General features: G+C 43.8%; 43 protein-coding genes, 1 tRNA gene and 1 riboswitch (1 of these 45 running past the window's edge). Of the genes, 36 read left to right on the forward strand and 8 right to left on the reverse strand.

Annotation, left to right across the window (positions count from 1 at the left end; translation table 11 throughout):
- From EUBDOL_RS11065 to EUBDOL_RS11650, 10 genes are all read left to right on the forward strand, one after another.
- Window positions 1-299, forward strand: a 299-nt coding sequence (locus EUBDOL_RS11065) for a TnpV protein (protein WP_106381497.1), incomplete at its 5' end; no start/stop codon positions are given.
- Entirely contained in the window at window positions 227-8,065 is a 7,839-nt protein-coding gene (locus EUBDOL_RS11645; RefSeq protein ID WP_235713661.1) for an SNF2-related protein, read from the forward strand. The genes EUBDOL_RS11065 and EUBDOL_RS11645, both read left to right, overlap by 73 nt.
- A gap of 1 nt (window position 8,066) precedes the next feature.
- Window positions 8,067-8,873: a DUF3848 domain-containing protein gene (locus EUBDOL_RS00010; protein WP_004797296.1), complete on the forward strand. Its 807-nt coding sequence runs from the start codon at window positions 8,067-8,069 to the stop codon at window positions 8,871-8,873.
- 2 nt (window positions 8,874-8,875) lie between these two features.
- On the forward strand, window positions 8,876-9,214 hold the full coding sequence (locus EUBDOL_RS00015) for a plasmid mobilization protein (RefSeq protein ID WP_004797297.1): 339 nt from the start codon (window positions 8,876-8,878) through the stop codon (window positions 9,212-9,214).
- Between the two features lie 155 nt (window positions 9,215-9,369).
- Window positions 9,370-9,681: a CD1845 family protein gene (locus EUBDOL_RS00020; protein WP_002576210.1), complete on the forward strand. Its 312-nt coding sequence runs from the start codon at window positions 9,370-9,372 to the stop codon at window positions 9,679-9,681.
- Window positions 9,682-9,776: 95 nt separating this feature from the next.
- A complete protein-coding gene (locus tag EUBDOL_RS00025) occupies window positions 9,777-10,385 on the forward strand; it encodes a type IV toxin-antitoxin system AbiEi family antitoxin domain-containing protein (protein ID WP_002576209.1) in 609 nt (202 codons plus the stop codon).
- Window positions 10,382-11,236, forward strand: a complete 855-nt coding sequence (locus EUBDOL_RS00030; protein WP_004797299.1) for a nucleotidyl transferase AbiEii/AbiGii toxin family protein — start codon at window positions 10,382-10,384, stop codon at window positions 11,234-11,236. Before EUBDOL_RS00025 ends, EUBDOL_RS00030 begins: the two co-directional genes overlap by 4 nt.
- Window positions 11,233-11,541, forward strand: coding sequence for a hypothetical protein (locus EUBDOL_RS00035; RefSeq protein ID WP_004797300.1), 309 nt, complete (start codon window positions 11,233-11,235; stop codon window positions 11,539-11,541). The genes EUBDOL_RS00030 and EUBDOL_RS00035 overlap by 4 nt, the downstream gene beginning before the upstream one ends.
- A gap of 54 nt (window positions 11,542-11,595) precedes the next feature.
- The gene (locus EUBDOL_RS00040; protein ID WP_040462688.1) at window positions 11,596-13,008 is read left to right on the forward strand and encodes a relaxase/mobilization nuclease domain-containing protein; all 1,413 of its coding nucleotides are present in this window, start codon (window positions 11,596-11,598) and stop codon (window positions 13,006-13,008) included.
- 223 nt (window positions 13,009-13,231) lie between these two features.
- Window positions 13,232-13,354 (forward strand): TnpV protein, encoded by a 123-nt coding sequence (locus tag EUBDOL_RS11650; protein WP_004797304.1) that lies wholly within the window; start codon window positions 13,232-13,234, stop codon window positions 13,352-13,354.
- Between the two features lie 59 nt (window positions 13,355-13,413).
- Here EUBDOL_RS11650 and EUBDOL_RS00050 read toward each other — a convergent pair whose 3' ends face one another.
- Entirely contained in the window at window positions 13,414-14,406 is a 993-nt protein-coding gene (locus tag EUBDOL_RS00050; RefSeq protein WP_004797305.1) for an AraC family transcriptional regulator, read from the reverse strand.
- 205 nt (window positions 14,407-14,611) lie between these two features.
- Between EUBDOL_RS00050 and EUBDOL_RS00055 the strand changes: the two genes are divergently transcribed.
- The 7 genes from EUBDOL_RS00055 to EUBDOL_RS00085 all read left to right on the forward strand — a co-directional run bounded on the left by EUBDOL_RS00055 (window position 14,612) and on the right by EUBDOL_RS00085 (window position 22,190).
- Entirely contained in the window at window positions 14,612-15,196 is a 585-nt protein-coding gene (locus tag EUBDOL_RS00055) for an MptD family putative ECF transporter S component (RefSeq protein ID WP_040462692.1), read from the forward strand.
- A complete protein-coding gene (locus EUBDOL_RS00060; protein ID WP_004797307.1) occupies window positions 15,193-15,936 on the forward strand; it encodes an energy-coupling factor transporter transmembrane component T in 744 nt (247 codons plus the stop codon). The genes EUBDOL_RS00055 and EUBDOL_RS00060 overlap by 4 nt, the downstream gene beginning before the upstream one ends.
- A gap of 12 nt (window positions 15,937-15,948) precedes the next feature.
- A complete protein-coding gene (locus tag EUBDOL_RS00065) occupies window positions 15,949-17,421 on the forward strand; it encodes an ABC transporter ATP-binding protein (RefSeq protein WP_004797308.1) in 1,473 nt (490 codons plus the stop codon).
- A complete protein-coding gene (locus EUBDOL_RS00070; protein WP_004797309.1) occupies window positions 17,418-19,163 on the forward strand; it encodes an ABC transporter ATP-binding protein in 1,746 nt (581 codons plus the stop codon). The genes EUBDOL_RS00065 and EUBDOL_RS00070 overlap by 4 nt, the downstream gene beginning before the upstream one ends.
- A 14-nt stretch (window positions 19,164-19,177) precedes the next feature.
- Window positions 19,178-20,914, forward strand: coding sequence for an ABC transporter ATP-binding protein (locus EUBDOL_RS00075; protein ID WP_004797310.1), 1,737 nt, complete (start codon window positions 19,178-19,180; stop codon window positions 20,912-20,914).
- A gap of 11 nt (window positions 20,915-20,925) precedes the next feature.
- Window positions 20,926-21,297, forward strand: a complete 372-nt coding sequence (locus tag EUBDOL_RS00080; RefSeq protein WP_004797311.1) for a metal-dependent transcriptional regulator — start codon at window positions 20,926-20,928, stop codon at window positions 21,295-21,297.
- A gap of 467 nt (window positions 21,298-21,764) precedes the next feature.
- Window positions 21,765-22,190 (forward strand): RNA polymerase sigma factor, encoded by a 426-nt coding sequence (locus EUBDOL_RS00085; RefSeq protein WP_004797312.1) that lies wholly within the window; start codon window positions 21,765-21,767, stop codon window positions 22,188-22,190.
- A gap of 59 nt (window positions 22,191-22,249) precedes the next feature.
- On the opposite strand, the gene EUBDOL_RS00090 is transcribed toward EUBDOL_RS00085, so the two are convergent.
- A complete protein-coding gene (locus EUBDOL_RS00090) occupies window positions 22,250-22,624 on the reverse strand; it encodes a helix-turn-helix domain-containing protein (RefSeq protein ID WP_004797313.1) in 375 nt (124 codons plus the stop codon).
- 655 nt (window positions 22,625-23,279) lie between these two features.
- Between EUBDOL_RS00090 and EUBDOL_RS00100 the strand changes: the two genes are divergently transcribed.
- From EUBDOL_RS00100 to EUBDOL_RS00110, 4 genes are all read left to right on the forward strand, one after another.
- Window positions 23,280-23,630, forward strand: coding sequence for a type II toxin-antitoxin system PemK/MazF family toxin (locus tag EUBDOL_RS00100; protein ID WP_002576184.1), 351 nt, complete (start codon window positions 23,280-23,282; stop codon window positions 23,628-23,630).
- A 79-nt stretch (window positions 23,631-23,709) separates the two neighbouring features.
- Complete coding sequence (locus EUBDOL_RS11515; RefSeq protein ID WP_004797315.1) at window positions 23,710-23,871, forward strand: hypothetical protein; 162 nt, start codon at window positions 23,710-23,712, stop codon at window positions 23,869-23,871.
- A gap of 55 nt (window positions 23,872-23,926) precedes the next feature.
- Window positions 23,927-25,597, forward strand: a complete 1,671-nt coding sequence (locus EUBDOL_RS00105; RefSeq protein WP_040462696.1) for a recombinase family protein — start codon at window positions 23,927-23,929, stop codon at window positions 25,595-25,597.
- Window positions 25,598-26,158: 561 nt separating this feature from the next.
- On the forward strand, window positions 26,159-26,941 hold the full coding sequence (locus EUBDOL_RS00110) for a C39 family peptidase (RefSeq protein WP_040462698.1): 783 nt from the start codon (window positions 26,159-26,161) through the stop codon (window positions 26,939-26,941).
- 248 nt (window positions 26,942-27,189) lie between these two features.
- Here EUBDOL_RS00110 and EUBDOL_RS00115 read toward each other — a convergent pair whose 3' ends face one another.
- Window positions 27,190-28,545: an MATE family efflux transporter gene (locus tag EUBDOL_RS00115; protein WP_004797318.1), complete on the reverse strand. Its 1,356-nt coding sequence runs from the start codon at window positions 28,543-28,545 to the stop codon at window positions 27,190-27,192.
- A gap of 434 nt (window positions 28,546-28,979) precedes the next feature.
- On the reverse strand, window positions 28,980-29,306 hold the full coding sequence (locus EUBDOL_RS11780; protein ID WP_004797319.1) for a hypothetical protein: 327 nt from the start codon (window positions 29,304-29,306) through the stop codon (window positions 28,980-28,982).
- 120 nt (window positions 29,307-29,426) lie between these two features.
- A riboswitch (Lysine riboswitch) is annotated at window positions 29,427-29,596 on the forward strand.
- A gap of 69 nt (window positions 29,597-29,665) precedes the next feature.
- Here EUBDOL_RS11780 and EUBDOL_RS00125 point away from each other — a divergent pair.
- Window positions 29,666-31,429, forward strand: coding sequence for a Na+/H+ antiporter NhaC family protein (locus EUBDOL_RS00125; protein ID WP_022420664.1), 1,764 nt, complete (start codon window positions 29,666-29,668; stop codon window positions 31,427-31,429).
- Window positions 31,430-31,775: 346 nt separating this feature from the next.
- Here EUBDOL_RS00125 and EUBDOL_RS00130 read toward each other — a convergent pair whose 3' ends face one another.
- From EUBDOL_RS00130 to EUBDOL_RS00135, 3 genes are all read right to left on the reverse strand, one after another.
- The gene (locus EUBDOL_RS00130; protein ID WP_022420663.1) at window positions 31,776-31,955 is read right to left on the reverse strand and encodes a rubredoxin; all 180 of its coding nucleotides are present in this window, start codon (window positions 31,953-31,955) and stop codon (window positions 31,776-31,778) included.
- Between the two features lie 76 nt (window positions 31,956-32,031).
- Window positions 32,032-32,175, reverse strand: a complete 144-nt coding sequence (locus EUBDOL_RS11520; RefSeq protein WP_004797325.1) for a hypothetical protein — start codon at window positions 32,173-32,175, stop codon at window positions 32,032-32,034.
- Complete coding sequence (locus EUBDOL_RS00135) at window positions 32,172-32,867, reverse strand: YjjG family noncanonical pyrimidine nucleotidase (protein ID WP_022420662.1); 696 nt, start codon at window positions 32,865-32,867, stop codon at window positions 32,172-32,174. The genes EUBDOL_RS11520 and EUBDOL_RS00135 overlap by 4 nt, the downstream gene beginning before the upstream one ends.
- A 194-nt stretch (window positions 32,868-33,061) precedes the next feature.
- On the opposite strand from EUBDOL_RS00135, the gene EUBDOL_RS10885 reads away from it, so the two are divergent.
- The 13 genes from EUBDOL_RS10885 to EUBDOL_RS00200 all read left to right on the forward strand — a co-directional run bounded on the left by EUBDOL_RS10885 (window position 33,062) and on the right by EUBDOL_RS00200 (window position 54,739).
- Window positions 33,062-34,198: an MFS transporter gene (locus tag EUBDOL_RS10885; RefSeq protein WP_004797330.1), complete on the forward strand. Its 1,137-nt coding sequence runs from the start codon at window positions 33,062-33,064 to the stop codon at window positions 34,196-34,198.
- Window positions 34,199-34,323: 125 nt separating this feature from the next.
- Window positions 34,324-34,397, forward strand: a tRNA-Trp gene (locus tag EUBDOL_RS00145).
- A 363-nt stretch (window positions 34,398-34,760) separates the two neighbouring features.
- Window positions 34,761-35,645 (forward strand): substrate-binding domain-containing protein, encoded by an 885-nt coding sequence (locus EUBDOL_RS00150; protein WP_235713663.1) that lies wholly within the window; start codon window positions 34,761-34,763, stop codon window positions 35,643-35,645.
- Window positions 35,635-37,050: a sensor histidine kinase gene (locus tag EUBDOL_RS00155; protein WP_004797336.1), complete on the forward strand. Its 1,416-nt coding sequence runs from the start codon at window positions 35,635-35,637 to the stop codon at window positions 37,048-37,050. Before EUBDOL_RS00150 ends, EUBDOL_RS00155 begins: the two co-directional genes overlap by 11 nt.
- Before the next feature lie 10 nt (window positions 37,051-37,060).
- On the forward strand, window positions 37,061-38,536 hold the full coding sequence (locus tag EUBDOL_RS10890) for a response regulator transcription factor (RefSeq protein WP_050750061.1): 1,476 nt from the start codon (window positions 37,061-37,063) through the stop codon (window positions 38,534-38,536).
- A 375-nt stretch (window positions 38,537-38,911) separates the two neighbouring features.
- A complete protein-coding gene (locus EUBDOL_RS00165; RefSeq protein ID WP_004797341.1) occupies window positions 38,912-45,364 on the forward strand; it encodes an alpha-N-acetylglucosaminidase TIM-barrel domain-containing protein in 6,453 nt (2,150 codons plus the stop codon).
- 328 nt (window positions 45,365-45,692) lie between these two features.
- The gene (locus tag EUBDOL_RS00170) at window positions 45,693-46,085 is read left to right on the forward strand and encodes a hypothetical protein (protein WP_004797342.1); all 393 of its coding nucleotides are present in this window, start codon (window positions 45,693-45,695) and stop codon (window positions 46,083-46,085) included.
- A 315-nt stretch (window positions 46,086-46,400) separates the two neighbouring features.
- Window positions 46,401-48,962, forward strand: coding sequence for a glycoside hydrolase domain-containing protein (locus EUBDOL_RS00175; RefSeq protein WP_004797343.1), 2,562 nt, complete (start codon window positions 46,401-46,403; stop codon window positions 48,960-48,962).
- 221 nt (window positions 48,963-49,183) lie between these two features.
- A complete protein-coding gene (locus EUBDOL_RS00180) occupies window positions 49,184-49,945 on the forward strand; it encodes a threonine/serine exporter family protein (protein ID WP_004797346.1) in 762 nt (253 codons plus the stop codon).
- A gap of 1 nt (window position 49,946) precedes the next feature.
- Window positions 49,947-50,387, forward strand: coding sequence for a threonine/serine exporter family protein (locus EUBDOL_RS00185; RefSeq protein ID WP_004797348.1), 441 nt, complete (start codon window positions 49,947-49,949; stop codon window positions 50,385-50,387).
- Window positions 50,384-52,654, forward strand: a complete 2,271-nt coding sequence (locus EUBDOL_RS00190; protein ID WP_004797351.1) for a U32 family peptidase — start codon at window positions 50,384-50,386, stop codon at window positions 52,652-52,654. Before EUBDOL_RS00185 ends, EUBDOL_RS00190 begins: the two co-directional genes overlap by 4 nt.
- On the forward strand, window positions 52,651-53,967 hold the full coding sequence (locus tag EUBDOL_RS00195; protein WP_004797352.1) for an MATE family efflux transporter: 1,317 nt from the start codon (window positions 52,651-52,653) through the stop codon (window positions 53,965-53,967). Before EUBDOL_RS00190 ends, EUBDOL_RS00195 begins: the two co-directional genes overlap by 4 nt.
- A complete protein-coding gene (locus EUBDOL_RS00200; protein ID WP_004797354.1) occupies window positions 53,960-54,739 on the forward strand; it encodes an HD domain-containing protein in 780 nt (259 codons plus the stop codon). Before EUBDOL_RS00195 ends, EUBDOL_RS00200 begins: the two co-directional genes overlap by 8 nt.
- On the opposite strand, the gene EUBDOL_RS00205 is transcribed toward EUBDOL_RS00200, so the two are convergent.
- Window positions 54,706-56,220, reverse strand: coding sequence for an FAD-dependent oxidoreductase (locus EUBDOL_RS00205; RefSeq protein WP_004797355.1), 1,515 nt, complete (start codon window positions 56,218-56,220; stop codon window positions 54,706-54,708). The two genes, EUBDOL_RS00200 and EUBDOL_RS00205, sit on opposite strands and share 34 nt — an antisense overlap.
- Window positions 56,221-56,552: 332 nt before the next feature.
- On the opposite strand from EUBDOL_RS00205, the gene EUBDOL_RS00210 reads away from it, so the two are divergent.
- On the forward strand, window positions 56,553-57,671 hold the 5' portion of the coding sequence (locus EUBDOL_RS00210; RefSeq protein ID WP_004797358.1) for an ATP-binding cassette domain-containing protein. It continues 432 nt past the right edge of the window; the window shows 1,119 of its 1,551 coding nt (coding positions 1-1,119); its start codon is at window positions 56,553-56,555; its stop codon lies off the right edge, out of view.

Here is a 57,671-nt window from a genome sequence, read left to right on the forward strand (position 1 = left end):
CTCGCCACTGTGGTGGATTCCCCCTGGGCAAGTACGGCAGGATGAGGAAAACCTACCTGAAGGAACATCGTCCCATCCTCTACAACCAGATGCTGCTGAGCGAGAAGTTGTACCAGCACCTTCTGGAGATCGACGAGACCGCCCAGAGCAGACTGGAGCAGATGATGCCCCAGCTGGCGAAAGAAGCGGGAGCCACCGAGGAACTGAAAGCCAGCGATCCCATGAAGTGGGTGGGGCTGATGAACACCTGCAAAGCCCAGGCAGAGGAGATCCTGATGGCGGAGCTTATCAACAGCTGACCCTAAACCTGTTCCTCTCCGAAGCGGAGCAGATCCAATCCATAGATGAAGCAGAGAATGTAGCGCATACATCCTCTGCTTTTTCTTTTGCCCAAAATGATATTGACCATGTGCTGCGTTTGGGAGGCAATACAGATCGTCAGAGAGAGCGTGTGGTTGCAGCCTTTGAAAAGCAGAAAACCACCGCTGAGATTGCCGAGATACTGAAAACGCTGTATCACGGCGGTAACGGCCTTGGCAGTGTGAGTGCATGGTATGCCGAGGATGGTATCCATCTTTCCCACGGGAAGTCTGTCCGTTATGACAGGTCTGCCCAGGTCATTTCCTGGGAGAGTGCCGCAGAGCGTATCGGGGAGCTTTTGAAAAGTGGTCAGTTTGCCTCCAATGTGGAGCTTGCAGAAGCGGCAGGCTATGAACGCTCCCTACTTGCAGAAAAGCTCTGGTATCTGTATCACGATCTCAGTGAGGACGCCAGAGAAGCCGGATATTTGTCCTGCCTGTCAGAGATCAAAGGCAATGGGTTCCCGGAGGAGACCCATCGCCTGACGGAGCAGCTGAGTGACCCGGCTTTCCGCCAGACCCTCAAGGAAGAATACGCTGCCTTCTGGACTGCCTATCAGCAGGACATTGACCTGTTGCGTTTTCACTATCACAGACCAAGGAAGATCTGGGAGAACCTGAAGGACCTTGACCTGCCGCGCAGGACCTTTTCTTCAGACCTTTCCCAAGTGCCAACCGTTCAGCACTTCATTACCGAGGATGAGATCGACGCCGCTATGACCGGCGGCAGCAGTTTCGCCGGAGGAAAAGGCCGTATCTATGCGTTCTTCATGGCAAACCATACGGATAAGGAGAAAGTGAGATTCCTCAAAGACGAGTATGGCATTGGCGGACGCTCTCATGCCCTGTCCGGCGCAACACACAGCGGCGAAGATCACGATGGGAAAGGTCTGCACTATAAAAAGCAGGACTGCCCGGATGTTCACTTGAACTGGGAAAAGGTTGCCAAGCGCATTACCTCACTTGTCCAGAAAGACCGCTATCTTACCGAACAGGAACAGGCGCAGTATGACAAGATCCAGTCTGAAAAGGAATTGGCAGAAGAAGATGCCATTCAAGCCCAGCAGCCGGAGATGGAGGAAGAAACGCCAAAGCCTACCTTTGGGGAGCAGTTTGAGCAGTATAAGCCTGTGGTGACTGCCACCATTTCCGAGGATACCGCATATCGCAATGCCTGCGGTCATTCTGACCGTGAAAATGCTGTCATCGAGGGCAATGCCGCTGTGCGCCGTGCGGTTCTTGGTTCTAAGGATATGGAGCTGATCCGACTCTATTCGGATGTGCCGGAGTTCCGTCAGCGTTTACACCGGGAAGTGATCGACGAGACCTATCCAAAGCTCCATGAGCTTCTGCGCCCTCTTTCTCAGGAAGATATTGATACTGCCCTTTGTGCATGGAACGGCAATATCGAGAGTAAACACGCTGTTGTCCGCTATATGAAAGACCATGCAAGAGAAAAAGATACCGCCGCATGGCTGGCTCAGGAATACGGCGGCAGTAACAGCAACAGCCTGTTCGTTGTCCGTGCCGGCAGCCCGGAGGAAACGCAGCTGCCCTGGCCGAAGGTACAGCGCCGGATTGCCCAGCTCATTCAGGAGGACCGGTTCTATACCGAAGAAGAACAGAACCGTTTTGACGACATCGACCCAATCGCCATCCGGGAAGCTCTGAAAGAAAGAGGGATCGTCAACGGCCAAGTGGCAGACCCGGAAGAACTGGACAATGATCCGTTTATCCAACAGGTGATGTCAGATGTAGAGCAGATCGCAGATGCCGAGACAGAGCAGACTTCCGAAGTTTCCATTTCCGATAAGGAATATGACGCAGTTCGCCGCCCAATTCCGCAAAGAACCTCCTATGACCCAGCCGCCCCGGTCTATGCCGTGGGCGATACCGTGTATATCGAGGATGACGCCTATCAGATCACAGAGTTGCGGGAGGACACCGTACAGCTTTTGCCCACCGGGATGGTATATCCCATCTACCGGGCAGAGCGCAAAGAACAGTTCGAGCAGCTGCTTCGGGCAGACAGCCGCAATGCTTACTATACCGAGTTTCTTCCTATTGACCCGGACAAGGCAGATCAGGACTTGCGGGATGTATTGGCTCATGGACTGATGGATGAAGCGGATAAAAAGCAGATTTCCACGCTGCTGCAATCCGGCAGGAGCAACAGCGAGATCGCCTACTGGCTGAGCAGAGCCTATTCCGGTGAGATCGAGACGCTGAATTTGGAGACCGGCGATATTGTCGATTACCGTACCACGGCACAGGGCATAGAACTGGAAGTCATGGATGCAGAGGAAAAGCGTCTGGCTATGCTGTATTTCCGCTGGGATGAGGTTGCGCCTTTGCTGCGCGGGATGTATGCCCGTCAGCTGGATGGCTTTGGACAGGAGCAGTCAGAACCAACTGCCGAATCCCCGACCTTCCATTCCGAGACCGTGGCCGTCTATCCGGGCGACAAGAACAATCTGCCTTATGATGTGGTGGTGGAACGGCTGCATATCGAGGAGCCGGAGCCACCAGCCCCTGTGACAGAGCCGGAAAAAACCTTTGAGGAAGTGCTGGATGAACAACCGTTTTCCATTCAGGTCAACGGCCAGTGGCAGACCTTCCCCAATGCCAAAGCTGCCGAAGAAGCCTCCTATGAGGAATACAAGGCCAACCTGCGCCGCAATGCACAAAACTTCCGTATTACCGATGAGCATTTGGGTGAAGGCGGTCCGAAAGCCAAGTTCCAGGCAAATATCAATGCCATTCGTTTGCTGAAAGAGCTGGAAGTTGCCGGACAGCAGGCAAGCCCTGAACAGCAGGAGGTTCTTTCCCGCTATGTGGGCTGGGGCGGTCTTGCCGACGCCTTTGACCCGGAGAAACCGGCATGGGCTTCCGAGTATGCCCAGCTGAAAGAGCTGCTGCCCCCGGAGGAATATGCCGCCGCCAGAAGCTCCACCCTCAACGCTCATTACACCAGTCCTACGGTCATTCAGGCCATCTATGAAGCGGTGAGCCGTATGGGATTTGAGACCGGAAATATTCTGGAGCCATCTATGGGTGTAGGCAATTTCTTCGGTATGCTGCCGGAGGAAATGCGAAACAGCCGTCTGTACGGCGTGGAGCTGGACCCGGTTTCCGGGCGCATCGCAAAGCAGCTCTATCCCAAGGCGGACATCACAGTAGGCGGCTTTGAGACCACCGACAGGCGTGACTTCTTTGACCTTGCCATCGGCAATGTGCCTTTCGGTCAGTATCAGGTCAATGACAAAGCCTACAACAAGCTGAATTTCAACATTCATAATTACTTTTTCGCCAAAGCATTGGATCAGGTGCGTCCCGGCGGTGTGGTAGCTTTTGTGACCTCCCGCTATACCATGGATGCCAAGGATTCCACCGTGCGCCGCTATCTTGCCCAGCGTGCCGAGCTGCTGGGAGCGATCCGTCTGCCTAATGACGCGTTCAAAAAGAATGCCGGTGCCGAGGTTGTATCGGACATCATCTTTCTCCAAAAGCGGGACCGTCCGCTGGACATTGCACCAGAGTGGACGCAGACCGGCATTATCAGGGTTCCCGCAAAGTCGCAAGACTTTGTGGGAGAAGGAGGAGCGACGGAGCAAGCGAGCTTTTCGCCGCAAGGCGGAAACGAGCAGGCGCAGTCCGCGACGACGCAGGATGGGTTTGCCATCAACCGGTATTTTATCGACCACCCGGAAATGGTGCTGGGCAGACAGGAGCCGGTAAGCACTGCTCATGGTATGGATTACACCGTGAACCCTATCGAGGGACTGGAGCTTTCCGACCAGCTGCATGATGCTGTGAAGTACATTCATGGCACTTATCAGGAGGCAGAGGTGCCGGAGCTGGGCGAAGGCGAAGCCATTGACACCTCCATTCCTGCCGACCCAAATGTGAAGAACTATTCCTATGCCATTGTAGACGGGCAGGTGTACTATCGGGAAAACAGCCGCATGGTGCGCCCTGACCTCAACGCCACCGCCGAAGCCCGTGTGAAAGGTCTTGTGGGACTGCGTGATTGTGTGCAGGAACTGATCGACCTTCAGATGGATGCAGCGGTTCCAGACAGCACCATTACCCAAAAGCAGGCGGAACTGAACAGCCTCTATGACAGCTTTTCTGCAAAATATGGCCTTATCAATGACCGTGCAAACCGCCTGGCCTATGCAGATGATTCTTCCTATTACCTGCTCTGTGCGCTGGAAGTCATCGACGAGGACGGGAAACTGGAACGTAAGGCGGATATGTTCACCAAACGAACCATCAAGCCCCATCAGGCAGTGGCTACTGTGGATACGGCAAGCGAAGCACTGGCGGTGTCCATCTCGGAAAAAGCCTGCGTAGATATGAGCTATATGAGTCGGCTTACCGGAAAAACAAAAGAAGCACTGGCCAGAGAACTGCAAGGCGTGATCTTCCGTGTGCCGGGACAGCTGGAACAGGACGGCACACCCCATTATGTGACTGCTGATGAATACCTCTCTGGCAATGTACGCCGCAAACTGCGTCAGGCGCAGCGGGCGGCACAGCAGGACCCGGTTTATGCAGTCAATGTGGAAGCTCTTACTGCCGCGCAGCCCAAAGACCTGGATGCGTCGGAGATCGAGGTGCGTCTGGGCGCTACCTGGATCGACAAAGAGTACATCCAGCAGTTTATGTATGAGACCTTCAACACCCCGTTTTATCTCCAGCGCAGCATTGAGGTCAACTATTCCTCCTTTACCGCTGAATGGCAGATCAAGGGGAAATCTTCTGTATCCTACAACGATGTGGCAGCTTATACCACCTACGGAACCAGCCGCGCCAATGCTTATAAGATTTTGGAGGACAGTCTGAACCTGCGGGATGTCCGTATCTATGACACCATAGAGGACGCGGATGGAAAAGAGCGCCGCGTGCTGAATGCCAAGGAGACCACCCTGGCTGCTCAAAAACAGCAGGCGATCCGGGAAGCCTTTAGGGACTGGATCTGGAGAAACCCGGAGCGCCGCCAGACTTTGGTGCGCCAGTATAACGAAGAAATGAACTCTACCCGTCCCCGCGAGTATGATGGCAGCCATATCACTTTTGGCGGCATGAACCCGGCCATTACCCTGCGGGAACACCAGAAAAGTGCCATCGCCCATGTGCTGTATGGCGGAAATACCCTGCTGGCACACGAAGTAGGCGCAGGCAAAACCTTTGAGATGGTGGCCGCTGCGATGGAAGCCAAACGCCTGGGCTTGTGCCAGAAATCTCTCTTTGTGGTTCCCAACCACCTGACTGAGCAGTGGGCATCGGAGTTTCTGCGCCTCTATCCTTCTGCCAACATCTTAGTCACAACCAAAAAGGACTTTGAGACCCATAACCGCAAGAAGTTCTGCGCCCGTATTGCAACCGGTGACTACGACGCCATCATCATGGGACACAGCCAGTTTGAGCGTATCCCCATCAGCCGGGAGCGCCAGGAACGGCTTCTCTATGAGCAGATCGACGAGATCACCGAGGGCATCGCAGAGGTGCAGGCCAGCGGCGGAGAGCGTTTTACCGTCAAGCAGCTGGAGCGTACCAGAAAGTCTCTGGAAGCCAGACTGGAAAAGCTGCAAGCCGAGGGGCGAAAAGATGATGTGGTAACTTTTGAGCAGCTGGGTGTAGACCGGCTGTTTGTGGACGAGGCCCACAACTATAAAAACCTGTTTTTATACACAAAAATGCGGAATGTGGCTGGTCTTTCCACATCGGACGCGCAGAAATCCTCCGATATGTTTGCCAAGTGCCGCTATATGGATGAGATCACCGGAAATCGTGGCGTGATTTTTGCCACCGGCACACCGGTCAGCAACTCCATGACCGAGCTTTACACCATGCAGCGTTACCTTCAGTATGAACGCTTGCAAGAGCTGAACATGACCCACTTCGACTGCTGGGCTTCCCGCTTTGGGGAGACCGTCACAGCATTGGAGCTGGCACCGGAAGGCACCGGATACCGGGCAAGAACGAGATTCAGCAAGTTCTTTAACTTGCCTGAGCTGATGAACCTGTTCAAAGAAGTGGCCGACATTAAGACTGCCGATCAGTTAAATCTCCCTACCCCGGAAGTGGAGTACCACAACATCGTGGCGCAACCCACCGAACATCAGCAGGAAATGGTCAAGGCTCTTTCGGAGCGCGCATCGCTGGTACACAGCGGAACCGTTGACCCGTCCCAGGATAATATGCTCAAGATTACCTCGGATGGCCGCAAGCTGGGGCTTGACCAGAGGATCGTCAACCAGATGCTGCCGGATGAACCCGGAACAAAGGTCAATCAGTGCGTGGACAACATCATGCAGATCTGGCGGGACGGCAAAGCTGACAAGCTGACCCAGCTGGTGTTCTGCGACATTTCTACCCCGCAGGCAAAAGCTCCTGTAAGCAAGGCGGCGAAAACGCTGGATAATCCACTGCTTCACGCACTGGAAGGCGCTGTGCCTCTGCCGGAGCAGGAACCGGTCTTTACGGTATATGACGATATTCGTCAGAAACTCATTGCCCAGGGGATGCCTGCCGACCAGATCGCTTTTATCCATGAAGCCAATACCGAAGTGCGGAAAAAGGAGCTGTTCTCTAAAGTCCGTACCGGTCAGGTTCGTGTCCTTTTGGGCAGCACCGCCAAGATGGGCGCAGGCACCAATGTGCAGGACCGTCTGGTGGCACTTCATGACCTGGACTGTCCGTGGAGACCGGGAGACCTTGCCCAGCGCAAGGGCCGTATCGAGCGCCAGGGCAACCAGAACCCCCTTGTCCATGTGTACCGCTATGTGACAGAAGGAACTTTTGACGCATACCTCTGGCAGACGGTGGAGAACAAGCAGAAATTTATCAGCCAGATCATGACCAGCAAAAGTCCGGTTCGCTCCTGCGATGATGTGGATGAAACCGCCCTGAGTTTTGCCGAGATCAAGGCTCTGTGTGCCGGAGATCCCCGTATCAAGGAGCGTATGGATTTGGATGTGGAGGTATCCCGCCTGAAGCTGATGAAAGCCGACCACCAGAGCAAGCAATATCGTCTGGAGGACCAGCTGCTCAAATACTTCCCGGAGGAGATTGAAAAGCACAAAGGTTTTATCAAGGGCTTTGAATCCGATCTGGAGGTTTTGACAGCTCACCCGCACCCGGAGGACGGTTTTGCTGGTATGGAGATTCGTGGAGACCTGCTGACCGATAAGGAGAACGCCGGTGCAGCCCTTTTGGATGCCTGCAAGGAGGTCAAAACCTCCGATCCGGTGCAGATCGGCAGCTACCGGGGTTATGCCATGTCCGTGGAATTTTCCGCTTGGAAACAGGAGTATACGCTCCTGCTGAAAGGACAGATGACCCACCGGGCAACCCTTGGTACAGACCCTCGCGGAAATCTTACCCGTATCGACAATGCCCTCGCCCAGATGCCCCAGCGTCTGGAGGCGGCAAAGGCCCAGCTGGATAACCTCTATCAGCAGCAGGCTGCCGCAAAGGAGGAAGTCGGAAAGCCATTCCTTTATGAAGAAGAACTGAGAAGCAAAAACGCCCGTCTGGTGGAGCTGGATACCCTGCTCAACATCGAAGGAAAGGGGCAGGCACACACCGAGTCTGTTGTTGCCAAAAGCACACGGCCTTCGGTGCTGGATAACCTAAAACGCCCGGTGCAACCCCGCAGTACAGACAAGAAACCAAAACAGCATGAGGAGGTGCGATAACATGAATACTAACGATCTGAATACAGCCCTTTATGAAAAGATGGCTGCCGAACAGGATAAGTTCCGGGACTGGCTGAAAAGCCAGCCCCCGGAAGAAATCCTGCACCACACCTATGAATATACTGTCCGTGAGGATATTGTGATGGCGATGGAGGAGCTGGAGCTGACCGACGCCCAGGCCAAGGCACTTTTGGAATCTCCCTCTCCATTGGCGGATGTGTACCGCTATTTTGAAAAGCTGGAGACCGGCTATATGGATGTGATCCGGGACAGTATTGAGAACCGTGCCGATGATGTGTGCAAGGCGCAGGAAGAATTACGAACCGCCCCTCTCTACCCCCATTCTGCCGCCTATGCGTCCGAGCATGGAGAGATGGCACAATATAACTGTTCGTATCAGGCGAACAGCGCCTGCAAAGAAGCCATTGCGCAGACCATCAGCGCCCACTATGCAGAGAACCGGCTGGATACGGAGGCGGCGGTCAAAGATGTGCTGGAAAAGTTCGGGACGGAACGGGTACAGTTTATTCTTGCCAATACCATCCAGCGCAAGAACTATGACGGGCGTATCTCTCAGGACAATAAAGCATGGGCAAAAACCATTCCCATGCCGGAGGACAGCGGCGCTTCTCGCCACTGTGCCTATCTGGTGGTAGATCAGGTCAATCCCGGTTTGACCGATCTGTTCACCAGACAGTTCCGAAAAGTTGCTCAAGAACAGCAGAAAAGTTCTGTCCTGCAAAAGCTCAAACAGGAGCTGCCCGCCCATAAGTCTGCCGCCCCGAAAAAACGGGAGCCGGAGCGATAACCATGGCAAAGCGCAAGCGGGATGTTCCGGTTTTGTTTTGGGTGTCCGCAGAAGAACTGGAGCTGATCCATCAAAAGATGCAGCAATACGGGACAGAGAATTTGAGCGCTTATCTGCGGAAAATGGCACTGGATGGGTATGTGGTCAAACTGGATCTGCCGGAGCTGAAGGAGTTGGTTTCCCTGATGCGCCGAAGCAGCAACAACTTGAATCAGCTGACTCGCAAAGTGCATGAGACCGGGCGGATTTATGATGCTGACTTGGAGGATATATCCCAGCGGCAGGAACAGTTATGGGACGGAGTTAAAGAGATACTGACACAACTCTCCAAACTTTCGTAACCGGGACAAATACTCCATCTGCGGAGGGAGGAACGGCGTTTCTTCGCCGCACCTTCCTCCGCTTTTTCTTTTTGTCTGTATCCTTGCCTTTTGGCTGTGAGACAGGGATAATGGAATCAGGAACAGGAACTGTGATTTTGGGAGGAGGCATAACAATGAGGGCATTGGTATTTTTGTTGAAACTGCTGTTGAAGATCGTGATGGTTCCGGTGATTCTGGCGCTGACCCTGTTCGTTTGGATTTGTGTGGGGATCGTCTATGTCTCCGGTCTGGTGCTGGGGCTTATCAGCATGGTGATCGCCCTGCTGGGTGTGGCGGTTCTGCTGACCTGTTCCCTGCAAAACGGCATTATCCTGCTGGTGATGGCATTCCTTATTAGTCCCTATGGTCTGCCGATGGCTGCCATCTGGCTGCTGGGCAAGGTGCAGGACTTGAAGTTTGCCATTCAGGATTTGGTTTATGGATAAAATGCGCGGTCACAAAAATGCCAGACAGTGTCTGTTAAATTGCTATATTTACTTCTGTGCTACATCCGTGTATAATAGTAGCACGAAAGGAAGTGATGGATGTGACCAAATCAGAGCGGTTTGAGCAATTAGACAGACTTCTGACCGAGCATGATGGGATGCTGCAAACCGCACAGGTAATCGCCAGCGGAATTGTAAAACCCATTTTTTATGAATATGTCAAAGAGAAAAATCTTCAGCAGGTTGCTCACGGAATTTATGTCTCCGAGGACACCTGGATTGATGCGATGTTTCTGTTACATCTGCGATGTGGTCAGGCAGTATTTTCCCATGAATCAGCGCTATTTTTCCATGACTTGACAGACCGGGAACCATCTCCATACGCTATCACGGTGCGCAGAGGGTACAGCACCACTCGCTTAAAGGCAGAGGGCCTTTCTGTTTACACCATCAAACCAGAACTATATGAGGTAGGGCTGACAACTGGCCAAACACCTTTTGGGCATACGGTTCCTGTCTATGATATGGAGCGCACCATCTGCGATCTGCTCCGAAGCCGAAGCAGCATGGAAATACAGACTTTTCAAGGTGCGCTGAAGATGTATGCCAGAAGAAAGGACAAGGATCTGCGGACTTTGATGCGGTATGCCGGTATGTTCCGGGTTGAAAAAATTTTACGGCAGTATTTGGAGGTGCTTTTATGATAAAGACAGCAAGGCAGCTAAAAGATTTGATTCGCAATCTTTCCAGAGAAAAATCTGCGGATGCACAGCTTTTAATGCGAAACTATATGATGGAGCGTTTTCTGGAGCGTATTTCCCTTTCTGAATATCGTGATAAATTTATTCTGAAAGGCGGGATGCTGGTAGCGGCAATGGTTGGACTGGATGCCCGTTCCACGATGGACTTGGACGCTACTGTAAAAGGAGCCAATGTTAATGTAGAGGAGATCGAGAACCTGATTTCTGCTATTGTGAGTGTGCCGATTGATGATGGCGTCAAATTTCAGCTGAAAAGCATTTCAGAGATTATGGATGAAGCGGAGTATCCTGGGATTCGGGTCAGCATGACTACAACCTTTGACGGTGTGGTGACACCTTTGAAGATTGACATTTCCACAGGGGATGCCATTACCCCCAGGGAGGTACGCTACTCTTTCAAGCTGATGCTGGAAGATCGCTCCATTGACATTTGGGCATACAATCTGGAAACCGTTCTGGCTGAAAAGCTGGAAACAATCATCACCAGAACCACCACCAACACCCGCATGAGAGATTTCTATGACATTTATATTCTGGATCAGCTCCACGGGAACACATTGAACCGGCAGACGCTCCATGATGCGCTGCGGGCCACTGCCCACAAACGCGGGACAGAACAACATCTTGCAGAAGCTGCCGAAGTTTTTGAAGAAGTGGAAAATAGTCCGGTGATGCAGAAACTTTGGGAATCGTACCGTAAAAAATTTTCCTATGCGGCAGATCTGGAGTGGAACATCATCATGGGGGCGGTTCGCAGTTTATATGCGCTCAGTGAAAAGGAATCGAGCCTATGAAGAAGCATGGACATTATTGTAAAGTCTGCGGAGAATATAAGGCTAACGAAATATTTTCCGGCAAAGGTCATGCGGCGTACATCTGTAAATCCTGTGCTTCTTTATCGCCGGAGAAACAAGCGGAGCAAATGACGGTAAACCGCTTACTGAATCTCCCTTGGCGGTTATCAAAGGAGCAGATTTCCTGGCTGAAAAACCGAATGAAAGATAAGCGCCCGGAAGTTCGTGCACTGGCAAAAGAACAATACGAGATGAGGTTTCCTCCGAAGCGGTTAGAGGACATCGAGGACGATTTTATAGAATAGCAAAAGCGGTCTGCACCATGCAGGCCGTTTCTTTTTTAGAAAGGAGGCCCTTCTATGGCAACCACACGCATCATGCCCCTGCATATCGGCAAGGGGCGCACTGAGAGCCGAGCAATCAGCGACATCATTGATTATGTGGCAAATCCGCAAAAGACCGACAACGGAAAACTAATTACCGGCTATGGCTGTGACAGCCGGACCGCCGATGCAGAGTTCCTTCTGGCGAAGCGGCAGTATATCTCCGCCACCGGGCGGGTGCGCGGGGCGGACGATGTGATCGCTTACCATGTGCGCCAGTCATTCAAACCCGGTGAAATCACACCGGAGGAAGCCAACCGCCTGGGCGTGGAATTTGCCAAGCGGTTCACCAAGGGCAATCACGCCTTTGTGGTCTGCACCCACATAGACAAATCGCACGTTCATAATCACATCATCTGGTCGGCGGTCAATGCAGATTGTGACCGAAAGTTCCGCAACTTTTGGGGCAGCACCAGAGCCGTCCGACGCTTGAGCGATACCATCTGTATCGAGAACGGATTGTCCATTGTGGAGGACCCGAAACCCCACGGAAAAAGCTACAACAAGTGGCTGGGCGATCAGGCAAAGCCCTCTCACCGAGAGCTGCTTCGTGTGGCGATTGACAACGCATTATCACAAAGTCCTGCCGACTTTGAAGAACTGCTGAAGCTGTTGCAAGAGTATGGTTGTGAAGTCTCAAAGCGCGGAAAATCGTATCGACTGAAGCTCTCTGGTTGGGAGAAAGCCGCCCGCATGGACAGTCTGGGCGAAGGATATGGATTGGAAGATTTGCGGGCAGTTCTCTCCGGGAAGAAAGCACATACCCCGCGAAAGAAAACAGTCACACAGGCAGAACCGCCGAAGGTCAATCTGCTGGTGGACATTCAGGCAAAATTGCAGGCCGGAAAAGGTGCTGGCTATGCTCGATGGGCTAAAGTTTTTAATCTGAAACAAATGGCGCAGACCATGAATTACCTGTCAGAGAACAATCTGCTGGAGTATGCGGTTTTGGAAGAAAAGGCTGCGGCTGCCACGGCACATCACAATGATCTTTCGGCGCAGATCAAAGCGGCTGAAAAGCGCATGACAGAGATCGCTGTTCTGCGTACTCACATCGTAAATTATGCCAAGACCCGTGAGGTCTATGTGGCATACCGCAAGGCGGGTTACTCTAAGAAATTCCGGGAAGAACATGAGGAAGAAATTCTGCTCCACCAGGCTGCCAAGAATGCCTTTGATGAAATGGGAGTCAAGAAGCTGCCTAAGGTTAAAGAGTTGCAGACGGAGTACGCGAAATTGCTGGAAGAAAAGAAAAAGACCTATGCCGAGTACCGGCGTTCCCGTGAGGAAATGCGGGAGCTTTTAACGGCAAAGGCAAATGTAGATCGAGTGCTGAAAATGGAGGTAGAACAGGATGTTGAAAAAGAAAAAGACCACGGCCAGCGGTAAGCTGGTCCTGGTCAAAAGCGTTCGCAGAACGCGCAGCCACAGAATGAAATTCTGTGTTCAAAGGGGCTTGGGGGCGCTGCCCTCAACAAGCAAGCGGAGAGGAAAATCACGGAGGGATTTTCTTCTCTGCGGGCCTGTGTGTATTAACACAGGCATTGCTTGCCGGTATTATCCCTGAATCAGAATAATTTCGGAATAACCACCGTTCTAACTATCCCACATGATGGAGACTGCGGGTGTCACGGAAGAACTGAAAGCCTGTGACCCTATGCGTTGGGTGGGGCTGATGAACACGCTGAAAGCGCAGGCAGAGGAAATTATTCAAGATGAACTGATTTACAAATAGTTTTTAGGCACAAGAAAGGCCGGGACTTTGCTATCAAGTGGCAAATCCCGGCTTTACTCTTATATATTTCCCAAATTCTTTGACCGCCGGTATTCCAGTGGGGACAGACCAAATTGCTTTTTGAATACCGAAGCAAATTTGCTCTGGTTTATATATCCAACCTGCTCCGCTGCCTCTGCTACAGACAGCTTTGTGGTAGAAAGTAATTCTGCGGCTTTTTTCATACGGGTTTCACGCAGATACACGGAGATGTTCTGTCCAAAAACTCCCCGGAAATAGTTTTTCAGGCTGGTTTCACTGACGGAAAACTGTGCAGCCAGTTCCCACGCAGGATGGTGCTGGCGCAGATCAGAAGTGATGATTTTTTCCACACGCTTTGCAATATCTACCTGTGTTTCTGTGAAGAATGTGCAGGCTTGAGAAGGCGGTATTTCTTTCAGATTCTGGAGCAGCGAAAAAAGCGCCAGGGTATAGATTTTCATTTGCATAATGGAAAGCGGCACAGAGATATCCAACAAGGACCACAGTTTTTTTAGTATTTCTTCTATTTCGGGAGAAATGGCCGAGATATAAGTGCTTCCAGCCGGGCAGTAAAGCTCTCTGATTTTGTGGAAATCAATATCAAATTCCGTTTGTATCCAGGCACTTTGCTCTGCTGCGGCATCCATATCAATAAAAAACTCCATACCTTCATAAATTCGGCGGGGATAAACATATTGCTGTCTGGCAAAGCGTTCTGTCAGAGATATTTCACCGTCTTTCACATACACAAAGTTTCCGTTATTCAGAATGAGCTCACACCGCCCGGTTACGCAGTAATTTAAGAGCAGCGGGCCTGTTTCTATGGAGCCATTATCACGAAAGTCCGGAGCTGCCCATGTGGGTGAATTTATAAAAATATAGGCTAAGGTGAGTCCGGGAAACAATGGGAAAAAGGTCATAGAGCCTTTTCCATCTTTCTCTTTTAAGATGAGCTCGGCGCTATATTCACTGCGTTTTATGGATATACCGGGGACTTCAATGCTTTTCTTAATGATTTCATCTATCTTCATTTCATAACTCCTACTATTCGGTTTTTTGGCGGGCCTGCTTGAATTGGCAATTCTATTATAAAAGCAGGAACCCAGCCAGTCAACCTTAAAACTCGTTGCTGTTTGGAGCTAAAAAGACGATTGGTTGTAGAGAACTGTGTCGTACTATGGTATCTTATAAAGAGGTTAGTAAATGCTAACCAGCAAATGAATGGAGGTATTCGTTATGAATAACAAGTTACAAACAAAAGACCTGATTAACCTCGGTCTGTTCACGGTTCTTTACTTTGTCATCGGGTGCTGTGTTGCTATTCCCATTGGGTTTGTTCCGATCTTTCTTCCTGTCCTCGGAAGTCTGTGGTCGCTGATTACCGGCATCCCTTTCATGCTGTTCCTCACCAGGGTTAAGAAATTCGGCATGGTTACAATCATGGGCGTTTTGAGCGGCCTGCTGATGGGGCTTACCGGTATGGGTTTCTGGGGTGTGCCTATGGGGCTGATTTTCGGCTTGCTTGGAGACCTGATTTTGAAATCCGGCGATTATAAAAGTGCAAAGAAAAGTATTCTTGGTTATGCAGTATTCAGTCTGTGGATGGTCGGTACATACATCCCCATGTATTTTATGGTCGAGGACTCCTGGGCCAGCTTTGCCGCCAGTTTCGGTGAGGAATACGCCGATCGGGTAATGGCGGTCATGCCGATGTGGAGCATTATCCTTGTGGTTGCCGGGATTTTTGTCTTTGCCATTTTGGGCGGTTTGCTTGGAAAAGCACTCCTGAAAAAACACTTTGCGAAAGCGGGAATTGCATGATGGAGGGGGTATCCTTCTCTGCCACAACGGACAATCGCAGAGGGATTCGGCTTGATCCGCGCACGAAGTTGATTTTGCTGCTGACGGTTACTACATTGATGTTCAGCACCAGCAACGAAGGGATTATGAATTTTATAAAACCTGTGTTAAGCCTGATCCCCTTTGTGCTGATCCTGTCGGAACGCCGCTTCAAAACGGCAGGCAAGTATCTGTTTTTATATCTTGCCTGTTTTGTATTGGAACGCATAGCTCTGACGACATTAAGTGGTCTGTTGTCCTTTGTGGTTTTGGCAATTACATCCATTATGACGCGGTTTGCCCCAGGCATTATGACGGGGGCCTATCTGCTTTCTTCAACCTCAGTCAGTGAGTTTATCGGTTCTATGGAACGTATGCACCTGACAGAAAAAATTATAATTCCTATGTCTGTTATTTTTCGTTTCTTCCCCACAATCAGCGAAGAATACCAGGCAATCCGGGACGCAATGAAAATGAGAGGCATACGATTTGGTGGGAAAAACCCATTTTTAATGGTGGAATACCGTCTTGTACCGCTGATGGTGTCCGTTGTAAAAATTGGGGATGAACTTTCCGCCGCTGCACTGACGCGGGGGCTTGGCGCTCCGGTCAAACGGACCAACGTATGTCAGATTGGTTTTCATATTCAGGACATGATTGCTGTTCTGCTCTGTGCTTTATGTTTTGCGCTGTTTTTGATGGGACAGTATTTTGTTTTTTAAGGGGGTGAGCTTATGATAAAGATTGACCATATTTCATTTTCCTATGGAGAAGAAAATGAAAATACCGGGGGCGTCCGGGATATTGATCTAAATATAGAAGATGGTCAGTTTGTTGTCCTCTGCGGTGAAAGCGGGTGTGGAAAGACCACGATTACCCGCCTGATTAACGGGTTGATCCCTCATTATTATGAGGGACAGATGGCGGGAGAAGTATGGGTAAATGGGGAAAAGGTTTCCGAGCAGCCTCTTTACGATACAGCCGCAGTTGTAGGCAGTGTGTTTCAAAACCCCCGGTCCCAGTTTTTCAATGTGGATACAACCAGTGAAATTACATTTGGCTGCGAAAATCTTGGACAGCCAGAAAAAGACATCCGAGAACGGTTTGCAAAAACGGTTCGGGATTTCCGGCTGGAGAAGCTGATGGATCGTAATATCTTTCACTTATCCGGTGGAGAGAAACAAAAAATTGCCTGTGCCGGAGTATCCATTATGGAACCGGATGTTCTCGTTATGGACGAACCCTCGTCCAATTTGGATGCAGCGTCCATCCTTGATTTGAGAAAGATTCTTGCGTTCTGGAAGTCGCAGGGGAAAACAATTATTGTATCGGAACACCGGCTTTATTATCTCCGTGGTCTGGCGGATCGGTTTATTTACCTGGCAGAGGGGCAGGTGAGCCGTGATTATTCTGCGGCAGAATTTGAGCAGCTCACGGAGCAGCAGCGATCTAATATGGGACTGCGCACATTTGCTTTAGAGCGTCTCCTGCCTCCGGTTCTACCGCAGCAGGAAAAGACTGCCCTTGCGCTCCATAATTTCCGCTTTGCCTATAAAAATGAACCGGAAACCTTACATATCATGGATTGTGAAATTCCCACAAACCGAATTGTTGGGATTATTGGGAATAACGGTGCCGGTAAATCCACGTTCTCTCGCTGTTTCTGCGGCTTGGAGAAGCGCTGTGGGGAGATTGTCTGGAACGGAAGAAAATACCGTCCGAAAGACCGGCTGAGTACCTGCTATATGGTCATGCAGGAGGTAAATCATCAGCTTTTTACCGAGTCGGTTCTTGATGAAGTGCTGATTAGTATGGAGGAAGAAAACCAGGAGCGGGCAGAGGAAATCCTGAACCGGTTAGATTTGCTGGCTTTTAAGGACAGGCATCCCATGTCCCTTTCCGGCGGCCAAAAACAGCGGGTAGCGATTGCCTCGGCAATCGCTTCTAAACGCTCTATTTTATTTTTTGATGAACCGACCAGCGGCCTTGATTATAAACACATGAAAGAGGTTGCAAATGTCCTGCGACAAGTCAGGGACACGGGTATTACCGTGTATGTCATTACTCATGATCTTGAGTTGATATTAGACTGTTGTACGGATATTGTCCATTTTGAGAACGGTTCCATCATTGACCAATTCCAAATGGATGAGGCGGGTCTTGAAAAAATCAGAAACTATTTCATAAAGGGGGTATCTGTAAAATGAAGGAGGAAAAGAAGGAGTCACCCATAGGCATCTTATGGGGATGGGGCAAACCCTATCACTGGAAATTCATCGGCAGCATTGCCCTTGCGGTATTAGGCGTAGCCTGCCAGATGGTGCCTTATTTCTGTGTAGCTCATATTGTTACGCTGATGTTGTCCGGGGATCAGAATTTTTCGCACTATACAGCAGCTTGTGTTATTGCGCTTTGCGGTTATTTGGGAAAAGTCATATTCTCAAATCTTTCCACAACAATTTCTCACACAGCGACCTATTACACGCTGCGAGATCTCCGGGAGAATATTACCGAAAAACTGGCCCGCGTCCCGATGGGGACGATTTTAGATACTCCGTCCGGTCAGTATAAAACGACGATTGTTGACCGGGTAGAAGGGATGGAGCCAACCTTCGCGCACCTGATCCCGGAAATGACTGCAAATGTGCTGGTGCCTTTGGTAATTGTCGTGTATCTATTCGTCATGGACTGGCGCATGGCTCTCCTGTCCCTTGTCACGCTGGTGGTGGGCCTTGCTGTTATGTCTGCTGGCATGAAGAACTATCCCGTTAAGTGGGAGGGCGCGGTTAAAGCGGGAAAGCAGATGGCAAACGCCATTGTAGAGTACATTGGTGGGATTGAGGTAGTCAAAGCATTTAGTCAATCCGCCGGTTCCTACAAAAAATATTCTGACGCAGTAAACTACAATGCCAACTACTATGTGGACTGGATGAGAGAAAACCAGAAAACCATGAGCGCCTACAACGCCATTTTGCCCTCGGTGTTGATCTGTGTGCTACCCTGCGGCTTCGCGTTCTGGCTCTCCGGTAGCCTGGAACTTTCCACTTTCCTGTCTATCGTAATTTTCTCGCTGGGCCTTGTTGGGCCGATTATCGCGGCCTTTACCTTTACGGACGATTTGGCCGTATTGGGGACAAATGTGGAAGAAATCAGCCAGCTTTTGAACGCTGAAGAACTGAACCATAAGGATGCGCCGGTCAAGCTGGCAGACACCGGCATTTCTCTTAGGTCTGTGTCTTTTTCCTATGACGGGACAACAGAGGTTTTGCATGATGTGAATCTCGCCATCCACCCCGGAACCATGACCGCCCTTGTAGGGCCGTCCGGCTCCGGCAAGTCTACGGTGGCGAAGCTGATTGCCGGGTATTGGGATGTTACATCCGGCAGCATTACCCTCGGCGGCCATGAGCTGAAGGATATGCCGCTGTCTGAAATTGCAGACCAGATTTCCTATGTATCTCAGGACAACTACCTGTTTAACCGCAGTATCCGGGAGAATATCCGCATGGGAAGCCCCAGTGCCACGGACGCAGAGGTGGAGCAGGCAGCCAAACAAAGCGGCTGCGACGCCTTTATCCGCAAGCTGGATAATGGCTATGATACGGTTGTCGGCAGCGCCGGTTCCCATCTTTCCGGCGGTGAACGCCAGCGGATTGCCATCGCCCGCGCCATGCTGAAAAATGCGCCGGTTGTCATTTTGGACGAGGCAACTGCCTATATCGACCCAGAGAATGAGGCGCTGGTGCAGAAAGCCATTTCCACTTTAACTGTCGGCAAGACCCTGATTGTGATCGCACACCGGCTGTCTACCATTGTTGGCGCAGATAACATCGTTGTGGTGAAGGATGGAACCATCCACGCACAGGGTACGCATGAGAAACTGTTGGAAACCTGCCCCCTCTACCGGGATATGTGGCAGGCGCATATCGGCGCGAAAGACCAGATGTAAGGGGGTGTTGTCAGATGTATGGAACATTGAAAAAAATCTTTGCTTTTGCAGGCAGCAAAAAAGGGCTTTTGAAAAAATCCCTGTTGTTTGCGTTTCTGTCCGGGCTGTTTTCAGCCATGCAGTTTGCCGCCCTCTTTGTAGTGATCGGTGCGCTGGTATCTGACAACCGGGACGGAAGCATTGTCTGGATTTCGTTGGGAATTATGGCGGTATCCCTCATCGGGCGTATCATCACGACCTACTTTTCCACGATGGAGCAAACGGAAACTGGCTATTGCATGGTAGCGGAAAAGCGTATCCACATTGGAGATCGGCTGCGCTATATCCCGATGGGCTACTTCAACAAGAATAGTATCGGGAACATTACCGCCATTGTCACAACAACTTTGGGCGATGTAGAGAACTCAGCAGCCCGTGTCCTGGTGTCAGTGCTGGGCGGTTTTTTCAACTCGGTTGCCCTCGTCATCGTCCTGTTGGTATTTGACTGGCGGATCGGTCTTGTGGCCGCTGCCGGTGTCCTGATTTACCTTGCGGCGGCGGAACTGGCGCTTCGCAAATCTGCCGCGCTCAGCGGGGTACGCCAGCACACACAGGAGTCCCTTGTGGAGTCTGTGTTGGAGTACATTCAGGGGATGGGGATTGTCAAAGCATTTGGACTGGAACGGGACAGCACGCAGTCTATCGGCAGTGCAATTAAGGCGAGCTGCCGGGACAACCTGAAACTGACAAAGGCCAGTGTTCCCTATGACGCCATCAAACAGGCCGTTGTCCGGGTGTTTAGCGTCCTGTTGCTTTTGGCCTCGGTCTGGTTCTGGCTGGACGGCTCCCTGTCGCTGGCCTACGGCTTGATTTTGGTGATTGCTTCTTTCATGGTGTTCAACGATTTGGAGAACGCCGGGAATATGGCCTCTTTGCTGCAAATGCTGGCGGCCTCGATGGATACGGCAAACTCCATTGATGACACGCCGGTGATGGACGAGAAAGGCGCTGACATTACGCCGAAGTCCAGCGAGATCGTGTTTGACAAGGTGGATTTTTCCTACGCAGACCGCAAGATATTAGATCAGGTCAGCTTTACCATTCCCGAAAAAACGACTACGGCCATTGTCGGCCCTTCCGGGGCAGGAAAGACAACGATGTGCAATCTGATTGCCCGTTTTTGGGATGTGAATGCCGGGAAGATTACCATAGGCGGTACGGATGTACGGGATTTTAAGCTGGACAGCCTGATGAAGAATATCTCGATGGTGTTCCAGAGCGTATACCTCTTTGCAGATACGATTGAGAACAATATCAAGTTTGGCTGCCCGGATGCTACCCATGAACAAGTGGTTGAAGCGGCGAAAAAGGCTTGCTGCCATAACTTTATTTCTGCCCTGCCGGATGGCTATGACACCGTGATTGGCGAGGGAGGCGGTAGTTTGTCCGGCGGCGAGAAACAGCGGATTTCCATCGCCCGCGCTATGCTGAAGGACGCACCTATCATCATTTTGGACGAGGCAACAAGCAGCGTTGACCCGGAGAATGAGGATGAATTGCAGCGGGCTATCGAGGCATTGACCCATGACAAGACCATCATCATGATTGCCCACCGTCTGAAAACCGTCCGCAACGCCGATCAGATCCTTGTACTGGACAACGCTCATATCGTCCAGCGCGGCACTCATGCGGAGCTGATCCAGCAAAAGGGCCTGTATGCCGATTTTGTATCGGCCAGACAGGAGGCCATCGGCTGGAAGCTGGCTCAGTAAAGGAGGTTCAGATGAAACTTCATGCGTCCGGGGAGGACTACCTGGAAACCATCCTTGTTCTCCAAAAGAAACGCGGTATGGTGCGCTCCGTAGATGTGGCCCGGCACATGGAGGTATCAAAGCCCAGCGTGTGCCATGCAGTGGCTACCTTGCGGGACGGCGGCTTTCTTATGATGGACGAAGATCACTTTCTCCATCTGACCGATGTGGGCCGCGAGGTAGCCGAAAAAATCTACGAGCGTCACTGCTTCTTTACCGAGCAGCTTATCACCGCAGGCGTTGACCCCAAAACTGCGGAGGCCGATGCCTGTCGTATTGAACACATCATCAGCGATGAGAGTTTTGACCGGCTGAAAGAGGCAGCCGAACAAGAGCAAAACTAAAACCGAATAAGCCAAGCGATCCTGCCCCGACCAACGGGGAAAAGAAAAAAACCGTTGCAGGGTAGGCAGCTTCGTGCGCCCATAATGGATTTTCAAGGACTGCGGCGGTTTTGAGTAACATCAAGGCCGCCGTTCCTTATGCCCTCGACAAAGGAGTGACGACTACACGCTGACACGGCGGCTTTAGGAGGGAGCCGCCGTGAAGCAAAGACCGCTTCGACATAATTCGGCAGGAATTTACCTGTCAAAAAAAGCCTGACCGTCAATCGGCCCCCGTCTGCTTATGAACAGGCACTATCGTGGCTGGTCCATAAGCGTCATAAGTCCTCTTTTAGCAGCGCCAGCCGCCGTTCTTCGGATGCTGGCGCTTTTGTTTGTCGTTTTTTCGGGAATTTCCCCGAAAGATGTCGCTCACCGCCTTCATTTTGGTTCACCCGTCAACCCGTGAATCGAAATGGAGGTACATAATGCAGAAGATCAATCTTCGGGAACTGTATCCCGATGTGTATAAAACCAATGTCTTTGTAGACGTGGCCGAGGAAGTCGTGGCCGCGATCCGGGGCCAGGAGCAGGACGATGCCGCCTATGAACGCCGGAAGTTCCGACACAAGGCTCACTACTCTCTGAACCGGGAGGATGGCATTGAAAACGATGCCCTCAACCGGCCACTCACCCCGGAGGAAGTCCTGGAGCAGAAGCTGCTGCGGGAGGAAGTGTATGCCGCGCTGATGCAGCTGACTGCCATCCAGGCCCGGCGTATCTACGCCCGGTTTTACTTGGGCATGACGGTGGCCGAGATCGCCCGGATCGAGGGTGCTGACCGCCGCCGCGTGTGGGAGAGCATCCGGCGCGGACTGAAGAAGCTGGCGCGGTTGCTGGATACGGCCCAATAACCTGATCGCCGCATAGCGGCAAAAAGAGAGCCGGTGGGGGTTTTTATTCCTCCACCGGCTTACTTATTCTCTAAATGTTCATCTGGGTCAACCCCAGCCGTCTGCACCATCTCTTTTAGCTCATCAGTCAACGCGCGGGTCGAGTTTAACAGCACTTTTCTGGCAGCCGGAGGGCACGAAAGGTAAAGCTGCCGCATATCGTTGGCGGCTTGCTCATCTTCAGGCAGATCGAGATTCATCAGGGAATCTAAAGATAAATTCAAGACTTTGCAAAAAGCGCGCAGAACCTCAAAAGAAGGATTCTTCACCCCTCTTTCGCAGCCTTGAACGTGCTTTAGAGAAACGTGGCTCAGATCTGCGAGTTCCTGCTGCGTCAATCCTTTTTCCTTACGCGCTTTTTGTATCCTTCGTCCCAGCTCTTTTATCAGTTCCATAGGCACTATCGTCTCCTTAATTATATTTTATCGTGCCCATTTCCTTGCAGGAAGAACCTCATAAAAGGCGTTTTTGAGTACGATAGTACCTATTTTATTGTGCTTGTAAGGAGCTTGCGCTGTCCGCAGCTTCTATGAAGGGACAAGGCAAAATATTTTTTTCAAATAAATCGCAGTACAGACAGGACAAATCGCCTGTTTTTGTCATGGCTGTCAAGAAGGAGCTTTTCTTTCGCTGACCTTTGACAACTGAATACACGGCAGAACAGGTACATAACCCGCGCATGAGCGAGTGCAGGACGCCGCGAAGATGGAGCAGCCAGGAGGTGATGGACAAGCTGTTTCGGAGCGATCAACGTCCCTGTGACCCGGATGGTGGCACATTCGGCGCGATGACTGCGCGGGGGCTTAAAGATACTTCCTCACGGCCCGCCAAAGACTTGGGGGGAACCCTGCGGCACACGATACGAACGGTGCTGCGGAGTTATGACAGCCGCGCCAGCGGAGACCTGTTGTGTTCCCATCGTCAGGGGGCGTGGCAAATATGACGAGTAATCCGAACAGAATAACAGTAGCCGCACCAGGTTTTTATCCGAAGATTTCTTTCAGACTGGTGCGGCTATTTAAGTATTAAGATATTAAGGAGGCGAGAGTGATGTTTGAAAAATTCCATCGAGGTGACATATATTCGGCTGATTTAAGCCCTGGTATCGGCTCTGAACAAAGTGGCTCTCGTCCTGTACTCATTCTTCAAAATAATGTGGGAAATTGTTTCAGTCCTACGATTATTATTGCAGCAATTACCAGTGTAAGCAAAAAAAGCAGAAAGTTCCCCACGCATTACCACTTAAATGACAGATGCGGTTTGGTGAAACCATCTGTTGTTATGCTGGAACAGATCAGAACGATCGACAAGTCGAGGTTAAAAAACTATATTGGTCATCTAAACAAGGATGACATGGAAAACATAAACAAGACGCTCTTGTGCAGTCTGGGGATTACATAAAAGTGCCGAAAGGCCGTATCATTTTCAGGCTGTGCAAGTAGAGTTATAATTTCGTTAGGAATTGCGGAGGTGATTCTGAATGGAGAATATCCAGAATAAAAGCGCATTGATTCCTTCAGATGAAATCCGGTCAGAAGAACTTCTGGCGGAACAAAAATTTGAAGCGTTTATCACTTCGCTGGCACATATCATCGAGAAATATGGTATGAGAGTGCTGGGCGAGGTTGACGGAGCTGCGTGAGAATCGCAGCTTTACATAGGATATTTTCCAAAAGTAAATTTTGGAGGTATGAATTATGAACCGATATGGAAAACGCTGTGTTTTGTATCCGAGGGTCAGCACAGAGATGCAAGTGGACGGATACAGCCTGGAAGGTCAAAAAAATATGCTGACACGATTTGCGGATCGTGAGGAAATGATCGTTGTTGATACTTATGAAGATGCCGGTAAATCCGGTAAATCCATTGAGGGACGGCCTGCCTTTCAAAAAATGCTCAGAGATATTGAGGATGGCTTGGACATTGACTATATTTTAGTGTATAAGCTGTCACGGTTTGGCCGTAATGCAGCAGATATACTTAACTCTTTGGAGCTGGTTCAATCTTATGGTGTAAATCTGATTTGCATAGAAGAAGGGATTGATTCCTCTCAGACAAGCGGAAAACTTTTGATTTCTGTACTATCTGCTGTGGCTGAGATTGAGCGTGAGAATATTATCGAGCAGACGATGAACGGGCGGCGCGAAAAGGCACGGCAAGGTGGATGGAATGGTGGCTTTGCTCCCTACGGATATACACTGGAAGATAACAAGCTGATGATTGAAGAAACAGAGGCTGTGGCAATACGGAAGATTTTTGAATTATATACTTCATCGGAAATCGGTTTGGGTGGTATTGCGAATCAGTTGAACTTACAAGGTATACGGAAAATTCCGAGGCAGAATGGCACATTAGAGGATTGGACAGGACATTTTATTAAACTGATATTGGATAACCCGGTTTATTGCGGTAAAATTGCCTATGGACGGAGAACGAAGGAAAAAGTCAAAGGCACAAAAAACGATTACCAGATGAAAAGAAATGACGATTACATTCTGACAGAGGGACAGCATAAAGGAATCGTTAGTGAGGAGGTATGGGAAAAGGCTCATGCCAAGCGTCTTAGAACCGGAGTAAAGCAACCGTCAAAAATTGGGCGGGATCGAGTTCATTTGTTATCCGGTCTGCTGAAATGCCCGGTTTGTGGAAGTCCCATGTATACGAATAAACACGCATGGACAAATAAAGATGGCACTTACAAAGAAATTTACTATTATGTATGTAGTCGGAATAGGATGGTCCGAGGTAAGCATTGTGAATATAAGGCAATGCTGAAAAAGACCGATATTGAACCGATGGTCATTGAGGCAATTCGTGAGATCGTAAGGAATGAGGAATATGCCCAGGCCATTAAAAAACGGATTGGCGTTCAGATTGACACGAAAGCTGTGGATAAAGAACTGGAGGGCTATCAGGCAAAGCTGAAGGAAGTTGATCTGAATAAAACAAGATTGGAACGGGAAATTGACAGTCTCCCTGCTGATGCAAAATACCGGGAACGAAAGCTCCATGATATGACCTTGCGGTTAGATTCCCTATATGATGTCATTGTTGAGCTGGAGGAAAAAATCGAAGATGCCAGACTTCGGCGAGATGCAATTAAGCAGCAGGCAATTACTCTTGAGAATATTTACAAAATCATGGTGAATTTCGACTGCGTTTATAATATAATAAATGACGAAGAAAAGAGAAATGTGGTCACAGCCTTGATTAAAGAAATTGAAATTTACAGGAATGACGAGTCTGAATATCCGCTAAAGCGGATTGGCCTGAATTTTCCGGTGTTCAAGGATGGCGGGGAAGTTACGGAACTTTTGTGGGACAAAGGGAATACCGTTGAATCAGTGTGTCTGATAGTAAGAAAATAAAAATTTGACTCCTGACAATTAGGAGCTAGTTAATAGTATGTTGGCTGGTTTTGAATAAAACCAGTCTTTTTGATGATAAATATATTCAGGAAAAACAAAAATCTCTAAAATAAATGATGAAGTGTATAGAGAAAAATTGTTGCAAAAATAATTCGTATTACTAAAAACTTAATATTCTATAAATTTCTTGTATTTCCATTAGAATTCCATTATAATTCTTTCGTGATATTGAAAAGGAGGTTGGCATTGAGTTTATCACATCATTACAATTGACTAGTAGAGTAAACTGCTCTACAATTTGACCCATTGAAAAAAGGCCATACGGACAGCCAGGTCAAATGCCGATTATGATGACTGTGTCATCTTGTTGAAGGGTAAAACCTTAAATTTTATAAGTGTGTACTTGTGAAATCAATAAGAGTAGTAAAAGTATAACATTACTATATAGACTCAATGACAATCTGCAAAATAAAAAGATAATAAAATAAGATATATCCATGGCATAGGCAGATTAGATGAGCAAGTACCTTCTATGAATGAGTAGAAAGGGAGAAAATGACCATGAAAAAAGTTTTAGCAATTTTTTGTTGCACAGTTTTATTATGTGCTTGTTCTGTAAATGAAACAAATAAAGAGGAAGAAAATCAAGGGAATTATACAGATGAAATGAAAATTTCTTATGCATTAGATTTATCGGAAGAAGATGGTGCGGACAGTGCAGAGCGTGAAGGTGATCACCCAAAGAGTCCGTATTTTAATCAAATTGATTTCTATAATTTAGAATCTACAGATACATTAACGATCCTACCGAAATTTAAAACGATGCAACAGACATCTGAATGGAGTTGTGGCGTGGTCGCATCTTTAATGGTAATGAATTATTTTGATCGATTGGATCAGTTTAATGAAAAATCTTTAGCTGAGATGCGATATAATGAATTAGAACCGGAAGCTACATCGTTAGCATCTATTGAAAAGATTTTTGATGAAGTTGGAGGATTTGAAACAACTTCAACATTTGATTATGCTGATAAAATGGACGAAATCAGCTTAGAAATGATTGAATCCACTTTAAAAGAAGGATACCCTATGATTGTAGCATGGAATGATTGGGGAGGCCATTGGCAAGTCATTATCGGATATGATAATATGGGAACAAAAACAACGCAAGATGATGTTATTATTGTCGCAGATTCTTATGATACTACTGACCATAATCAAGATGGATATGGAGTATATGGTGCGGAGCGTTTCTTTTATAATTGGACAATGTATGACTTCTTTGAAAATATGGGAGTTGAGAATGAACGTGATTGTTTATTCTTAATCGCGCGTCCTAATTAACTAGGTGTAATTGAAAAATTACATCTTTTTTATATATTAGAAAATTGGATAAATAAGTAATACACATTGAAATCATACAGTTCAGTTTTAAGCTTTCCGCTACATTCTCTGAATTTCTAAAACTTATCAATTCTTTCTTTCCTGTTATGAAAAAAGAATAAGACACTATAAAAGTCGAGAATATAGTTAGTATAATAACTAAATTTACTCGACTTTTTATGAGTGTGTAGATCACTTATCCTTTATTTTTAAACAACGATTGGCTGATGTATGATTTTTTTACGTACCACTAAATAACAAATGGCATGAATCGATGCAGTTAACAGCCAAGAAATCGGATAAGAAATGTAAAGACAGAATAAGGTATGATGCATTTGAAAAATGGTAAAAATCCAAATAATGCGGAAGATGCAAGCGCCACTTAAGGACACCAACATTGGCATGATGGAATATCCCATGCCACGAAGGCTACCTACAAAGACGTCCATGATACCACATAGCAAATATGGTGCAGAAATAAGGCTTAAACGTAAAATACCATAGCGAATAACTTCTTCACTGGTGGTATATAGACTAAGCAGCGGGTGTCCTAAAAGATAAGCTCCGATTCCCATTACCAAACCAATGGTACTGACAACAGCGATACAAGTAAGTAGGATTTTATCAATGCGATGATATTGTTTTGCGCCCATGTTTTGAGAAGTAAAGCTAAGTGCGGTTTGATAAACAGAATTCATCGCATTATAGACAAAGCCCTCAATATTGCTGGCAGCTGTGTTTCCGGCCATTACAACAGAGCCAAAGGAATTAACACTGGATTGAATAAGTACATTGGAGATTGAGAAAATCGTACCTTGCAGTCCGGCAGGAATCCCGATTTTTAACATTACACTTAGCTTATCCTTATGAAGTCTTATCTTTTTACGCTCCAAACGTAAAGCTCCATCAGATTTGCTTAGGCTTAACCAGATAAGAACCGCAGAAATAATTTCGGAAATCAAAGTGGCAGTTGCTACACCGGCTACTCCCATATTAAATACAATAACAAAAATCAAATTGAAGATGACATTAACAATTCCGGCAGCAGTTAAAAAGTATAAGGGACGCTTAGTATCACCAACCGCACGAAGAATAGCAGCTCCGAAGTTATAAATCATAAAAGCCGGCATACCTAAAAAGTAAATGCGCATATAAATAACTGCTAAATCAATGACATTTGCAGGAGTACCCATAAGCTTTAACATCGGTTTGGCAGCAAACACTCCGATAATCAGCATGAGAATACCACCGACAATTGCTGTATAGATGGCTGTATGTACGCTTTCTTCGATTTCATCATAATCTCTTGCACCGTAATAGCGACCGACGACGACATTGGCACCAACGGAAATACCGATAAACAGATTGATTAAAAGGTTAATCAAAGAGCTTGTAGAACCAACGGCAGCTAAAGACTCACTGCCGCTAAAGCGACCAACTACAACGATATCCGCGGCATTAAATAAAAGCTGCATGATACCGGAAAGCATCAATGGAATTGAAAATATAATAATTTTTTTGAATATGGGTCCCTCACACATATTCATTTCAAAGCTTCGTTTCATATCATCACCCTATCTTAAACGCTTTTTATTATAGCAGTATTTTTACTTTTTGCAATTTTCTGAATGAGGAAAAGCCGCTCCCTTTCGAAAGCGGCTTAAAACTATCTATGCTGCATGAAAGCTTACATCATCAATATCAATGGATTGTTCACCTAGGCCATCAGCCAAAAATACTATCTCTGCCCTTGCTGCTGACAACGGTGCTTTTTTGGTTAAAATACGATAATATCCCCAAGAGCGAGTTGAGGTAGTTGTATCTTGATTGCGTATCGTGATGGTATCTCTTGCCAGCTCACCACCGACATCATTACGGAAAATAACACTTGCCGTTAAACCGATTTGCTGACCTTCTCCTTTTGCGAAAAAGGAAAAGGCGTAGAAACACCCTTCTTGGATATCGATGAATTGCGATAGACGACCATTATCCTTTAGGTTTACAGCATATTGCCCGGACCTTGCGCATCTGTTGATGTTACAAGCACAGTGCTATTGGCAATCCACCCAACAGGCAGTTGGTTGTTTACGGCCTCCATGCCCGGATTTTCAACCTGTTCTCCTAAGGAAGTACAGCTACAACTACATTGTCCGGTAGCTCCCGTTGCTCCGGTTGCTCCGGTTGCACCTGTTGCACCGGTAGGCCCGGTAGCACCACGAAAGCCTCTAGGTCCACGTCTGCCACAACATGAATGAAAACAAGAACTTTCAAAACAGTTATCAATAGTAGTAGCATCAAAATCCTCAGGAGTACAATAGTTTCGCATAAAGCTCACCTCCAATCAATTTATAGTATGCTTCAAGACTTCAATGGAAGCGATACCTGCCTACACTTTCCACAATAAAAAATTGACAATTCATTAAAGAAAGGCTATTCTATTATAGAAAAGCATGATAGAGGCGCGATTGCTAAGAGTAGTTTTTACCACTTTTGCAGGCACAAGGACGAATGAAAGGAGTAATCGCCGAGATTTGCTAGCATTGCCTGATGCTATCAAATTGGGATGTCGGATAAGATCCGCCATACTGTCGCACAATGCGGAGAGCTATCATGGCAAATCGGGATTTTTTTATGCCCTAGCCATGATGCGTCATGGCTTTTCTTTTGGAAAAGGAGTTAAAGGGTATGAGAAAAAAACGATTTCGCTTTATCTTGATTACAGTCTTGATGCTGATTTCACTTGGCATCTTTACAACCGATGTGCATGCAAGTAAAGATCCTACACAGGAAAGTGGAACAAAAACCATACAATGTGATGCCTGTGATGGAAGTGGAGTATGTATGGAGTGTTTAGGCAGTAAGGAAAGTTGTGATAGCTGTAAAAACAGCAGGCAATGTACGACATGTCAGGGAAGTGGCTATATCGCTTCCCCAAGTAAGTTTTATAATACGGCATGGGCATTATTGCCTCCACTCATTGCAATTGGCTTGGCACTTTTAACAAAAGAAGTCTATTCTTCTTTATTTATAGGGATCATAGTTGGTGGCTTACTGTTTGCGAATTTCTCGTTAGAAGGAACACTTTTACATGTATTTAATGATGGAATTGCCAATGTTTTAGCGGATAGCTATAATGTAGGAATTTTGGTTTTCCTTGTTATTTTAGGAACTATGGTATGCTTAATGAATAAAGCGGGAGGTTCTGCGGCCTTTGGACGTTGGGCAAAAGAGCATGTGAAAAGTCGTGTTGGAGCACAGCTTGCAGTTATTATTTTAGGCTGCTTGATCTTTATTGATGATTACTTCAACTGTCTTACTGTAGGAAGTGTTATGCGACCGCTAACCGATGCACATAGGATTTCAAGAGCAAAGCTTGCTTATATCATAGATGCCACAGCGGCTCCGATCTGCATTATTGCACCGATTTCCTCATGGGCGGCAGCAGTTGCGGGATTTGCGGAAGATGGTCAAGGTCTTAGTTTGTTTATACAAGCTATTCCTTATAATTTTTATGCCTTGCTTACGATTTTGATGATGGTAGGCTTAGTACTTATGAAAATTGATTTTGGAGCAATGGCAAAGCATGAACGCAATGCGATTAAAAACAATGATGTATTTAGTGGAGAAAGCGTATATCAGCAGGTAGAAGAGCGCTTTGAAGATACGAATGGGAGGGTATTGGACTTGATATTTCCGATTCTTGTCTTAATAGTGTGCTGTGTAATAGGAATGCTTTATTCCGGAGGCTTTTTTAGAGGAGTGGATTTTATAACGGCATTTTCCAATTCCGATGCTTCCGTTGGTTTAATGTTAGGCTCTGCGATAGCCTTGTTGATTACCTTTCTTTATTATGGCTTACGTAAAGCAATGAGCTTTAAGGAAATGATGGCATGCCTTCCTGAAGGTTTTAAGGCGATGGTTCCTGCCATCTTGATCTTAACCTTTGCATGGAGCTTAAAAGCAATGACGGATTCTTTAGGAGCGAAATATTTTGTGCGTGATTTGGTAGTATCCGGTGCACAAGGAATGCAGATGTTATTGCCGGCACTTATTTTTCTAATTGGTTGTGGCTTAGCATTTGCCACCGGGACTTCATGGGGAACTTTCGGTATTTTGATTCCAATCGTGCAAAGTGTTTTCTCGATGGATCAACCACTTGCTATTATTTGTATTTCGGCATGTATGGCAGGTGCGGTATGTGGTGATCATTGCTCACCTATTTCAGATACGACCATCATGGCATCTGCCGGTGCACAATGTGATCATGTAAGTCATGTTTCTACACAGCTTCCATACGCTTTGTTATGTGCGGGAATATCCTTTGTAACCTATATTCTTGCGGGTACATTGGCATATTTTGACGGACCTGCAATCCTTGCTTTGCCAGTTGGAATGAGCTTGATGCTTGGTATATTGTTTTATTTAAAGCGTCGCTACGCAAAGCCATAAACATGCATGTATTTTCTCGGTATTTGTTGGAATCATCAGAAAAAGAACGCAGAAGCGCTCTTTTTCTTAAATTCCTTTTGTTATAGTATGAATTATTGCAAATGTATAAGCTTGTGGTAAATTCAAAAATCATGCATACTATGGGTGTGTTAGATAAAGACAAATCTGACATAACCTTCATCGCATATCCTTCGATTATTTCGACAATTATGAAATTATGTTGCTCCTCGAAAAAGATGAATTACTGATAAGATGCTTAGATATAATTTATTGTATGTGGTGGAGATATTTCTTTTTGAAAAGGCATTGCAGTCCCTATATTCTTTCTGCAATGCCGTTTTCCTTCCTATTTCTTATTTCTTTGATATTCATCGCTTGCTAAATGCACCTCTAGCTCGATACTTCTTTCTTTAAATTCTTCTTTTCCATGGTCGCACAGAGGACAGCGATAATCGTTTGGTTCCTTTTGAAAATCCTCACCATCATATACATAACCGCAAATACTGCACATATATTGTGTTTTCATGCTATCAATCCTTTCCTTTATCATTCTAAAGTAATTATAAAGAAATTTAAAATCCTGTCATGTGTTTTGCTCATACCTAGCCGTTAAAATTTACTTTATCGAATTTTGCGTTATTTTTACGCTTTCCAAGCTTTCTTTCCAAGGCTTTGGATTGCGGTTGCTTTTTTGCTTGACGACTTTTTTCTAATAATGCTTTTGTATCTATTTTCTGATTGCTCATATAGAACCTCCTACAATGTTGTATAATTCTTTTAATTGACGTATTTCATAGGTTATCGGAAGTGAGTGTTCATTGCTTAACTGTTTGGGATTGAACCAACAAGTGTCAATACCGGCATGAAAACCACCTTGCATATCGCTTGCCAAGGAATCACCGATAAGCAGCAGCTTATTTGGATCTTTTTCTTTAATTCTTGCAAAGCAAGTTGTAAAATATTCTTTTTGCGGTTTTCGATACCCGATTTCCTCGGAAATAAATACATCTTGAAACCATGATTGCAGCTTGCTTTCCTTTAGACGCCGATATTGTGTTTGAATTACTCCATTGGTTACAATATATAAATCAAAGCTTTTTGCCAATGTGGAAATAACCTCTAAAGCATCTGGTATTACTTGATGTCCGCGACTTAATGCAGCTAGGTAAGTATTTGCAAAGGCAATGCCATCATCGTCTATTTGCAGCTGTTGAAAAAGCTTGCCAAAACGGGAATAAATTACATCTTCACGTGTCTTTTCGCCGTTTTCATAAGCACTCCAAAGCTCTTTGTTAATAGCTAAATATGCTCGTTTGATTTGTTCGTTGTATGGATAGCCATAATATCGGAAGGTTTCCTTTAATGCATCATCTTCGCAAGCATCAAAATCAAGCAGTGTACCATCGGCATCGAATAATAAAGTGGTGTAGTTTTTCATGTCCATTCCTTTCCTTGTATTATTATAGCGGCATTTTATGAAAAGTAAAGAAAACAAGCGTTGACTTTTCGTTGAACCAAGAATAAAATTAGGTTAGGAGATGATTTTCATGATACGTGCACCAAAACATTGATTGCGATAAAGATATTTTGATAACATATTTTTATTGCGCAATTTTTGGGAAGGTGTAACGTATGAAATATAATAAATATGTTTTTTATGTCCTTGCTTTTCTGCAAGGGCTTGTTTTTTATAGTGCAGTGGCAATGCTGTATCGTTTGGAACGTGGATTATCGGCTAGTCAAATAGGGATTATAGAAGGAATTCATACTATTTTGATGGTTGTGTTGGAGGTTCCTTGGGGATATTTAGGAGATCGCATTGGATATAAGAAAACCTTGCTGCTATGTAATCTGTTATTTTTCATTTCTAAGCTGATGTTTTGGCAAGCGAATAGCTTTTTCGATTTCTTGGCAGAGCGATTGCTATTATCGGTTGTTATTTCCGGCATATCCGGTTGTGATATTGCTTTGTTGGATAATTCCATAAAGCCACAGGAAAGAGCACGTGTTTTTGGATTTTATCGTATGGTAGATGCTTTGGGTTGTATATGCTCCGGTCTCGCTTTTACCTTATTTTTTAAAGAAAATTATGAAATGGCAGCATTTGCAACTGTAATAGCTTATTTGTTGGCTTTTCTTATTACTTTTTTGTTGAAGGATTGTGAATCAAAACGTGAAAAACTTTCTATGTATGGCGTTTATAAAGCGTTTATGAAGCAAAAGCACATACTTTTGTTGTTAATTGCTTCTGCTCTATTTATGGAAACAATGCACACGATCACTGTTTTTTATGCTCAGCTACAATATGAACGAGTGCATATTACAATGCAATATTTCGGTATTCTTTATATTATTCTTCAGTTTTTTGCTATGATGAGCGGTTGGAGTGGAAAGTTTGTAAAAGGATTCGGAAAGAAAAAATTGACGCTTTTACTGTTTTTTATCGCAACGATAGGGTGTTTGTTATTACTTGTTACTACTTCTGCAGTGGTTTCTGTTCTCTCACTTGCCTTGCTTGTATTATGCAATAGCTTGTATTTGCCACTGTTCGATGTATATGAAAATGAATCGATTGGCATAACCATGCGAGCCTCTATGCTTTCCTTTTATGCTGTTATAATGAACGGAATCAGTGCAATACTTCCAACTTGCTTTGGACTTGCCGCGGACATTTCTTTGTCCTTTGTATATCTTTTGGGACTTATATTTATAATTATCGCAATCGGTTTATTTCTTTTTTGGCAATATATTTGTGAAAGAAAAGTATAAATAGCAGGGAGTAAATACCCATATTTCAACAAAATCTATTGATAAAGATTGATTTTCATGTATATTTTGTTAATTTTAATTGCCATGGTGCATAAACTATGGTAATATAATAGGGCAGTTGAAATAGGGGTATAGTACAATGGTAGTATAACGGTCTCCAAAACCGCTGATGGGAGTTCGATCCTCTCTACCCCTGCCATGATAAAAGACAAGAACCAATGCTCTTAGATAGTTTCTAGTTCATTGGTTTTTTTTGTGTTTTCACAAGTATTAAGGTTTATAAAAGTAATCAAAAACAAAAGGAACCTTCATTAAGTGTGCTATAATGGGATTAAACATGAGGCTTATCAAAAAAGTAAAGTGTTATGTTGTGCAATACGATTATGAAGCTATATGGATTGCCTTGTGCTAATATAGTTGTAATGGCTTTAAGCTTACTTGTCGCATAATAGGAAACCACTGTATTTTTTAGATTGAATAAGGTATTAGGAAGGAACCGGCAAAGGATACAATGAAAAAGATTTTATTACTATTGAGCATTATGCTGTTAGGAGGCTGTCAGATGGGAACGCAGGAAAAGGAGGATTACTTATATTTTCTGTTTGCTACTCCTTTGGCAGAGCACGATATTTGGTTACAAGCAAAGGAAGGCTTTGATGATGCTTGTGAGGACTTCCATGTAAAAGGCGATTGGATCGGACCTACGGTGATTGATACGCTTGAAATGGAAGATGTAGTTTACACGGGAATTTTACAGCAGGCAGATGGTATTATTACGCAAGGCGTCATTTCGCGTGATATTGTAGCTTATGCTAATCAAAAGCAAATACCGATGGTGTTTGTCGATAGCAATATGGAGAACTCCGAGCATTTATATTATATGGGAAAGGATTTCAAAAAACAGGCACAACTGTTATTAGCGGATATTGAAGAAAAGAAAGGAAAAAATGAGCCTTTAAAGGTAGCAATACAGGTAGCAAATCTTGATTTTCAAATTGCAAAGGATCAAATTGCCGAGGTTAAAGAGGTCTTTGAGCAACACCCGGGAGGATATGAAATTGTAAATGTAAGCGAATCGAAATCCGAGGAAATTCGGGCAAAAAAAGAGTGGGAGTTCGTGATGTCGCAGCATGCGGATATCAATGTAGCAATCAATTTTGCTGCTGAATCTGCAGAGTTTTGTTGGGAGGCTGCCATGCAGCAGGGGATTCGAGATGATATGTTGATTTATGGAGTTGATGATATGCCGATTACCTTAGACTTCATTAAGGAAGGCAAAATTGATGGAAGTGTGGTTACCTCTTTTTATCAATATGGATATGAAGGAGTACGAATATTATATGAATATGTTACAACGGGGAGAAAGCCGGAACATATCGAAACGAATTTGATTATTGTTGATAAGGATAATATCAATCATTATAGAGAGTTGAACGATGGAAAGTAAGAGAAGTTTTAAAGAAAAAGTAGAAAAGGCAAATACATGGCTGACAAGTATTGTTTTTGCGGTGGTTATTTTGTTTTGTATCATCAGCTATTGGACAGCATCTTCCTATAACCGCATTTTTCAAGGGTATCGTGAGCTGCAAAGCTATTATGATAATGTGAAAGTCAGCTCTGATGAGTTAAAAAAATATCTGACTTCACAAGATGAGGAAAATTTAAAGCTGCATGAAACATCAATCCATGCTGCGAAGCATAGTTTGGAAAACATTCTTGATAATCCGGTGATGGAGGAAAAATGGCGTTTTCGGCTTTTAAAAAATATGCTGAACGAATACGAGAACTCTATCAAGGAGCTTATGGAGCAGTATATGCGAAATGATGATCCGGCAAGCTATCGTGATTATTATGAACGCTTTTCCATGAATGAAAAGCTGATTCAAGAAACGTCAACAACGTATTATCACCTAGTTACCAATGCTATGAGCAAGCAGAAGGAAATGCTTGACATCATTCAGCTTGTTGCCTTTGCGATGACAGCGGCAATGGCTATTATGATGGTATTTTGGGTACGTTATTTTTCAAATCTGTTTTATACAACCTTATCAATGCCTCTGCAAAAGGTGTTAAAAAAGATTTCTTTGATTAAAAAAGGTCGCTATGATTTAGAAAAAGAGCCGCAAAGCTGTTTGGAAATGGAGGAGCTTTGTGTGGCTTTGGAGGAAATGGCAGGCAAGATTTCTCATAATATGGAAACCCAAAAGGAAAAGGCAGAGTTGGAGAAACGCTTGGCACAAAGTGAATTAAAGATGCTGCAAAATCAAATCAATCCGCATTTTCTGTTTAATACGCTGAACATGATTTATTGTATGGCAGAAAAGGAAGGTGCAAAGGAAGCCTCCTCTATGCTTTTGAAAACAAGCCATTTACTGCGTTATGGGTTGGAAATGCAAAATCGCTTGAGTGATTTTAAACGGGAATTGCATGCACTTCAATATTATATTGATATTCAAAAATTACGGTTTGGAGATAAACTTGCAATTCAAGTTGATGTGCAGGATATGGAGGCAATCGGAAATGTAGCGATACCGGGAATGATTTTTCAGCCGTTGATTGAAAATGCAATGAAGCACGGCTTGAAGGACTGTGTGAAAGATGGATTGATCGGTATTGAAATTTGTAAGACTGCAGGCAATATCAATATCAAGGTATTTGATAATGGACAGGGAATGGCGAAGCCAATGCTAAAGCAGCTGATTGAAAATGATTATCATGCACCGGGCAGTACAAGCTTAGGTTTATATAATGTCGTGCATCGCTTGAAGGCTTATTATGCAGAACGTGTCAGTATTGATATTCAAAGTGATATAGGGTGTGGATTTGCTATTTATATAAGCATTGAATTATAGGGAGGATACTATGTATAAGGTTTTGATAGTAGAAGATGAAAAAATCGAAAGGGATCATTTGGTAAGTGTGATAGAGGCATTAACGCTTCCTTTTGAAAAAATCTTAACGGCAACCAATGGAAAAGAAGGATTATCGGTATTTGAAAAGGAACAACCTCATATTGTAATTGCGGATATCAATATGCCGATGATGGACGGTTTGCAGATGATCGAAGCGATAAAGAAGCAAAGGGAGGCTACGGTATGTTTTATCCTAAGCTCTTATGATTATTTCTCCTATGCACAAAAGGCATTGCGTATAGGAGTTAAGGATTTTATTTTAAAGCCCAGTGATCGTGAAACCATTTGTGCACTTTTAACCAAAGCGCTAGAGGAAATGCGATTACGTGCAAATCGTTACGAGCAGGAAATCAAGCTGATTCAAAAAATGCATGATTTTAATGAAGAAATTATCAAGAATTGTTTTTACTCTATCATGACCTTACAGGATAAACATAAAATTCAGGAAAATTTGAAGCTGTTAGGAATTGAAGCAATAAGCGGAGTTTGTATCGTATTTACGCATATTGATAAAAAGCAGCTGTGGGAAATATGCGATATCGTTAATGATTACGGGTATTTCGGTATTTGTGATATGGTGGACACGCAAGGTGTTTTATTTGTATTTGCATCTTATATTTTAGGAACCAAGGAAATTAACAGCTTAATGGAAACCATTGCCTCACTCTATACAGAGGTTCATATATTTTCCGGTATGATTGTAAAAGAAGATGAACGTTTGATGGATTCCTATAATCAAGCCAAAGCTAAGGCACTACAAATAGGAAAGACAGCGGATACGCTGTATGATGAAAAAAGAATTGAGATGATTGCAAAGGACTTTTTGGCAGCATTGGAAGCAGAGGACAAGGCAATGCTGATTTCTCAGCTTTATCCGTTTGCTTCCATGATAAAAGCAGATGGTTTTTATGATGATATGGTGCGCCTTCTTCATACGTTAGCAAGGGAAGTAGAAAATAAATACAATCTTTATTTTGATTGGAAACTTTTTAGTAAGGATATTGATTGTAGGATTCAAGATTTTGCATCTTTGGAGGCATTTGCAATGGAAATTTATGATATGCTGCAAAAAAGTATTCATTCTGCTAGTTATACGCAAAATGTAAGCAGTTATAAAAAAGCTTTAACATATATCGAGGAAAACTATCATAAGCCAATTACCTTAGTTACGGTAGCCGAGCATTTAAGTATCACGCCGTTTTATTTGAGTCGTCTTATCAATAAGCATGGAAAGGAAAGCTTTACCGAAATCGTTAATTTCCAGCGAATTAAAAAAGCAAAGCAGTTAATTGAAGAAGGATACTCCTTTAAAGAGATAACCTATCAAGTTGGCTTTACTTCACAAAGCTATTTTACAAAGATTTTTAAAAAACTTGTGCAGATGTCGCCGGGCGAATATAAAAGCAGATTTGAACAGGACAGTTAACGCATGCAAATAAGATAGAATAAAGATAGAAAATTGATAAAAGTAAGGATCAGGTGAACCGATAAGAAGGTACACCTGTTTTTTTCACGTTCTTACAGCATAGAAAGACATACAAGGCTATGTGTACATGAAATCCACAGTGAAGAAAAAAGAAGATTTTTTTGCTAGTGCAATATATTACAAACAGTGCAATATTTTGATAGTTTTTTTAATTGCATGGCAATACATTCAAAATTATACTTATACTTGGCTATGAATGACAGTAACGACTGTTTGAGCAAAGCATATATGAAAAATTTGGAAAAGGAGGAGAAAACGATACTTGAAAGATACATCTGTTAGACAATATATGAAGTAAGAAAGAGGAGGAACATAATGAAAAAGCTATTTATTTCTTTTATTGCATTGAGTATGGCAATCGGTTCATTCCCATTGCAAAGTGTACGTGCTGCCGGAAGTAAGCTTAATATTTCCGCAAAGCAAGTAAGTGGATACGGAGCTTCAAGCAATCCATTAGCAAATATCGTTGATGGTAAAAAGGATACCTATTGGAAGTCCATGTCGCAAAACGGAGAAGGAAGTAGTGATGCGGAAAAGAAGAAATCACGCATGTACGACCATAACCGTTATATTGATATTAAATTAAATGGAACATACGATTTAGATGAAATCGTAATTTATAATAAGGAAGGCTCATATAATAATTATTATATCTATGCGTCCTTAGATGGTGAAAAATACGATAAAATTGTTTCTAAAACAAACAATTCCATAGCTACCAAGGAAGGAGATAAGCATTCTTTAAAAGGTGTGAAGGCATCTTACTTACGTTTGAATATGGCTTATAACTCCGATTCCTATGAAACAAATTTAGCGGAGATTGAGGTATTTGGAGAAAAGCTTTCCGATGATGTGAAAGCAAAGCCAGAGATTAAGATTTCCGATTGGGAAGGCAGCAAATGGCAAAAAGAATGGGATAAGTTTGAAACAGATCAGACTTATGCCAATCAAAAAACCATTAGCGAAGTATCCAACTTAGTCGGACGTGTACTAGGAGAGGAATGGAAGGATCGCTTTGTTTTTGAAATCCGTGATGATCGAGCCGGTAATGATGTATTTGAAATCGAAGATGGAGATAACAGCATTATCATTCGCGGAAACGATGGGGTTTCCTTAGCTTCCGGTTTCAATTATTATTTGAAAAACTTTGCTATGGTGGACTACAACCCACTCTATGACAGCAATACGGAAATGAAGCTTGGCTTAGTTCCGGTAAAAAACAAGATCGTAAAGGAAACGCAATACGATGTACGCTATGCGTTAAACTTTTGTACGTATTCTTATACGATGGCATTTTGGAGCTGGGACGAGTATCAAGAGTTTATCGATTGGGCGGCAATGAATGGAGTCAATTTGATGTTGGACATTGTAGGACAGGAGGAAGTAATCCGTCAGACACTGTTGGAATATGGCTTCACAAATGAAGAAATTAAAGATTATATTGCCGGTCCGGGCTATTTTGCATGGTTCTATATGCAGAACTTATATAGCTTTGGCGGACCGTTACCTGATGATTGGTTTGAACAGCGTGTAGAGTTAGGCAGAAAAATGCACGACAGAATGCAGGCTTTCGGAATCGATCCGGTTATCCAAGGCTTCTGTGGACAGGTGCCGATGTCCTTTGTTGAAAAAAATGAGGGAGCAGTGCTGACACCGATTGACGAGTGGCCAAGCTTCACACGTCCGGCAATGATCAAAACTTATTTATCACAAGAAGAAATTGCTGCTGGAAAAAAGGATTATTTTAAAGATGTAGCAAAAACCTTCTATGAGAAGCAGAAAAACGTCTTTGGAGATGTTTCCGATTACTATGCCTCCGATCCTTTCCATGAAGGTGGAAATACACAGGGCTTAGATGTTACGAATATTTTTAAAACCGTGCAGGAAGAAATGCTGAAATCTAATGCAGATGCAATATGGGTTATGCAGCAATGGCAAGGCAATTTGGATCATGCTAAGCTAAGTGGGCTAGTAAAGCCCGAGCAAGCTCTGGCATTGGATTTGCAATCCGACATGAATCCTTCCAGTGTGATGGAAAATGAAGGAATTTCTTGGATCTGGTGTATGCTTCATAACTTCGGTGGACGTATGGGTTTAGATGGTGAGGTTGAAGTAATTGCCAAAGAGCCTGCTATCGCCGCTTCAAACAATCAGTATATGAAAGGTATCGGAATTACACCGGAGGCCTTGGAAAATTCACCAATCGTATATGAAATGTTATTTGATATGACTTGGAGCAAGGATCCAATAGATTATCAAGCATGGGTAGATAAGTATGCGACACGACGTGCCGGAGGCAGCAGTGATAGTCTGCAAGAGGCATGGGATATGCTGTTGGAAACAGCTTATAAGGATAAAGGAATTTATTATCAGGGTGCCGGGGAAACGGTTATCAATGCCAGACCGGGAACCAATTTCTCCAGTGCTTCTACTTGGGGACACAGCAATATCTTATATGACAAGGAAGAATTGGATAAGGTATTGAGCTTATTGATAGAAAATTATGACGCGTTCGCAGCATCAGAAGCTTATCGTTATGATTTGGCAGATGTAGCGGAACAAGTTTTATGTAATGCAGCAATTGAATACCACGCTTTGATGGTACAAGCCCTTAACAATAAGGATAGTGCGGAATTTAAACGAATTTCTACACATTTCTTAGAATTGATCGATTTAAGTGATCGCATCTTAGGTTCAAGTGAAGAATTTATGCTTGGAACGTGGATTCATGATGCCAGAGAAATGCTAGATAATGCAGATGATTGGACAAAGGATCTGTTTGAATTTAATGCCAGAGCCGTGGTTACTACTTGGGGTGGTGAAAGAAGCGGATCATTAAAGGATTATTCAAATCGAAAATGGGCCGGTTTAACAAGTTCCTTCTATAAAGAACGTTGGAAGATGTGGATTTCCAATCGCCAGGCAGAGCTTGATAACACAGCAAAAGATCCGGTTGCTCAAAAAGCAGAAAGTAATTGGTTCTTATGGGAATGGCAATGGGTAAATCGCAAATCCGATGATGGATTTAGCTTTCCAACCAAGGCTGATTACAGCAGCTTAAAAGAACTAGCAACAACCGCACTTGAACAATATTCAACGACAAGTATCAAGGATTTTGGCGGTGGCGAAGTAGAAGAAAAAGTAAATATCGCCGAAGGAAAGCTGTTTACGACAACACCGCAGACGACAGAGGAAACACGTCGTTTATTGACAAACAATAATGCCGGTGATCTGTGGTATGGAGAAGGACAGCAGGAATATCAGTTGGTTTTGGATTTAGAAGGCGTTTATGAAATTAACAGCTTAGAAATCTATTTGGAAAACTTAGCGCAAAATTTCCAATATAACTATAAGGTGGAATTTTTAGACAGCAAAACAAATGAATGGGTGGAAATAGCACACAATACGGAAAACGATACCATGACGACACAAACCATTCTTGAGGTTGAGGAAGGCAAGAAGGTATTGGCTTCACAGGTACGCATAACAATGAATACACGCTCTAGCAGCAGTGAACAGCGCTTGCGTATCGCAGAGATTAAGATTTTCGGTAAAGCCTTGGAAACGACAACGTATTACAATGTCGCAAAAGGTTTGGTGGCAGAGTGTGATAAGCCTTCCGAAACCAATATCTCCTTACTAACCGATGACAATACCGCTACCCTATGGAAAACGGTATGGAAAGCAAGCAAGGAAGAAATGTATCCGGCAACGGTAACTCTAGACTTAGCTTATTCCTATGATGATGCCAAATATGTTGAGGTATCTTTTGAAAAAGCAGGCTTGCCTTTCAAATTTACGGTATCGGTTATTGACAGTACAGGAAAGGAAACGGTAATCCTAGATAAAACGGATCATACATCAGTACTTGAAGATGCAGTGTATAAAATCGACATTCCTGAAACTATAACCGATGTACGAAAGGTTAAGGTACATTTTGCAGATTCTACCGGACAAGGTGCAGCTTATGCCGCTTCTCCTGCTATGAGTGAATTAAAGGTCATGGCATTAAGCAGTCAGAAAAAGGAAGAAGTTAAAAATGTTGCATTACAAAAACCGGTAAGTGCATCAAGCACCAACACTGCCGGAGGCTTTAAAGCTGAATATGTAACCGATGGCAATGTGGATACAGCATGGTGCTATGATGGAAATAAAGAAACAAACAGTGGTAATGTAGAAGTTGATTTACAAGGTGTTTACGATATTAAAAATATTGATCTGACCTTTAAAAAGGAAAACTATACGAAGTATTATATCTTTGATGTATATGTGATCGATGAACTGGATCAAAAAACAATCGTATATTCTGAAAATAAAGAAAACAAGCATACATATTCCATTCCTGTGAATAAGAAGATCAAAAAGCTAGGGGTAAGCTACAAAGGAAAATCCCAAGAGAGTAACGGTTGGTTTGATGTTGCCGAGCTAGAAGCCTTTACGATCGTAGAGCCAAGTGATGCAGAGGTTATCTTCGGTGAGGGGATTCTTGATGGAGTAAGTGCAGCACAAGCCTATGCGGCAACTTTGGATAATAATCTTGATACGTTTGCAAGGGTTACAGATGAAGAAATTGTTTACGATTTGCATGGAAACTACTATGTAGAAAGTGTTGATTTTACTTTTGAAAAAGCAGAATTGGGATTAAAATACATGGTTTACGCAGAAAATGCGAAGGGTGAGCGTACAACGGTTTTGGATCGTTCCAATACCAATGCGCTTTTGGAAAACCGTAGTGTTAATGTAAAGGTAAATCGTGATGCGACTAAGATTATTTTCAAGCATCTTGGTAATAACGGACAAGGTCCTGCAAGTTTAGCGGAAAAACGCTTATATGAAGTAGATGTTCATTTAGGAAAACCGAAAAATGTTGCTTTAAATGCACAAATTACTGCCGGAGCGGAAAATATGCTAGATGCTGATGTAAATACCGCTCATGAAATGAAAGCCAATGAGGCTGTTGAAATTACTTTGGCAAAGCCGGTGGATATCAATATGCTTCAGGTATTGTTAAGCAATGAAGGTGCATATAAGATTGAGGTAAGATCAGCCGATGATCAGCAATGGACAACGATTTATGACGGAGCTGGAAAAGTGGATAATCTATTCCTATTGGATCAGGTTGTTTTTTCGGACATGCTTCGTTTAACAGCAAAAAGTGATATCTCTGTTAAGGAGTTCAGTATTTATGAATTAGATGCAACGCCTGCTTTGGTAAGCTATATCGAAGAAGTAAGAGAACTTTTAGCTTCTAAAAAATACGATGGCAGCAACGGCAGCTATAGCGTAGAAGCAAAGCAAGCGGTGGAAGCGATGCTTGCGGAGGCAGATGTGGCAATTCAAGCCGGCTTAAGCTCCAATGATGTAGAGGCATGGAAAACGAAAATTTCCAAGGCTGTAAAAGATTTTGAGAAAAACGGTGTTATCTATATCCATCGTGATGGCTTATTAAACGCTATCTCTGAGGCAGAAATCACGATTGCAAGCTTAAAGAAAGCTGGTATGCACGAGGCAGCGGAAGTATTGGAAAAGGTTTATACACAAGCATTAGAGGTTTATCGTAAATACGATGCAACCCAAGCGCAAATTGATGCTGCGCAAAAGGCATTAAACGATGCGATTGCTGCTGCACCGGAAATATCAACGGTGAATAAAACAGCTTTAAAAAAGGCAATCAAGGAAGCGAAGGCAATACAAGCTGATCGCTATACAACAAGCAGCTATAAGGTGTTAAAGAAAGCCTTGGAAGAAGCTGTTGCATGTGAAGGCTCAGATAAGGCAACACAAGAACAGGTAAACAGTGCTACCAAAAGCTTACAGGCGGCACTTGATGGCTTGAAGCTTCGTGCGGATGCTGCTGATGCTAAGGCATTGGTGGACGAAATCAAGGCTTTAGGATATATAAGCAGCGACTATACGGTGCAAAGCTGGAAAGCATTTAATGCGGCATTGACTAAGGTAGAAGCTGTAATCAAGGATTCTTCTGATGTAAATGCAGAACAGTTGAAGGTAATGTTAGAGAATCTAAGCGATGCTCAGGCTGCTTTGGTTGATATTCATGAATTAAAGGCACTTGTAAAAGAGGTCAAAGAGTTTGTGAAGAATATGACAACAAGCAGTGCTAAGAATATGAACGTGTTGTTAAAGGAAGCACAAGCGCTTTATGAAGCAGGCAGCAAAGAGGCTGTCGCACAAATGCTGACGGCAATCAAAGCAGAAAAAGCGAACCTTGTGCCTAGAGGAAATGTCGAAGCCTTAAAAGCGAAGCTAGAGGAATATAAGAGTTTGAAGGAAAGTGATTATACGGCAGAAACTTGGAGCGTATATGAAAAAGCCTTACTTGCGGCTCAAGCAATCGTAAAGGATAACAGCGATGTATCGCAAGAAGCTGTCGATACTGCCTTGAACTCTTTGGTACAAGCTAAAGAAGCTTTACAAAAGGTTATCGTAGAAATTCCTGTGGATAAGTCCATGTTGGAAAACTTGATTTCAGAAGCAAGCAACAAGCATGCGAAGGATTACACAGAGGAAAGCTGGAAGGTGTTTGAAAAAGCTTTACAGACTGCGAAAAGCGTACTTGCCGATGAAACAGTGGGAAGCAGTGATGTAGAAGCGGCATATCAAAACCTAAAGGAAGCAATGCAGGCATTGAAGAAGGCTGCTAATGCAGGAGTAGGAACCGGAGATACGACCAATATGGCATTCTCCTTAACACTGCTTTGCTTAGCAGGTGTAGCAATCCTGTTGATGACAAGAAAACGATTGAGATAATCTGATAGTACAGAGGGAACGATGATGTTCCTTCTGTTTTTTTATTTTGAAGGCGATGCTTTTAATTAAAGAAATGAAAGTAATTTGGCATCATAATAAAAAGATAGCTGCGTAGTTTATGATACCGCTATCAAAAAGTGCAAAAATAATGTTAAAAAATGTAAATAACGTATAAGAGGTTTAAGGTACTATTAGATAGGTAACGGCTTACATTTAGATAGAATCATTCATGTTATGATAAAATCTATAAAAAGTACGTCATTCATAGGAAAAGGAGATGAACAGATGTTTAAAAAAGGATTGCAGCTTTGTTTAGGTAATATTGTTTATGTTTGTAACAATATTTCCAACACAGCCGATAAACATTCTTGCGAAAGCAGAAAATGGGGTAATTGTCGATGATACGCAGACAGATCAAGCGTTAGATCATTACTTTACTTTCTCAGATGCAACCGATTCAACTGGTAAAAAAGGTTGGGCTGCCGATACCAAGGAAGTTATCAATGGATCTCATGAGGCTAAAACACAGCATTGGGTGTGGACGCAGGATCAAGAGGAAGCAAAAAAGCATACATACACTTTTACGTTTAAGGGTACCGGTGTAAAGCTATATGGTGTGAAAAATGATAATCAAAACAGCTTCCAATTAGATAACGGAAATGTTGAAACACTTACGATTAACGGAAGTGCTAATCAAATTACCACGTTATATGAAAAGTAAGACTTAGAATATGGAACACATACGGTTTCTGTAACATTACCTTTTGGTACCGGACTTCAGGTAAGCTATGCTGAGGTATTCGGCGCAAAAGAAGGTTCTACTGTAAAAGAAACGATTCTACCGAATAAGACAGAAGAAAAATACAATGCGTTTCAGTATCATGCGTATGAAGGCGCAAGCTGGACTGTCGGAGAAAAAGAGGCATATATTGATTTAGGTGCTTCTGATGATAAAGCCGAACAGTGCTACTATGAAATTCCATTCGTCGGAAATAAGATTACCATTACGGCTACCAAAGCACCTGTACATGGAATTGTGAAATTTACGGTTGATGGTGAACATGAACGAACCGTTGATTTATATGCAAAAAACAGACATGATGAATTGGTTTATGTGGTAGATGGGTTAAGTGAAGGTACACATACCTTAAAAGCCGTAACCCAAAAAACAAAAACCGGTAGTAAAATTGTAAATCAGGTCGTAAAGGCAGAGGTTTACCATGCTCCGTATGTATTAAAGGACATTGTTATTGATGCTTCTATGACTCTAATTCAGGGAAGCACGAAGCAGATCAAAGCGACAAGTGTACCGGAATATGCTCCAATGGATGATTTGTCGTTCTCATCGGATCATGCGGACATTGTAAGTGTTGATGAAAACGGAAAGCTTTCGGCATTAAAGGAAGGTAGTGCAACCATTCGTGTGGCTTGTGGTGATGTTGTAAAAACGATGGAAGTCAAAGTTCTTCCGCAGACCAAGCAAATTGCCGGAACGATCGTAGATGAAAATTTACAATATACACAGGATACCTATGAAAAAGTAAGCACTATGGGACAGATGGAAGAAACCATTTCAGCTTGGCGAAATGACAGTGCAGTTTCCGAAATTGCGATTATTGCGAAGGATTCAAGTTTAGAAGATGTAAGCATTGAGGTTAGTGATTTTACGAATGCATACGGAACAATTGACGCAAGCAATGTAGATGCTACTTTTGTGAAATCCGTAGATGCTTATACCGGAATGCCGGGGTGGGGTTATGCACCGAATCGCTATCCGGTAGGAAATTGTGCGGAAAGCTCTGATGTGTTATATACAAAAGATGCCGTTGATATTCCCTTTGCAGGCGTACAACCGATTTGGGTCAATGTAAATATTCCCAAAGATACCACAGCAGGTGTATATACGGGAACGATTAAGGTTTCCTGTAAGGATACAAAAGAGGTTTTAACGTTTACTTATCATGTAAATGTGCAAAATGTGGTCTTACCGGACGCAACTGAATTTGAAAACGGCTTTGATATTGAATTATGGCAATATCCATACAGCAGTGCAGAATATTATGGTGTAGAACCGTTCTCTAAAAAGCATTTTGAGATTTTAGAATCCATTATGGAAAAATATAAGAGCATCGGAGGTCATGCTATTACAACTACAATCAATGAAGATGCTTGGGATCGACAGACATACAGTAAGAATGAAGTACATTATCCGTCAATGGTGAAGTGGACGAAAGAAAAAGATGGCAGCTTTACATACGATTTTACCGATTTTGATAAGTGGGTACAATTCAATAAGGATTTAGGTATCGGTGATAAGATTGTTATTTACAGTATTGCACCATGGCATAATTCCTTTACCTATTGGGAAAATGGAAAGTTAGTAAAAGAAAGATTTACTGTGGGTTCTAAGCGTTATAATGAGGTTTGGACGGATTTCTTTACAGCAATGGTGAAGCATCCTGATGAAAAAGGTTGGTTTGACGATGCTTATGTAGGAATTGATGAGCGAGGCTTGAGTGAAACAGCGCTTAATCTATTGGATACAATTAAAAATAAAGATGGAAAGACGTTAAAAACAGCCGGTGCGATGGATAATTTAACCGGTGGAGAGCACCCTAAGCTAGCACGCAGAATTGATGATTTGAATGTGGGAGATACCGTTGTGCAAAATAATCCGGAAGTTTTCCAACAGCTATTAAAGGATCGAAATGCGTTAGGCTTGAAAACGACCTTATATTCATGTACGGGACACATTCCGGGCAACTTCTCCTTAAGTGCTCCGGCTGAGAATTATTGGTCAATTTTATTTGCTTATAAAAACGGTACTACCGGTTTCTTGCGTTGGGCATACGATGCTTGGGTAGAAGATCCTTTAAGAGATACATCTCACTCTTCCTTTGAAGCGGGAGATTGTTTCTTGATCTTCCCTGATGAGAAAAACGTTGCCAATCCAACCGCAAAAAGCTCTATTCGTTTGGAAAAAATGGCACAGGGGGTTCGTGATGTGAATAAGTTAATGCTTATGACTGAGGAATTTCCACAATTGCAGGCTGATGTCGATGCCTTGTTGAATTCTTTTGATACAAGATACGAATCCAAAGGCTATTACTTAACCGATTCTGGTAAACAGGAAATTGCTAAGGATATGAATACCGTACATGATGGTATTGCGAAAATCACAGAGAAATATTTGGCATTAAAAGGAACCGGTGTCAATCGTGATAAATTGCTTCAGGCAATAGAAAATGCAAAACCGCTCTTATCTGAAAAAGATCTATATACGGTTGAATCCTTTACCGCTTTTGAAGCTGCATATCAAGAAGCAGAAAAAGCATTGAGAGATGCAAATAGCACACAAGAGAATTTGGATAAAGCCGCAAATGCTTTGGTCAATACACAAAAGGCTTTGGTAAAGGTTGATAAAGATCCATCTGCGCCAAATGAAAATCCATCAGATAAGCCATCTGTAGATCATTCAGATGATGTAGGTACAGGAGATTATACGAATTTAACCGTAGCATTCACTGTGCTTGGCATAAGTGCTATCGGCGGATACATTTTATACAGAAAAAGAAAAGCTATGACGAATCAAGAATAAGTGATTCATAAATAGGATTAACAAGAGGTATTCTTTCATTTAGGTGGTCGAATGCCTTTTTGTTATGGAAATAAAAGCTGTAAAAGCAGAGGTAATGAAAAGGACAATAACATTTTATAAATGATGAGGAAAAAATAACTAATGAAAGGAAAATCCTAAAAATCCTTTTCCTTTTTGAAGCTATTTGCGATATACTTGTAACGTATGATTGAGGTGATCGCATGAATGCCGGAAAATTATTAGATGTATGTGGCTATGCAGGAAAATTATTGATTGAAAACGGAGCGGAAATTTATCGTGTAGAAGAAACAATGGTACGCTTATGCAAAAGTTTTAAAGAAGTGCAGGAGGCGGAAAGCTTTGTGATTTCTACCGGTATCATGTTATCCATTACAATTGACGGAGTAACACATACCAAGGTATTGCGTACACGCAGTAAGGGAGTGGATCTGAATTGCATTGCGCAAATCAATGCATTATCCCGAGAGAGCTCCACACGTCATTTTACGATTGATGAGCTGCATGAGCGCTTGACGGAAATTGCTCACATGAAGCATTATTCCATGGGACAAATGCTTTTTTTCTCTGCTTTGAGTGCCGGTGGCTTTGCCTTGTTTTTCGAAGGAAATTGGACATCAGCCTTTTACAGCTTTCTTATCGGTATGGTCACTGAAGCCGTTACCTTGTTTATGAATACCTATCATTTGAATAATTTTTTTATCAATGCAATTGCTTCCGGTATTGCAGCTGCTTTGGCATTAGGCATTCACACCCTTGATCCGCAAGCAGATATGGATATCATGATTATTTCCAGTATCATGCTTTTGGTGCCGGGCTTGGCAATTACCAATGCCATTCGTGATACAGTGGCAGGGGATTATGTATCCGGTGTCGCAAGAGCTTTGGAAGCTGTTATCGTGGCAGTAGCGATTGCGGCCGGTATCGGTTTTGTATTAAGTATCGGAATGAAGGGAGGAATGTAACATGCTTTTGGGAATCGTCGGCAGTTTTTTTGCGGCTCTTGGCTTTGGTGTGCTTTTTAATATCAAAGGAAAAAACTTAGTGTTGGCAGCGATTGGCGGTATGCTTGGCGCAACGATGTATCGCTTGGCGCAGCAGTTGGGCTGTGGAGAAATGGCTTCTATGCTGCTAGGTTCTGTTTCTTTATCTTTATATGCGGAAATTTTAGCACGTGTATGTCATACGCCGGTAACGACCTTTTTGGTATGTGCGCTTATACCGCTTGTACCGGGTGGCGGCATGTATCGTACCATGCTAGCCGCAATCCAAGGGCATGTATTGGAAGCATTAACGATTGGCGTGGAAACAATGGCAATCGCAGGTATTCTAGTTTTAGGCATTTTAATGGTATCAACATTGATGAAGGCTATTTTTCGCCCAAAGAAAGTGAGTGATGCAGCATGAAAAAAGTAGAATTGTTAGCCCCTGCCGGATCACTAGAGGCCTTGCAGGCAGCGGTGATGAATGGCGCAGATGCAGTATATCTAGGGGGAAAGCATTATGGTGCTAGAGCGTTTGCGAATAATTTTGATGAAGCGGAAATGAAGCAGGCTGTTGAATATGCCCATCAATACGGTGTGCGGGTATTTGTAACGGTGAATACTTTGATTTATGAAGAAGAAATCCATAGCTGTCTTGATTATATTGGAAAGCTGCAAGAGCTAGATGTCGATGCCGTACTTTTACAGGATTTGGGATTAGCAATGCTGGTACGACAGCGTTATCCGAATTTAGAGCTGCATGCCTCTACGCAAATGCATATTCATAATCGTGAAGGGATTGCGCTGATGAAGGAGCTTGGCTTTCAACGAGTCGTATTGCCTAGAGAAACCAGTATCGAGGATATTCGAGAGTACGCAAAACTTGGAATGGATCTTGAAGTTTTTGTGCAGGGAGCCTTATGTGTGTCCTATTCCGGACAATGTCTTATGAGTTCTTTAACCTTATCAAGAAGCGGAAATCGAGGTGAATGTGCGCAAAATTGTCGTATGCAGTATAGCTTAGAAAAAACGGATATGTATGGGACGCAGGTCTTAAAAGGAAAACATAAATATTTGTTATCACCAAAGGATTTGAACACCCTTTCCCATATCGGGGAGCTAATTGATGCCGGTGTGTATTCCTTTAAAATCGAAGGACGTATGAAGCGTCCGGAATATGTTGCGCTTATGACTGCTTGCTATCGTAAGGCGATTGATGCCTATATGGCGAAAGAGCCTTTTGAAGTGAGTGCAGCCTTGAGGGAAGAAATGCAAAAGATTTTTAATCGAGGCTTTACCGCAGGACATATCTTTCATGAGATGGGCAGCCATTTAATGAATCCACTACGCCCTAATCACATGGGAATCGAAATCGGTAAAATCGTTTCCTTTACCAAGGATAAGGTACAGATTTTACTAACAAAACAGCTTTCACAAGGAGATGGCATTCGAATCTTGAATGAGAAAGAGGATTGTGGCTTTACGATCAATCGTCTGTATGTAAACGGCTATTTGGTAAAACAAGCAGAAGCAGGTACTTTGGTTGAACTTGATAAAACCTTTTATGCGCAAAAGGGCAGTCAGGTATTGAAAACAAGCGATTGTAAACAGCTTTTGGATTTGCAGGACAGCTATAAGAAGAATAAGCGCTATGTAGCGGCGTATGCCGAATTTACCATGCAGCTTGGTGCTCATGCAAGACTTAGTGTAATGGATACAGACGGTTTTTATGCTGTTTGCGAATCCATAGATAAGGTAGAAAGGGCAATCAAAACACCGCTTTCAAAGGAGCGAATCGTACAACAGCTTCAAAAAAGCAAGGATTCGATTTTTCAATTGGAGGGCATCGAGCTTACGGTAGATGAACAGACGACTTTACCGATCAAAGAAATCAATCGCATGCGCAGAGAAGCATTAGAACAATTAGCGAATCAACGTAAGCTAAGACACCCACATCGCTTAACGAAATCCATAGCATTGCCAAAACAAAAAGAAATGTCGCCTTTAGCGCCGATCATAGCGGTGGTACATACAAAGGAACAGTATGAGGCTTGTCAGGAAGCCGGTATTGCGATGATTTTTATGTATGAAGAATTGCATGATAAACTTCAACAAGGCTATGTACGCATTCCACGTGTGATGAAGCAGGCTTATCCCGATGAGTTTGTTATGATTCAGGAAAATGGCGGCAGCTATGCAAAACGTCCTTTTCTTTGCGATACCTCTTGTAATATTATCAACCATCACAGTGCTGCCTTCTTCTTTCAAAGAGGAGCGAGGGGAGTATGCTTTTCTTTAGAGGCAAGCTTAGCACAATGCTGCGAAATTGTAAAAGCCTATGAAGCAAGTTATCAGGCAAAGGGAAACTTTATATATCCGGTGTATGGCAGAGAGGAATTGATGCTATCGGAATATTGTGCAATCAATGCAATAGAAAAGGATAGCGATAAAAAGCAATGCGGTTTGTGTCGTAAAGCGGAATATGCCCTTGTCGATATCAAGGGACAACGCTATCCACTGCTTTGTGATAAGGATTGCCGCATGCATATTTTAAATGCACAGCCAAGAAATCGAATAGCAGATATCAAACAGGCAAAACAGGTAGGTATTACAAGCTTTTTGTGTGTCTTTACAAAAGAAAATAAGACACAATGTGTCAATGTTCTTCAGAAGTTACAAGGTGAAGTATGAGAGATGCATTCATAACACAACCAATTCGTCGTTTATATATGCATTATTTAGTGCCTACACTGATTGCAATGCTATCTAGCTCGATGTACGTACTTGCCGATGTATATTTTATTTCCGTCGGTGCCGGAAGTGTAGGACTTGCTGCTTTAAATATTGCTATGCCCTTGTTCAGTCTGTTTTCTGCAATCGGCTTATGCTTTGGGGTAGGTGGTGCAACCATCATGGCGATTGCGGAAGGTAATCATGATGCAGATTTACGCAATAAAGTGTTTACTTTAAGCATAGCAGGTATGAGCATACTTGGTTTATTATGCAGTATCTTCGGCTATCTGTTTACCGATCAGTTGGCGCTTTTGTTTGGCAGTGATGAAGCGTTATTACCCTATGCCGGTGAATATATGCGCATCGTGCTTGCCGGCTCGATTATCTTTGTCTTAATGTATTCCGCTAGTGTTTTGATACGTGGAGATCATGCCCCGAAAACCGCTATGCGAATTACGTTATTCGGGAATATTTCCAACATTGTTTTAGATTATGTGTTTGTAATCACTTTTGGTTGGGGAATTGGCGGAGCTGCAATTGCGACAGTGATTGGAGCGCTGTTTGTCGTACTTGGTATGGGCTATCATTTCTTGTTTGGTAATCATCAGGCAAGATTTGTTAAAAATGCATGGGATTTGGCTGCATTGAAACGGACCTTAAAAAACGGATTTGGCAGCGCCTTGATGGAAATCAGCATTGCGGTGGTCGTAATCATTTTTAATTTTGTGATTATGCGTTATGCCGATGCACTTTTTTTGGCAGCCTTTTCCATCATCACTAATATTGCCTATGTTTGCCGCGGCTTATTAAATGGTTTTGCTCAAGCAGCTCAGCCGATTATTTCTACTAATTACGGGGCGAAAGAAAAAGCACGTGTTGCCAGCAGCTTAAAAACCGCACTTTTTTGGAGTACGGCTTGTGCGGCATTGCTTTATTTGCTGTTTCTGTTATTTCCAAGAATGTTTGCGTCGATTTTTGCCTCCGGGGATCAAGCGCTCATTGCTTTAGCGGCGAAAGGAATTCGTTATTACTTTATATCGCTTCTTTTTACGGCACCGGTGATTGTGATTATGTATTATTTTCAATCCATTGAGCGTGGCAATATGGCAACCGTTGTAGCTTTGTGTAAAGGTTTTGTCTTTGTTTTGCTAGGACTTGTAGTCTTGATGCTGTTGTGCAAGCTCGATGGCATTTGGTTAGCAACCCCATTTGCCGAAGGTTTGGCATTGTTACTTTGTATTGCTTTGTTACGGAGAAGCCCCTATGAATAAAGAAGCTGTCAAAAATTACTTTTTGTCCTATGCGAAGGCGTATGAGCAAAGCAATCCCCAAATTCAACTGAAGATTGCGCATACCTTACGTGTTGCGGATCATGCTCTTGCGATTGCCAAGGGATTGAAGCTTTCCAATGAGGAGCAGGATTTGGCTTATACGATTGGTATGCTGCATGATATCGGACGCTTTGAACAGATCAAACGCTTCCAAACCTTTTATGATGCCAAAAGCGTAGATCATGCGAAGCTCGGTGTTGAAATTTTGAAGCATCAGCATATTGCAATAGATCTCAACTTTTCAAAAGAAGAACAAGGTTTGATTTATTGCGCAATAGAAAATCATAACCGCTATCATATTGCACAAGGCTTATCTTTAAGGGAATATCAGCATTGTTGTATTATTCGAGATGCCGATAAGTGCGATATTTTTCAAGCCCATTGTTTAGAAACAACACAGGCAATGCTTGGCTGTGAAGAAAAAGAGCTATTAGGCAGCTGCTTAAGTGATGCCGTAGTAAAGCAGTTTTTACGCAAGGAAACAATTGACTCCTCCATACGCAAAAGTATGCTTGATGTATGGATATCCCATATTGCTTTGTTGTTTGATATTCACTATGAAGCTACGATGCAACGTATTTTACAGCAGGGCTATTATGAGAAAATGCTTACGAAATATCGTTTTCAAGATGACACAACACAGCAGCTCTATACAGAACTATGTGCGTTTGCGAAAGATTATTTAGTATCATCATCTTTTAATAAGAAATGAGGATCCAGTGTATTGAACCCATCGCCAAAGGCATTGAGGTGATATTGCGCGGGTCCTTTTATAATGTTGCCTTGATAGGAAAAGCGTGAACCATGACAAGGACAATCCCAAGTTTTATCCACTGTATTGAAGTTACAAATACAGCCGGCATGTGGACAGGTAATATCTACAATGAACAGCATGTTATGCTCATCGCAATATACGCCATATAAATGGTCATCGAAATTCATGATCTTGCCTTCATTAACCGATGGAAAATCAACGTCCTCTGCTTTTCTTTTCCGTTTGAAAAACTCATATAGTACGTTGCCGTTTTCTTTCACAAAGCTAAGCGAGAAGAAAGAGGAAAGGCGAGCAGGGGCAAAGATATTTTCTTGATAGGGCTGATGAAAAATCATAGCGGAAATACGTTTTCCGGCAATATGAGAGGTCGTATTTCCCCATTTTCGAAAACCGCTTGCGAAATACAGATGCTCCTTTTCACTGCTTAAATAGCCAATCATTGGCAGTTTATCAAAGGTAATGTAATCTTGTGAGGACCATTGTGTGAGAAACCTACCTTGTACCCATGCTTGCGCAAGCTTTTGTAATTCGTTGTAGCTATCTTTTTTCATCTGTCCGCTTTTATGCGAGTTGCCGGCAACAAGCGTATGATCATGGTAGGCATGAATGGATTGAATCGGGTGATTTCCGATATGCAACAGCATTTGTTGCTTGATATTCGCCTTGGCAAAGGCAATGATTTGTTCCTGCTCGCTATACATTCGGGCAAAGTAAAAACGCTTGTCATCAAGGAAAGGAAATTGTGTTGCGAATACGACATCATGGGCAGTAATGATATGCTCATTTACATAAAGGTGGTAGCAGTCATCGGCTTTTTTTATATCTCGAAGTGTGGAATGTTCAAAAATACGAATACCTTTTTTCGCAAGATAGCTTGCCAAACCTATTGCATAACGATATGGATCAAAGCGAGCTTGATGATGCATGGTAAGCTGTGCCTGCATCGGAGATTTTAAACTATCTGCTGTTTGATAGATACAAGGAATATCTAAGCTAAGATAGGCTTGGTACTCCTTTTCCAATGTTTTTACTTCCTCCTCATTCATTGCATAAAGTGTTGCATCGCAGTATTCAAAATCACAGGCGATTGCATGTTTTTTGATGATTTCATCAATTGCGGCAAGTGCAGCTGTATTTTCTTCATAGTATTGCTTTGCCAGCTTTTTACCATAGCGAGTAAGCAAATTGTGATAAATATAGCCATGCTGAGCACTGATTTTACCGGTGCTTCTTCCACTTGCGCCATAAGCAATTCGATCGGCTTCCACGATGATGATATCCTTGGTATTTTGAGAAAGATAATAAGCGGTTGCCAAGCCGCATAAGCCACCACCGATAATAACAATGCTTGCGTTGGTACTGTTTGAAAGTGTAGGGTATGCTTGAGAGTTTGCTTGTGTTATCCAAAAAGAGTTCATGTATAAGCCACCTTTCTTTTTATAGTGTGGATCGTTTTGAAAGAAGCATACCCTGCGTAGAAATGAGAATCGTGTGAAAGGATATTGCTGTACTTATCTTCTTTGTATAAATTGGGATAAAATCAACTCCGTTACACTAAGACATGATCATTTTCGATTCATATAATTTGTGATGGAACTTGAAAATTGACGTTGACAAGAGTATCCATGCTTTTTATAATAAAGAAAGATTGGAGCGTGAAAAGATGTACAGATAAAGATAATGAAGCTAAATCATAGATGCCATATTCATTATTTTTTTCTGTTCACAGCCTCATTTGGAGGTGATTTTCATGCTTGTATTTGAAAACTTAACAATTAAAGATTTAAAGAATCATTATTTTATCGAGGATTTTTCGTATTCCCTAGGAAATATGGAAAGACTTGCTATTATTGGAGAAGAGGGCAACGGCAAAAGTTCGTTGTTGAAATGTATAATCAATCGCAAAGCGGTCGAAGAATATATGGCCGTGAACGGAAAAATTATGTGTGATATGGAGCATATCGGCTATTTACCTCAGCAGCTTCCACATATTTGGGATTCTGTATGCATCTGTGATTATATCTTAAAAAAAGAACCTGAGGAGGAACTAGCGGTTGAACGCTATAATGAATTACAAGAATTCAATAATCTTTGTGGCAGATTGCATCTGCCAAGTGATTTGCTGCTAAGAGATCAAACAATGGGGAGTTTAAGTGGGGGAGAAAAGGTAAAACTGCAAATTCTTAAACTGATGAAGGAACCGGTGGAACTGTTACTATTAGATGAGCCAACCAATGATTTGGATATTGCCGCATTGGAATGGCTAGAGAGCTTTTTGAAAAGCTGTGCATTGCCGATTATTTTTATTTCTCATGATGTAAAGCTTTTGGAAAATAGTGCTACTACGATTTTACATCTGGAACAATTAAATCATCAAAGCAAATGCCGCCATACGATTTTTAAGGGTGGTTATCGGGAATATGTGGAAACACGTAAGGCACAGCTTGATAAAGCGATACAGCAGGCAAGAAAAGAAAAACAAGCATATATGAAGCAAATGCAAAAGCTGAATGATGTAAAAAATGCAGTTCATGATGCATTGAATGATACAGTTCGTAATCCCTCACAGGCTGCCTTGCTGAAGAAGAAAATACAAGCTATTAAGGCACAGGAGAAACGCTTTGAAAAAGAAAGCTATGCGCATGTTGACAGCGTGGAAGAAGGAATTCAAATATTTTTTGAAAATGTAGCATTGCCGGTTAATAAAACGATATTGGATATGGAATTGGATTGCTTGCAGGTACAGGAAAGAGCTTTGCTGTATGATGTAAAACTGTTTGTTAAGGGAAAGGACAAGCTTATTCTAACCGGTGATAATGGTACGGGGAAAAGCATGCTGTTAAAGGAAATATACGCACAGCTATGGCAG

It is taken from the genome of Amedibacillus dolichus DSM 3991, from assembly GCF_000154285.1.
Classification (GTDB): domain Bacteria; phylum Bacillota_I; class Bacilli_A; order Erysipelotrichales; family Erysipelotrichaceae; genus Amedibacillus; species Amedibacillus dolichus.

Coding starts and splice junctions, on each gene's coding strand:
- EUBDOL_RS00170 (WP_004797342.1), top strand. CDS start 45,693: ATGTTTGTAACAATATTTCCAACACAGCCGATAAACATTCTTGCGAAA.
- EUBDOL_RS00205 (WP_004797355.1), bottom strand. CDS start 56,220: ATGAACTCTTTTTGGATAACACAAGCAAACTCTCAAGCATACCCTACA.
- EUBDOL_RS00065 (WP_004797308.1), top strand. CDS start 15,949: ATGATAAAGATTGACCATATTTCATTTTCCTATGGAGAAGAAAATGAA.
- EUBDOL_RS00115 (WP_004797318.1), bottom strand. CDS start 28,545: ATGAAACGAAGCTTTGAAATGAATATGTGTGAGGGACCCATATTCAAA.
- EUBDOL_RS00190 (WP_004797351.1), top strand. CDS start 50,384: ATGAAAAAAGTAGAATTGTTAGCCCCTGCCGGATCACTAGAGGCCTTG.
- EUBDOL_RS00185 (WP_004797348.1), top strand. CDS start 49,947: ATGCTTTTGGGAATCGTCGGCAGTTTTTTTGCGGCTCTTGGCTTTGGT.
- EUBDOL_RS00130 (WP_022420663.1), bottom strand. CDS start 31,955: ATGAAAACACAATATATGTGCAGTATTTGCGGTTATGTATATGATGGT.
- EUBDOL_RS11650 (WP_004797304.1), top strand. CDS start 13,232: ATGGAGACTGCGGGTGTCACGGAAGAACTGAAAGCCTGTGACCCTATG.
- EUBDOL_RS00010 (WP_004797296.1), top strand. CDS start 8,067: ATGAATACTAACGATCTGAATACAGCCCTTTATGAAAAGATGGCTGCC.
- EUBDOL_RS00200 (WP_004797354.1), top strand. CDS start 53,960: ATGAATAAAGAAGCTGTCAAAAATTACTTTTTGTCCTATGCGAAGGCG.
- EUBDOL_RS00105 (WP_040462696.1), top strand. CDS start 23,927: ATGAACCGATATGGAAAACGCTGTGTTTTGTATCCGAGGGTCAGCACA.
- EUBDOL_RS00165 (WP_004797341.1), top strand. CDS start 38,912: ATGAAAAAGCTATTTATTTCTTTTATTGCATTGAGTATGGCAATCGGT.
- EUBDOL_RS00125 (WP_022420664.1), top strand. CDS start 29,666: ATGAGAAAAAAACGATTTCGCTTTATCTTGATTACAGTCTTGATGCTG.
- EUBDOL_RS10885 (WP_004797330.1), top strand. CDS start 33,062: ATGAAATATAATAAATATGTTTTTTATGTCCTTGCTTTTCTGCAAGGG.
- EUBDOL_RS00055 (WP_040462692.1), top strand. CDS start 14,612: ATGAATAACAAGTTACAAACAAAAGACCTGATTAACCTCGGTCTGTTC.
- EUBDOL_RS00070 (WP_004797309.1), top strand. CDS start 17,418: ATGAAGGAGGAAAAGAAGGAGTCACCCATAGGCATCTTATGGGGATGG.
- EUBDOL_RS00150 (WP_235713663.1), top strand. CDS start 34,761: ATGGGAACGCAGGAAAAGGAGGATTACTTATATTTTCTGTTTGCTACT.
- EUBDOL_RS00090 (WP_004797313.1), bottom strand. CDS start 22,624: ATGGAACTGATAAAAGAGCTGGGACGAAGGATACAAAAAGCGCGTAAG.
- EUBDOL_RS00110 (WP_040462698.1), top strand. CDS start 26,159: ATGAAAAAAGTTTTAGCAATTTTTTGTTGCACAGTTTTATTATGTGCT.
- EUBDOL_RS00135 (WP_022420662.1), bottom strand. CDS start 32,867: ATGAAAAACTACACCACTTTATTATTCGATGCCGATGGTACACTGCTT.
- EUBDOL_RS11520 (WP_004797325.1), bottom strand. CDS start 32,175: ATGAGCAATCAGAAAATAGATACAAAAGCATTATTAGAAAAAAGTCGT.
- EUBDOL_RS00075 (WP_004797310.1), top strand. CDS start 19,178: ATGTATGGAACATTGAAAAAAATCTTTGCTTTTGCAGGCAGCAAAAAA.
- EUBDOL_RS10890 (WP_050750061.1), top strand. CDS start 37,061: ATGTATAAGGTTTTGATAGTAGAAGATGAAAAAATCGAAAGGGATCAT.
- EUBDOL_RS11515 (WP_004797315.1), top strand. CDS start 23,710: ATGGAGAATATCCAGAATAAAAGCGCATTGATTCCTTCAGATGAAATC.
- EUBDOL_RS00040 (WP_040462688.1), top strand. CDS start 11,596: ATGGCAACCACACGCATCATGCCCCTGCATATCGGCAAGGGGCGCACT.
- EUBDOL_RS00030 (WP_004797299.1), top strand. CDS start 10,382: ATGATAAAGACAGCAAGGCAGCTAAAAGATTTGATTCGCAATCTTTCC.
- EUBDOL_RS00050 (WP_004797305.1), bottom strand. CDS start 14,406: ATGAAGATAGATGAAATCATTAAGAAAAGCATTGAAGTCCCCGGTATA.
- EUBDOL_RS00180 (WP_004797346.1), top strand. CDS start 49,184: ATGAATGCCGGAAAATTATTAGATGTATGTGGCTATGCAGGAAAATTA.
- EUBDOL_RS00015 (WP_004797297.1), top strand. CDS start 8,876: ATGGCAAAGCGCAAGCGGGATGTTCCGGTTTTGTTTTGGGTGTCCGCA.
- EUBDOL_RS00195 (WP_004797352.1), top strand. CDS start 52,651: ATGAGAGATGCATTCATAACACAACCAATTCGTCGTTTATATATGCAT.
- EUBDOL_RS00100 (WP_002576184.1), top strand. CDS start 23,280: ATGTTTGAAAAATTCCATCGAGGTGACATATATTCGGCTGATTTAAGC.
- EUBDOL_RS00085 (WP_004797312.1), top strand. CDS start 21,765: ATGCAGAAGATCAATCTTCGGGAACTGTATCCCGATGTGTATAAAACC.
- EUBDOL_RS00035 (WP_004797300.1), top strand. CDS start 11,233: ATGAAGAAGCATGGACATTATTGTAAAGTCTGCGGAGAATATAAGGCT.
- EUBDOL_RS00025 (WP_002576209.1), top strand. CDS start 9,777: ATGGATGTGACCAAATCAGAGCGGTTTGAGCAATTAGACAGACTTCTG.
- EUBDOL_RS00155 (WP_004797336.1), top strand. CDS start 35,635: ATGGAAAGTAAGAGAAGTTTTAAAGAAAAAGTAGAAAAGGCAAATACA.
- EUBDOL_RS11780 (WP_004797319.1), bottom strand. CDS start 29,306: ATGCGAAACTATTGTACTCCTGAGGATTTTGATGCTACTACTATTGAT.
- EUBDOL_RS00020 (WP_002576210.1), top strand. CDS start 9,370: ATGAGGGCATTGGTATTTTTGTTGAAACTGCTGTTGAAGATCGTGATG.
- EUBDOL_RS00060 (WP_004797307.1), top strand. CDS start 15,193: ATGATGGAGGGGGTATCCTTCTCTGCCACAACGGACAATCGCAGAGGG.
- EUBDOL_RS00080 (WP_004797311.1), top strand. CDS start 20,926: ATGAAACTTCATGCGTCCGGGGAGGACTACCTGGAAACCATCCTTGTT.